The following is a 57,671-nucleotide window of genomic DNA, read 5'->3' on the forward strand; positions in this document are numbered from 1 at the left end:
TCTTTGAATCAAAAAAACACGCAATTGTTCCTTCATCACCAATGGTGTTAAAGAATGACCCTACACTTATGTTTACAAATGCGGGTATGGTTCCATTTAAAGAATACTTTTTAGGTCAAAAAAATGCTACTGATAAACGAGTGGCTGATACGCAAAAATGTTTGAGGGTATCAGGAAAACATAATGATTTAGAAGAGGTAGGAAAAGATACCTATCACCATACAATGTTCGAAATGTTAGGGAACTGGAGCTTTGGTGATTACTTTAAAAAAGAAGCTATTGCTTGGGCTTGGGAATTTCTAGTTGACGTATTAAAAATTGATAAAGATTGCCTATATGTTACCGTTTTTGAAGGCGCTGATGAAGATGGCTTAGCATATGACCAAGAAGCTTATGATTATTGGAAAAAATATATTGATGAAGATCGAATTATAAACGGTAATAAAAAAGACAACTTTTGGGAAATGGGTGCTCAAGGACCTTGTGGACCTTGTTCTGAAATTCATGTAGATATTAGATCAGCTGAAGAAAAGGCAAAAATATCTGGCAAAAGCTTGGTGAATATGGATCACCCTCAAGTGGTTGAAATTTGGAATTTAGTATTTATGGAATTTAACCGTAAAGCTGATGGTTCTCTAGAAAAATTACCTCAACAGCATGTAGATACAGGAATGGGTTTTGAACGTTTATGTATGGTTTTACAAAATGTACAGTCAAACTATGATACAGATGTTTTTACTCCTCTAATTAGAGAAGTAGAAGCAATAACTAATAACGATTATGGTAAAACTGAAGAAATTGATATTGCTATCCGTGTAATTTCTGACCATGTTAGAGCTGTTGCTTTTGCAATTGCCGATGGACAATTACCTTCAAATACTGGTGCTGGTTATGTGATTAGACGAATTTTAAGAAGAGCTATTCGTTATGGGTTCACATTTTTAAATGTAAAAGAGCCCTTTATATATAAATTAGTTCCAACATTAACCAAGCAAATGGGAGAATATTTTCCTGAATTAAAATCTCAAAATCAATTAGTTACGAATGTAATTAAAGAAGAGGAGATTTCTTTTTTACGTGCTTTGGATCAAGGTTTAGTTTTATTAGATGGTGTGATTAAAAACACAAAAGGAAAAGAAGTTTCTGGTAAAAAAGCATTTGAATTATACGACACTTATGGATTTCCAGTTGATTTAACTGCTTTAATTCTTTCAGAGAAAGGAATGACATTAAATGAAACTGATTTCAATTCTGAATTAGAAAAACAAAAGAATAGATCTAGAGCCGCAGCTGTTGTTGAAACTGACGACTGGGTTGTTTTGTACGATGACGATGAAGAAGAATTTATTGGGTACGACACGCTTGAGGCCAATGTTAAAATTACACGATATAGAAAAGTGTCGTCAAAAAAAGATGGGGATTTATATCAACTAGTATTTAATATGACTCCCTTTTATGCTGAAGGTGGAGGACAAGTAGGTGACAAAGGTTATATTGAAGTTAGTAATGGAAATGTAATTTATATTATTGATACCAAAAGAGAAAACAATTTAATTATTCACTTTGCCAAAAGTTTACCAAAAGACCCAAGCCAAATCTTTAAAGTGGTAGTTGATGGAAAACAACGATACAGAACTGCATGCAACCACACTGCAACACACTTATTACACCAAGCATTACGCGAAATTTTAGGAACACATGTAGAGCAAAAAGGATCCTCAGTTCATTCAAAAAATTTACGCTTTGATTTTTCACATTTTGCAAAACTTACAAATGATGAATTACAACAAGTTGAAGATTTTGTAAATGCACGTATTAATAATAAAATTCCATTGGAAGAATTTAGAAACATCCCTATGGAAACTGCCATACAAAAAGGTGCAATGGCATTATTTGGTGAAAAATATGGAGACACTGTTCGTGCGATTCAATTTGGAAGTTCTATAGAATTATGTGGAGGAATTCATGTGCCAAACACAAGTGATATTTGGCATTTTAAAATAACATCTGAAAGTGCAATTGCGGCTGGAATTAGACGTATTGAAGCTATTACAAACGATGCAACTAAAGATTTTTATTTTGAAAACAACAAGGTGTATTCAGAAATAAAAGAACTATTAAAAAATCCTAAAAACCCTCAAAAAGCAATTTTAGATCTACAAGAAGAAAATAGTTCACTAAAAAAACAAATTGAGGCATTACTAAAAGATAAAGCTAAAAATTTAAAAGGAGATTTAGTACAAGAAGTTGAAAATATAAATGGTGTTAATTACTTAGCTAAAAAATTAGATTTAGATCAAAATAGCATTAAAGATTTAGCTTTTGATCTAGGAAATCAAATAGACAACCTGTTTTTATTAGTTGGCTCAGAATCTAACGGAAAAGCTTTTTTAACATGCTACATAGCAAAAAATTTAGTTGAAGAAAAAGAATTAAATGCAGGTAAAGTTGTTCGAGAACTTGGAAAGTTAATTCAAGGTGGTGGAGGTGGACAGCCTTATTTTGCAACTGCAGGTGGAAGAAACCCTGAAGGAATTGAAGAAGCCTTATCAGAAAGTAAAAAATATATTGAATAGTTTTCAGTATTTTTTTAATGAGGCCCTTAGTAAGATTAAGGTGACGGATTTTCAAAATGTGCATTTGTAAATGAATTTTAGAATCAACATTCAACTTCAAAAAGAACGTAATCAAATAGATTATAGTTCTAAATTACTGCTGATTGGCTCTTGCTTTTCAGAAAATATTTACCACAAATTAAGCTACTTTAAGTTCAATGCTTTTAGTAACCCTTTTGGGATTTTATTCAATCCAATTGCCATTGAAAATTTACTAACCAATGCAGTAAATGAAAAAATATATACTGAAAAAGATATTTTTCAGTTAAACGAGCGTTGGCATTGTTTTGATGCTCATTCCGATGTAAGTTCAAGTGACAAAAATGAATTACTAGGGAATTTAAATAATAAAATTAAATCAACTCATCAACAAATAATAACCTCAACGCACTTAATTATTACATTAGGAACAGCTTGGGTATATAGATTTATAGAATCTGATAATGTAGTTGGAAATTGCCATAAAGTTCCTCAAAAAAAGTTTTTAAAAGAGTTACTTTCTGTGAATGAGATTACCGCTTCTTTAGAAAATATGTGTACGCTTATAAAAGATATAAATCCATTTGTAAATATAATTTTTACCGTTAGCCCTGTACGACATTTAAAAGATGGTTTTGTTCAAAATGCGCAAAGTAAAGCATATTTATTAGCTGCCATTCATCAAATAGTTGATAAAAGAAACCAATTATATTATTTCCCTTCATATGAAATTATGATGGATGATTTGCGCGATTACCGGTTTTACACTCCAGATATGATTCATCCAAATGAAACAGCTATTCAATATATTTGGAAACACTTTTTAGAAGTTTGGATTGATGAAAAATCAGTTTCAGTGATGAAAGAAGTTAGTGCTATTCAAAAAGGATTAGCACATAAACCTTTTAACCCTAAATCTCAACAACATCAGAAATTTTTACTTGATTTAGAACAAAAAATAACCTCGTTAAAAAATAACTATACAATTAATTTTTAACAGGTGGTTAAAGTTTCGAGTAATATATAAAAATTGATATATTGATTTAAACTTTAATTATCAAAAAATGAAAATACTAATTTTGAAGAAATAAATATATTTCCATACTATTTTACGCAGCAATATTAATTATTGCTCTAGTAGGATTAGTTGCCTTTTTAATTGTAAAAACAATAAAAAAATTAGAAAAAAGACTAAAAATTAAAACCTAATATCAAATTATTAGTTTACAAACTTTGCGACATTTTGCCAAGGCCCTCCATTAATAACGTCAATTCCATTTTTCTTCAAAAAAGAAGTTGCCTGACCGCTTCTCGCTCCACTTCTACACACTGCAATAACCTTTTTGTTTAAACCTTTGATTTCGTCAACTGCTGATGGTATATTATTTAAAACAATATTTTTAGAACCTTTTACGTGCCCATCACTAAATTCTAAAGGTGTTCTAACATCGATAACAACTGCTCCTTCTTTTAAAAATTCTTCAATTGATCCACTATCACTTCCTCCTCCAAATAATCCAAAAAAACTCATTTTTTTAATTTTTAATTTTGGCGCAAATATAACTTTTTAATTCAAAACAAAAAGTAACACCAATTACTATTTCAATTAGCTAATAAAGTTAAACCATTTTCAATTAATTGACAATACTTTATTTGTTGCTTTAAATTAGTTAAATATTCTAATAGCTGATTTTCAATTTCAGAATTGGAATTAATAACTTGCTCATACATTTCAAGAGGTAATAACCAATCATTCGGGTAGTTGTCTTTCAATTCTGCTAAAATTAAGTATAGTTTTTCTTTTTCTATCGTTTTGCTTTTCCTTAAAACAGCAACTTGTTCATACAACTCATGAAGCCTAATTTCTTCTTTTGAATAGGTAATTTTATGAGTTTTATTTTTTGATACTTCTACTTTAGTTTTAAAAGATATAACAGAAGCTGGCCCTGCGAAGGCTGAAATTATTTCTTTACCAACTGCCATATCATAAATTCCCCACTCTGGTTGAAACAATATAGTGTTGTTATGAGTCACGGTACAATTCTTAAAAGAAATCAACACAATTTTACCTTGTAAATCCCTAATTCCAGTAATTACTTCACCTTCAACTTTGATATCACCTTCAAAAAGTAATATTGTTTTTTTACCTTCATAGATTCCGTATACTTCTAAATCCTTAGGAGACATGTCTTCTATAGACAAATTGATACCTTTCAGTTTTCCAATTGGACTTCCAAAACCTTCTTTATGATGATTAACTCCATGGCCAATTAATTCTTTATCTCGTATCGCTAAGGCAGTTTCTCCTGTAGTTTGAATATAAACCGGTTTATTATTTTCATAGGAAATAACATTTGAAAAAATTCCTGAAATTTGCAATCCTGTACTTAATTCTATAGTACCTAAATTTTTTGAATCAATTAACTTTTTAACACCTTTTAAACCTCCTTTTCTAATCGCCATTTTATTCGCAAACTCTTCCAAAACGAAACTTAAATGTGCAAAATTAGGAGTTACAAACAGCTGTGGCTGAGGTTTTGTAATGTCAAAATTTTGAGTTGCAGCATCAATAGTATATGGAACTTTTTTTACTGAATTCGTTAAACAAAATTTACTTTCACCAATAGAAGAAAGTAACCCCGCACCATAAATTTTAGGATCTTCTAAGCTTCCAATAAGTCCATACTCAACGGTCCACCAATGTAAATTTCGTATCTGTGCCATCTCTGAGAGTTCACCCATATTATTTTGTAATTCTTCTACTTTCAAATGTGCACTATTAATTTCATCATCTGTAGAATTAGGATCTTCTTTTAAAATAGAAAGCAACCGAATTGCTTCATACATTTCAAAATCCTTTGCTGAAGAAATAGCCTTACTGCCAATTTCGCCAAACCTTCTCAAGTACTCGGCATATTCTGGATTTGCAATTATGGGAGCATGACCTGCAGCCTCATGAATAATATCGGGCGCAGGAGTGTATTCAATATGCTCTATGGTTCTAATGTCTGAAGCAATAACTAAAACATTATAAGCCTGAAATTCCATAAATGCGTTCGGTGGAATAAATCCATCAACTGATACTGCTGCCCATCCAATATCCTTTAAAATACGGTTCATTCCTTCCATTTTTGGAATAAAATCTTCAGAAATACCCGATTTGTCTAAACCTTTTATATATGATTTATGAGCAAATTTGCCTAAATAATCAATATTCATTCGCATTACATAGCGCCATACTGCTTGATTTTGTGCCGTATATTCTTCATAAGGTTGCTTCACTATAAATTGATGCAAGTGCTTAGGCAAACGTTTTGTAACACTATTAAATTTTATTACTTTTTTCATTGATAAGATAGTAGTATGTTAGTTTATATGTTTAAAACTGAGTGAAATTACTACAAAAATATAACTTTGTATATTTACAACAATATATTTTTTAAAAATGAGAAGAGGAAATTCAAAAGTTAAATTACTCGTTGGAGCAGCGATCATTTTATTTACACTATTTCAGTATTATTCCAAAAGTGAAGTCAATGAATTTACTGGTAAAACTCAACATATTTCGTTAACACCTCAAGAAGAGGTTGCTATAGGATTGCAAAGTGCTCCTCAAATGGCACAGCAGCACGGTGGTTTATACCCTGACCAGAATTACCAGAAATTCGTAGATCAGGTTGGTAGAAAACTTGTAAATAATACTATTGCTAAAAAAACGAACTATAATTACGATTTTCATTTATTAAAAGATGCCCAAACTATTAATGCTTTTGCTCTTCCTGGTGGCCAAATTTTTATAACCTATGCATTATTTTCAAAATTAGAAAATGAAGATCAATTAGCAGGTGTGTTGGGTCACGAAATTGGACATGTTGTTGGAAGACATTCTGCAGAACGAATGGCAAAACAAGGTTTAACACAAGGTCTTTTGAGTGGTGTTGCTGTTGGATTTGATCCAACTACCGCAGACGGAGCAGCTGCTATTGCAAATATGTTAAATATGAGTTACGGTAGAGATGACGAATTGGAAAGTGATGAATTAGGAGTTAAATTTATGATAGATGCAGGTTACAATCCAGAAGAATTAATTGGGGTTATGGAAATTTTAAAAGCTGCAGCTGGACCAAATAGAACTCCTGAAAGAATGAGTACGCATCCGGATCCCGAAAATAGAATTGAAAAAATTAAGGAAGCCATAGATAAGTATAAAAAATAATATTTTTATCTTATAAAGTTAATTACCTGTAACTCTCTTCACATGTTAAAACATGTTAAAAATTTGACTTTTTCATTTATATCTATATCTTATAGTATATATGAAACTCAAAGAAAATCACTTCAAAATTTATGTTATTTAGACTTTAATAAAGTCTAAATATATTTTACTCCAACTTTTTAAATTAATTCAAAAAATATTTTCGCTTTTATACCATCTTATCCAGGTGATATAAATAGCATTCATTATTAAACACAATAGATTATGGAAACACTTACAAAAAATACAAATACATTACAAAAAAAATCATATAGAAAATTAGGATTCACCTATTTAGAAACAGCAGAAATTGTAGTTCATTTAAATGAATTAATAGCCAATTACATTGTACATTATCACAAATTAAGAAATTTTCATTGGAATGTTGATGGTCCCGAATTTTTTGAACTGCATAAAGAGTTTGAAGACGAATACAATGCAGTTCAAGAAAATATAGATATTCTAGCCGAAAGGATTCGAGTTTTCGGAATTAAACCTTCAATGACAATGAAAGATATTTTATCTGTTTCTGAAATTAAAGAAGCTAAAGCAGATAAAATGACACCAATTGATATGGTCACTCAGTTGCTTAAAGATTATGATATTTTGCACGACAAAATGTTAAATGTTGTTAATGCGGCGTTAGAAAATGGTGATAATGTAACTGAACAAATATTAACTGATTTTATGCAAAAACTAGAAAAGAGAAACTGGATGTTCACTTCTTGGACTAAATAATACTAATAGTTTCTAATACAATTGATATCCTAAAAAAAACCTCTAATCAATTTTTAATCTGAAATTTCTTAGAGGTTTACTATAACCTAGCGTTAAAAATAATCATACCTCAATCGTTTTAGTAATTTTCACACGAATTTAAGACCTCTTTATAAAGCTCTTACACTGAATACTTCGTATATTTGCAACCTAAAAATAAATAGAATTTAGAATGAACAAGAAAGTAATTTTAATGATATTAGATGGTTGGGGTATTACTCAAGATCCTAAAGTTTCTGCAGTTTTCAATGCAAACACATCTTATATAGATAGCTTATATCATAAATATGCTAATGCAAGCTTACGAACTGATGGTGAACATGTTGGTTTGCCGGTGGGTCAAATGGGGAACAGCGAAGTTGGCCATATGAATTTAGGAGCTGGTAGAATTGTTTACCAAAACTTAGTTCGTATTAATATGGCTGTTGAAAATAAAACTTTAGGAAAAGAAAAAGTGTTACTCGATGCCCTTTCATATGCCAAAGAAAATAAAAAGAATATCCATTTATTAGGCTTAGTTTCTGATGGTGGTATTCATTCACACATTGATCATTTAAAAGGACTTTTAGATGTTGCAGCCGAAAATAATTCAGAAAATGTGTATTTACATGCATTTACTGATGGTAGAGATTGCGATCCAAAATCGGGAAAATACTTTATCAATGCAGTTCAAGAACATATGGCTAAAACTACTGGTGAGTTAGCAACAATTACCGGTCGTTATTATGCAATGGATAGAGATAAGCGTTGGGAACGAGTTAAAATTGCATATGATGCTTTGGTTCATTCAACAGGTGCTAAATCTATGAGTGCTACTGAAAGTATTGAAGAAAGCTATGCGAATAATGTAACTGATGAGTTTATTAAACCCATCATTATGACAAATGAAAGTGGTATGCCGAAAGCGCAAATTAAAGCTGATGATGTAATTATTTTCTTTAATTATAGAACCGATAGAGGTCGTGAATTGACTGAAGTTCTTTCACAAAAAGATTTTCCTGAATTTGATATGAAAGCGTTGCCTCTTCATTATACAACGATGACGAATTACGATGAAACTTTTAAAAATATCAATGTAATTTATAATTCAGATAATTTAGAGGAAACACTTGGTGAAGTTTTAGAAAAAGCCGGTAAAAAACAAATTAGAATTGCAGAAACTGAAAAATATCCACACGTAACATTTTTCTTTTCGGGTGGAAGAGAACAAGAATTTGAAGGAGAGAAAAGATTGTTATGTCCATCACCAAAAGTTGCAACCTATGATTTAAAACCTGAAATGAGTGCATTTGAAATTAGAGATGCAATTATTCCTGAATTAGATAAGAAAGAGGTTGACTTTGTATGCTTAAATTTTGCAAATGGAGATATGGTTGGGCACACTGGAGTCATGGAGGCAGCAATTAAAGCTTGTGAGGCTGTAGATACTTGTGTAAAAGATGTTGTAAATTCAGCTGTGAAAAATGACTATACAACTATTATAATTGCAGATCACGGTAATTGTGAAACTATGATCAACCCAGACGGTACTCCTCATACAGCCCACACTACCAATCCTGTTCCACTTATTTTAGTTGATAAGGAACTAACTGCTATTAAAGATGGAATTTTAGGAGATGTTGCACCTACAATTTTAAAATTAATGGGTATTGAAAAACCTGCTGCTATGACACAGCATTCTTTAATTTAATTTTGTAGTTTTATTCAAATTTAATTTTAATCGTATGAAACAACTATTTTTAAGTATTATTTTAATAACAACTATTAGCTGTACAGCCCAAAAAAAAGAAGCAACAGCTACAAAAGATCAATCTGGAAATCTAGTTGGTATTGCCAATAAAGACAATTTTCTTCAGGAACCTTATTCTAATTGGTTTACTCCAAATTACGAGGAATATACTGCAGATGAAGTAACCATTCAAAAACTAAAACCACTATTAAAAAAAGTAACTATTAAGGCTTTTATGGGAACTTGGTGTGGTGATAGTAAAGAACAAACTCCTGTTTTTTACAAAATATTAGATAAAGCTGATTTTGATTATGAAAATTTAGAATTAGTTACTGTTAACAGAAGTAAAGTAACTCCAGATAATTTGCAAGAAGGCTTTGATATTCAAAGAGTACCTACTTTTATTTTCTATAAAAATGGAAAAGAGGTTGGTCGTTTTGTTGAATATCCAAGAGAAAGCGTTGAAGCTGATATTTTAAAAATTGTGAGTGGTGAGCCATACAAACATTCGTATGAAGATTAACTTCAAATAATATATGATTATAAAAAACCGATATTTAAAATTTTAAATATCGGTTTTTATTATTGTATTGTTCCTTTATTTCGGAGCATCAAAATATTCCTTTTCAATACGCTCTCTATGATCTGGATGTGCTATTTCAATCAATGCTTCCATGCGTTGTTCTATTGTTTTTCCATATAAATGGGCAACACCATATTCCGTCACAACATAGTGAACATGAGCTCTAGTGGTAACCACTCCTGCACCAGGATATAAAAATGAAGTTATTCTACTAATACCTTTGGCTGTTAATGATGGCATAGCAATAATTGCCTTTCCTCCTTCACTTAAAGAAGCTCCTCTTATAAAATCCATTTGACCACCAACACCTGAGAACAATCTAGTCCCAATAGAATCAGCGCAAACTTGCCCTGTTAAATCTACTTGAATTGCTGAATTTATAGACACCATTTTTGGGTTTTTTCGAATCACAGCCACGTCATTTACATAATCACAAGAGCGCATTTCTATAAATGGGTTGTCATCTACATAATCGTACAAACGTTTAGACCCCATTAAAAAAGTAGCCAACGCTCGTCCTGAATTTACACCTTTAAAATTACTATTAATAACATCTTTCAGAATTAAATCAATAACACCATCAGAAAACATTTCTGTATGTAAACCAAGGTTTTTATGGTTTGAAAGTCTAGATAAAACGGCATTTGGTATTGAGCCAATTCCCATTTGAAGCGTACTTTTATCATCAATAAGCTCCGCTATATGATCTCCTATTTTACATTCCACTTCGTTTGGTTCATGATATAGAAACTCAGGTAAAGGCCTGTTTACCTCAACAAAAGTATCTAATTCAGAGATGTGAATTATTCCTTCACCGTGCACTCTTGGCATTTGTTCATTGATTAGTGCTATCACATGTTTAGCATTTTCGATAGCCGATAGCATAGCTCCAACAGAGACACCTAAAGAACAATAGCCATGTCTGTCTGGTCTAGAAACCTGCAGCAAAGCTACATCAACGGGTAAAATGTTTCTTTTAAATAATAATGGAACTTCACTTAAAAAAACTGGTGTATATGAGCCATTTCCAGCTTTTAGGGTATGGCGCACATTGTGACCAATAAATAGTGAATTTACATGAAAACTATCCTTATAAATTGGATCAGAATAAGGCGCTTCACCCTCTATATGTAAATGACAAACCTCTACATTTCTTAACTCTTCATGTCTTAGGGTCATTGCATTCAATAACTCTTGTGGAACGGCCGCTCCCATATGAACATATACTCTATCACCTGATTTTATTACTTTTACAGCATCTTCTGCCGTTACTGCTTTATACATACTAATAATTATAATTATTTTACAAAATTACGAATCATTCCAACTAAAAACACTGCTAAAAGTCATCTTTTAAAAATGACAATAAACTATATATGAAGTAAGAATAGGAGCTTTGAAATTATTTAATTTAAAGTACCTTTGCAAAACAAAAATTAAGCTTGGATGATTAAAATTAAAACTCGTGAGGAAATAGAATTAATGAGAGAAAGCGCATTAATTGTATCAAAAACTTTAGGGATGCTTGCAAAAGAAGTGAAACCAGGAGTTAGTACTTTATATTTAGATAAATTAGCTGAAGATTTTATAAGAGAACAAGGTGCAATTCCAGGATTTTTAGGCTTATATGATTTTCCAAACACTTTGTGTATGAGTCCTAATGCTCAAGTAGTTCATGGTATTCCTAATGAGAAACCATTAGAAGATGGGGATATTATTTCTATAGATTGTGGTGCTTTAAAAAATGGTTTTTATGGTGATCACGCATACACATTTGAAGTTGGAAATGTAGCTGAGGAAACCAAAAAATTACTTCAAATAACAAAAGAAAGTTTATACGCTGGAATCAGAGAATTCAAAACTGGAAATAGAGTTGGTGATGTTGGATATGCTATTCAAAATTATTGCGAAAAACATGGGTATGGTATTGTTAGGGAATTAGTTGGACATGGATTAGGAAGCGTTATGCACGAAGATCCTGAAATGCCTAATTATGGAAGACGTGGAAGAGGTAAAAAATTTATTGAAGGAATGGTTGTTGCTATTGAGCCCATGGTAAATTTAGGAACTCACCAAATTAATCAATTAAATGATGGTTGGACTATTTTAACAAAAGATGGAAAGCCAAGTGCTCATTTTGAGCATGATGTTGCAATAGTTAATGGGAAACCAGAATTACTTTCAACATTTAAATATATCTATGATGCTTTAGGAATTGAAAGCAATGAAGAAGATGAGTTTAGACAATAATTTTAAAATAACCATGCTAAAAGAAATTTCAAAAATTGAGCAAAAAGAAGTGATGAAAGGATTTCACGGTAGGTTTTTTCATACGAATAGTTCAACAATTGCGTTTTGGGAAATCGAAAAAGGAGCCCTTCTACCAGAACACGCTCACATACACGAACAAACCACACAACTAATTGAAGGTGAACTTGAAATGACAATAGATAATAAAACTATGATTTTAAAGCCTGGCATGATTGTTCAAATACCATCTAACGTAAAACACAGTGGCAAAGCTTTAACAGCTTGTAAATTAACTGATACATTTTGTCCGGCAAGAGAAGATTTAAAATTTGATTATTAAATTCGAGTTTTTGAAAAAAATATTTAAATTTATACTAAACACTATTCCTAGACCCCTGCTTATTAAAGTGAGTTATTGGGTGCGCCCATTAATAGCTATCATTTTAAAAGGAAATACCTATACAGATCCAATAGATGGTAAAAGTTTTAGAAGTTTTTTACCATACGGTTATGGTTCACAACGTTCTAATGCATTGTCTCCAAGTACACTTTCATTGGAACGCCACAGATTACTTTGGTTGTATTTAAAAAATGAAACTGATTTTTTTGAAACACCCAAAAAAGTGCTTCATATTGCACCTGAACAATGTTTTTTAAAGTTATTCAGAAAGCAAGAAAATTTAGACTACACCACTGCTGATTTGTACTCTCCTATTGCAGATGTTAAAGCCGATATTTGTAATCTTCCATTTGAAAACAATAGGTATGATATTATTTTTTGTAATCACGTTTTAGAACATATTGAAGATGACAAAAAAGCAATGAGTGAATTATATAGAGTTTTAAAACCTGGCGGAATGGGAATTTTCCAAATTCCTCAAGAATTGGATAGAGAAAAAACATATGAAGATTTTACAATAACTTCACCCAAACGGCGAGCTGAACATTTTGGTCAATATGACCACGTTAGAATTTATGGTAGAGATTATTTTAATCGTTTAAGAAACGTTGGTTTTACAGTTAATGAAATCGACTATTCCAAAAATATTAGTGCTAAAATGGTTGAGAAATACTGTCTCGTAAAAGGTGAAATTTTACCTGTTTGTTTTAAATAAAATTTGACAATCAAACTAACAAATTAGCGGCATTTATTACTTTCGACTAGACTTATTCAACTAAAATTTCATCAATAAATAACCAAGCTCCACCACCTTTTGGGGTTTCTTTTAAACAAGTCGCTATTACTTTTACAAACTGTGTTTCAAGTTCATCAAATTTAATGTTAAAATTTTGCAATTTCAATTGATCGCTTTTAGCAAAAGGGATGTTAATTTTTTTTACTTGAGTAAAATTAACGCCATCATTTGAAACTAACACCTCAATACTTGTTGGTAAATAAATATCTGGCCTCTGATGATCCAAAGCGCCAACCGTTACTTGATGTATCAACTCTTTTTTTTCTAAATCAATAACAACTTCCATATCATTATTTAACCAACCTTGCCATTGACCATCTCTAAAGTTTTTAGTCCCGCGCAATGCATTCACCAATCCATAGGCACCTGCACCAATATATTTTTCATGATAAGAATTAATATATTTTACAGGATGCGCTAATGCTTTATGGAAAATTATCGTATCCTCAAAAACATTTCCAACTGGCTTATCATTTTCAAATAATGAAGCTTTTACAATAGTTGATTCATTTATTTCAAGAGGAACGGTATATCTAATCGCATTCTTATTTAAATTACCATTATTTAGAATATAACGGACATCACTTAAAGGGAATTCATTTTGTAGTGTTAAACTCAATTTTTTATTATTCAAATCTACCGTGGTATTCGCAGTTACTAAAAAAGAACTTTTTGCATAATTTCTTCCTTGGTAGGTATAACGTTCAAACATAGTATGAATTCTATTTGTAAAATCATCCCAATTTCTTAGTGATTTTGGACTCCATAAAGTTTCTGAAAGTGCTGCTAAACGAGGAAAAATCATATATTCAGAATGGGATTCTGTTGGGATATATTCTGACCATAAATTTGCTTGACCACCTAACACGTGCGCAGCTTCTTCTGAAGTCATTGATTCTACAACAGGGTCAAATTGATATACTTTACTTAATGGTGTAAAGCCTCCAATTGCTAAAGGTTCTTCCTCTTGAGGTCCTTGATAATGATCAAAATAGCAATGTGTGCCTGGTGTCATAATTACATCATGACCTTGAGCTGCAGCTTCTAATCCCCCTTTTACTCCTCGCCAACTCATAACTGTTGCTTCGGGCGCTAAACCACCTTCTAAAATTTCATCCCAGCCAATTAGTTTTTTTCCATTTAAGTTGATAAACTTTTCTATTCTTTTTACAAAATAACTTTGTAATTCCTCTACTTCTGTTAAACCTTCATTTTTCATTCTTTTTTGACAATGAGGGCAGGTTTTCCAATTCGTTTTTGTTGCCTCATCACCTCCAATATGAATATATTTCGATGGAAAAATATCAATTACTTCCGCTAAAACATTTTCTAAAAACTCAAAAGTTGTTTCTTTTCCAGCACAATAAATATCAGTAATTGGCCAAACACTTCCTGATGGAACTCCAACTGGTTTTTCAAAACAAGATAAAAATGGATAAGCAGCAATGGCGCAAGTTACGTGGGCAGGCATTTCAATCTCTGGAATTATTTCTACATTTTTCGACTGTGCATATTTTACTATTTCTTTCAATTCGTCTTGGGTTAAAAAACCGCCATACGTACCTTTTTCTTCTGGACTGACTGTTCGTCTATCAATCCAATGCTTATCTTCCTGATCTACTCGCCATGCTCCTACTTCAGTTAATTTTGGATACTTTTTAATTTCTATTCTCCAACCCTGATCATCTACTAAATGCAAATGCAGTACATTCATTTTATGCATAGCTAGTCCGTCAATGGTTTTCTTAATATATTCTTTATTAAAAAAATGACGAGATATATCTAACATTAATCCTCTATATTTAAAACGAGGTGCATCTTTTATTTGAACGGTTGGAATTACCCAATCTACCTCAGAAACCAATTCTTTACTTTCAATTGAAGGTGGAAGTAATTGAGAAATTGTCTCTAATCCATATATAAATCCTGAATTTGAGCCTGCCGTTATAGTGACACTATTTTTAGTTACTTCTAATTCATAAGCGTCTTCAATTAAATTATCATTGGTATGAAAAGCTATAAAATTATTTGAAGTTGTTTTTTCTAAAAATTTAAGATCCCATCCCACTGCGTTTTTAAACTTGTTGACCAATATGTTTGCCAATTCTTTTTGAGAATCATTACTTACCACAAAATGAGTTTCTCTCGTAAACTCAAATGATCCCTTTTCTAGCATTAACTCTGCAGGTTTAGGAATAATATGTATGTCTTTTTCAGTAAAATTTTTTTCTACTCTATTTATACAAGATAGTGCTATAAACAACGTAACTATAACTGTAACTATTTTTTCAATATTGTTTATTCTCATTTTTGTATTTTATTTCATATCTGCTTTCTACTAAGATTCCCAACTCATTTTATACGCTGCATCTTCCATTCTATTTCCAATTTCTTCATCGCAAATTGCATAATTAAATCCAGACCTTAAACTATAACCTGCGTGTTCACCTTTTTTATTAACGGCAATAAATCCAACTTGAAGATATTCCATATCCTTATGGTTTTTATGCTTGGCATAAATTCTTTCAACTATTTCTTTACAAGCTTCCAATGGAGACTTTCCTTGACGCATTAATTCGACTACCATGGCACTCCCTGCTGTTCTAATTACAGCTTCACCTAAGCCAGTTGCAGCTGCTGCACCTATATCATTATCTAAAAATAATCCCGCACCAATAATAGGTGAGTCACCAACACGCCCATGCATTTTCCAAGCTGCACCGCTTGTGGTACATCCACCGAATAAATTACCTTCTTCATCAAGTATTAACATACTTATTGTATCGTGATTTTCAATATTAATTACTGGTTCATATTTTGATTTTTCTAGCCATTCCTTCCAATCTTTTTCTGATTCAGCAGTTAGTAAATTTTCTTCAACAAAGCCTTCTGATAATGCGAATTGAAGTGCTCCTTGCCCAGAGAGCATTACATGTGGTGTATTTTGTAATACTTTTTTAGCTACAGAAATAGGGTGTTTAATACCTTGCAAAAAGGAGACAGAACCACAATTACTATCAGAGTCCATAATACAAGCATCTAAGGTAACTTTACCTTCTCTATCTGGAAAACCACCATGTCCAACACTTCTAATTGCTGGATCTGCTTCAGGAATTTTCACACCAGCTTCAATTGCATCAAGTGCAGATTTCCCTTTTTTTAAATATTCCCAGGCTTTATTATTTGCAGGTAATCCGTGATTCCAAGTAGAAATAATCAAAGGTTTTTTTTGATTACTCTCCGGGAATACTGCCTGTTTTTCATTCTTATTTTCAACTTGATTACAACTTAAAAAAGTACTCACACCTATAGTTCCCAGGGTAGCTTTTTTTATAAACTCTCTTCGATCTGACATTAGTTTGAAATTTATTATACCGTTTCTAAATATAGATAAATCAGTATCCTATTTAAACATATGAATTCTTTACATACAAATGATACCTGATAACTGTGTTAAAAATAAACAATATTTATTTGAGAATTCCATTAAAATAGAATTTAACTAGTAACGTTACAATTATATTTATTTTAATTAAATAATCTCTAAAATTTAAACTAAAAATAAAATAGATGAAACATTAAACATTATCTATGTTTATCCTTTTAAATACTTCTAAAGTATTTATTATATTTGCGTAACTTTCAACCAAATTATGGAATATAAAAGAATTCTTTTAAAGTTAAGTGGTGAAGCTCTTATGGGAGGTCGTCAATATGGTATAGATCCAGCACGTTTAGCTGAATATGCTTTAGAAATTAAAAAAATTGTTGATAAAGGTATTGAAGTTGCTATTGTTATTGGCGGTGGAAATATTTTTAGAGGTGTGGCTGGCGCAAGTAATGGTATCGATAGAGTTCAAGCAGACTATATGGGAATGTTAGCAACCGTAATTAACGGATTAGCATTGCAAAGTGCCATTGAAGATGCTGGAATAAAAACAAGATTGCTTACTGCAATTAAAATGGAACAAGTTGCTGAACCTTTTATAAAAAGAAGAGCTGTTCGTCATTTAGAAAAAGGACGTGTAGTGATTTTTGGCGGCGGAACCGGAAACCCTTATTTTACAACTGATACAGCAGCCGTTTTAAGAGCCATAGAAATTAATGCAGATGTTATTTTAAAAGGAACACGTGTTGATGGTATTTACACTTCTGATCCTGAAAAATTTGAAGATGCCATTAAATTTGATTCTATCACTTATAAAGATGTAATGAGTAAGGGCTTAAAAGTTATGGATATGACCGCATTTGCTTTAAGTCAAGAAAATAATTTACCTATTGTTGTTTTTGATATGAATACAAAAGGAAATCTTGAAAAAGTTATATCAGGAGAAAATATTGGAACAAAAGTTGATAAATAAATATATAATTAAAATTTTTCAATTATGAATGAAGAATTAGCCTTTATAATAGATAGTACAAAAGAACTAATGCAAAATGCAATTACGCATTTAGAAAAAGAATTTAGAAATATTAGAGCAGGTAAAGCAAGTCCGGCAATGTTAGGAAGTGTAACTGTTGAATATTACGGCTCACAAGTACCTTTAACACAAGTAGCAAATGTGGGAACTATGGATGCCCATACCATAACTGTTCAACCTTGGGAGAAAAATATGCTACACGAAATCGAAAAAGCAATTATGAATGCCAACCTAGGCTTTAACCCTATGAACAACGGTGAAATAGTTATTATTAATGTTCCTGTATTAACTGAGGAAAGACGTATGGAACTTTCTAAACAAGCAAAAGCTGAAGCTGAAACTGCTAAAGTAAGTATTAGAAACGATCGCAGGGAGGCTATGAATGAAATAAAAAAAGATGATTCTTCTGAAGATATGAAAGCTAATGCTGAAATTGATATTCAAAACTTAACTGATAAATTTATCGCGGAAGTTGATGAACATTATAAAATTAAAGATGTTGAAATAATGAAAGTTTAATTTTTTAACTTCTACTTTTAAACTTTTATAAATTCCCTCCTTATTCAAAAAAAGGAGGGAATTTTATTTTGAGCCTTTATAAAAAATTATAGATGCTCACCTATATAATTGGATTAAAAAAAGTCTTTCTATCTTTACAAGTAAATCATTATTTAATTAACTGGAAAGATTGCTATGCATCGTACCAAAATATTAAATTCTATTAGGAATTATAACAATAAATTAGATTTTATTGTGATTGGTGGTGGTGCGACTGGACTTGGAATTGCATTAGAAGCTTCATCAAGAGGATATTCAGTTATTTTACTTGAACAAAATGATTTTACAAAAGGAACGTCAAGTAGAAGTACAAAACTAGTTCACGGAGGTGTAAGATATTTAGCACAAGGAAATATTTCACTGGTAAAAGAGGCATTAAGAGAACGAGGTTTTATGAAAAAAAATGCTCCTCATTTAGTTAAAAATCAATCATTTATTATTCCAGCCTACAAATGGTGGGTGCAACCTTATTACACACTTGGATTAACTATATACGATTTATTATCTGGTCGATTAAGCCTTGGTTGGTCTATTCCAACTTCAAGAAAAAAGACCCTAGAATGTATTCCAACACTTAAAAGAAAAGGCTTAAAAGGAGGTGTAATGTATCACGATGGTCAATTTGATGATTCTCGTTTTGGAATAAACTTATGCCAAACAATTATTGAAAAAGGAGGAATTGTTATCAATTATATGAAAGTTAGTAGCCTCATAAAAGAAAATAATAAGGTAACTGGAGTAATTGCTTTTGATCAAGAAACTGGAAAAGAGTTCCATATAAAATCAAACAACGTAATAAACGCAACTGGTGTATTTATTGATGATATTATAAAAATGGATACACCAAATGCTCCAAAAATGGTCTGTGTTAGTCAAGGAGTTCATTTAGTTTTGGATAAAGAATTCATACCGAATAATTATGCCATAATGATTCCAAAAACTAAAGATGGACGAGTATTGTTTGCTGTTCCATGGCATCAAAAAGTTATTGTAGGAACTACTGATGTATTAAAAGAGAATGCTGAACTGGAACCAATAGCCTTAGAAGAAGAAATTGATTTCATTTTAGAAACAGCCGGACGATTTTTGGCAAAAAAACCTAATCGGTCTGATGTAAAAAGTGTTTTTGCTGGTTTACGACCACTAGCAGCACCAAAAGAGGGAAGTTTAAAAACGAAAGAAATTTCTAGAAAACATAAAATTGTAATATCAGATTCAGGTATGTTAACTATTACCGGTGGAAAATGGACTACTTACCGACAAATGGGTGAAGATGTTATCAATCTATTAATTAAAAAAACTGATTTTAAACAAACAACATCCAATACGAAAAACTTGAAAATACACGGATGTATGGAAGACGTAAATTATGAAGATCCTTTATCTGTTTACGGAAGTGACGCAGAACAATTGTTAGTTTTGGCAAAATCAGAAAATCTAGAAAATTATTTAAGTGAAAGTTTAAAAATTATAACGGCACAAGTTATTTGGGGAGCACGTTTTGAAATGGCAAGAACTGTTGAAGATATTCTTGCTAGAAGAACAAGAGCTCTTTTTTTAGATGCTAAAGAAAGTGTTAGAATTGCACCTAAAGTAGCTAATTTATTGGCTAAAGAATTAGGATTCAATAAAGAGTGGGAAAAAATACAGATTGAAAAATTTAACGCTATTGCAACGAATTATATCTTAAATTAACCGCAAACAAACCAAATTATGTTACATATTTTTAAACCTGCACCTCATAAAGAACAAATAGCATCTGCAAAAATTGATAGTAGCTATAAAAAATTACGACTTCAGGTTTTTTTAGGAATTTTTATTGGCTATGCTGGTTATTATTTGGTTCGAAAAGTTTTTTCCTTAGCAATGCCAGATTTAGTGGCATTAGGATTTTCAAAAACTGAATTAGGGTTAGCTTTATCTGGTGTTTCAATTGCGTACGGTTTGAGTAAATTTATTATGGGTAATGTTTCGGACAGAAGTAATGCACGGAATTTTATGACTGCGGGCTTGGTATTATCAGCTTTTACAATGATTGCCATGGGAATAATCCCTATTGCGACTTCATCGGTAGCAATTATGTTTGTTTTGTTATTAATAAATGGTTGGTTTCAAGGAATGGGTTGGCCTCCATCTGGAAGAGTTATGGTGCATTGGTTCTCAATAAGAGAACGCGGAACGAAAATGTCTATTTGGAATGTGGCTCATAATGTAGGTGGTGGTATTATTGGTCCTCTTGCAATTTTAGGCGTTGCTATTTTTGCTGACTGGCATGCCAAATTATATTTTCCCGGTTTTATTGCTTTAGCTGTAGCATTAATTACTTGGCTATTATTACGAGATACTCCCCAATCTTGTGGGCTTCCAAATATTGAAAAATATAAAAATGACTATCCAGATATTTATTCAGAAAAATTTGAACAAGAAATGTCCGCTAGAGAAATTTTCTTCAAATATATCTTTAAAAACAAATTATTATGGTCAATTGCATTTGCTAATGCTTTTGTTTATTTGGTTCGTTATGGTGTTTTAGATTGGGCTCCTTTGTATTTAGAAGAAAGCAAAGGCTTTTCAATTCAAGAATCAGGTTGGGCCTACTTTGCTTATGAATGGGCCGGTATTCCTGGCACTTTACTTTGCGGTTATTTAAGTGATAAAGTTTTTAAAGGGAAAAGAGCTCCTGTAAGTATTATATATATGCTTTTAGTAATGGTTTCATTATTTATGTATTGGACTAGTGAATCTATACTTGCAAACTCAATTGCTTTAATATTTATTGGCTTTTTAATTTATGGGCCTGTGATGCTGATTGGTGTGCATGCGTTAGATTTAGTGCCTAAAAAAGCTGCTGGTACTGCTGCCGGATTAACAGGTTTATTTGGGTATTTAGGTGGTGCCCTATTTGCAAATATTGCAATGGGGGCTGTAGTTGATTATTGGGGATGGCCGGGAGGTTTTGTAGTTCTTATTGGATCTTGTATTGTTTCTATTTTTCTTTTAGCGCTCTCTTGGTATCATGAATCAAATGGTCATAATGGAATACACGCATAAATTAGTATTTAAGAAGTTGAATATTTAAGTGGAAGCAAGAAATGTACAGGAAAAGTAGTTATTCTTTAGCGTTAAACTTTTCACAAATAAAAACAGGTGATTTTTATATTTTTTGAATTACTCTATATTTGTTTCTTCCTGAAGAAATTTTCATCTATGAAAAATATACTTTTAGTAGTATTACTAATTCCCTTTTTTGCGATTTCACAAACTAAAATTCAAGGAATTGTTATTGACAGTAAAACAGGACAACCTCTTCCTTTTGCTTCTGTTGTGACCAATACAAATTTTGGAACGTTAACTGATTTAGATGGTGAATTTAATATTAAAGCAAAAAATTCATTTCAAGAAATTAGAATTTCATATGTGGGCTATCAAGCTGTAACTGTTCCTATTTCGAATGATGATAAATTTGTACGTATCAAATTAAAAGCTTCTGTTGAAAATTTAAAAGAAGTTTTAATAACTGCCAAAGAAAATCCTGCATTACAAATTATTAGAAATACAATCGCTAATAAATCAAAAAATAATATTGAAAAAGCATTAAATTCATTCAAATTTGATACTTACAATAAAATATTAGTCACTGCAAATCCTGACTCAATTAATGGAAAAATAGATTCTATTTTTGTTTTAAAAAATGGTGAGAAAAAATTCAAAAAAATAGACTCCTCTAATTATAAGTTTAAAAAGGAAATTGATAAACAACACTTATATATTTCTGAAAAAATATCTGAATTTCAATTTCAAAAAGGAAAGAAAAAAAAGGAAATTATTTTGGCATCTAGAATGGCAGGGCTACAACAACCTATTTATGAGCTTCTAGCTATTACATTTCAAGATTTTTCATTTTATAATGAGTTTTATACACTCGCAGGAACTAAATACACAAATCCTATTGCTAATAATGCCATTAAACAATACAATTATAAAATATTAGATACTGTTACTACAGAAAATGGAACCTCAATTCTAATTTACTTTAAGCCTAAAATAAAAAAAGAAGTTTTAGGTATTGAAGGTGTTTTGTATATAGATTCTCAAAACTATGCGATTACAAAAGCGATTGCTGAATTAAAAGGTATTGCAAACGTTAAAGCAACTCAAAATTATAGGTATCAAAAAAAATACAATATATGGTTTCCTGAAGATATGAATATTGTACTCAAAAAAGGAAACAACGATGAAAATATTTCACTTTTTGGAGGCACAGTTAAATTTAGCGAGAGTAAAAAAAATGACTCTATTATAAAAACTAACAAAAAAAATGCTAGTGACATTACCTATTTCATTTCTAAATCGGTGAATTCAAATTTTGAAATTAATACACCCGTTGTAGTAAAAAAATCATCTTCAACAATTCAATTTAATGATGATGCTCATAAAAAAACAGAAGAATTTTGGAATATTTACAGAACAGATTCATTAACCCTTCGTGGAAAAAACACCTACAAAACCTTAGATAGTTTAGCATTAGAAGATAATGTTGAGAAAAAAATTAATATTGCACGAAATATTTTAAAAGGATATTATCCAACTAAATACATCAATCTTGACCTTGGTAAAATTATCAACCTAAATAATTATGAAGGGTTACGAATTGGTTTTGGTGGCGAAACTAACACCAATTTTTCTCCAAAATTTAAATTGGAATCTTACTTAGCATATGGAACGAAAGACACTGATTTTAAATACAGTTTTGGTGGTTCATTCCGATTAAATAAAGAAACTAATACTTGGTTTGGAGGGAATTATACCAATGATATAAAAGAAGCAGCCTCTTTAGATTTTATTGCCGAGAATAATTCATTTTCCCCTATCAATCCAAGAAATTTAAATATTAGCAAGTTTTACAGCTACAAAACAGTAAATGCGTTTTTAAAACATGATATACAACCAAATTTAGAAGCAAAAATTCAATTAAGTACCGGAGATTATAAACCGCTTTTTAACTATCAATACATTTCAGCAACTAAAAATTTATCAGAATATAACTTAACAACTGCCTCATTCGGATTTCAATACAACCCAAAAAATGAATATATGAATTCACCTTTAGGTAAGTTACAAATTAAAAATAGTTTTCCTCAGTTTACCTTTCAACTTACCAAAAGTTTTAAAAATTTAATAGAAAGTGATTTTAACTTTACACAACTAAATTTTAGAGTTATGCATCAAATAAAGCGACTTAGAAAAGCAACAACGCATATATTAGCTGAAGGTGGAATTCTTTTTGGTGAAACTCCAATTTCGCATTTATACAACTCAACTCCTAATTATACATTTAAAAATCCTTGGTTAAAACGAGTTACGCTTGCTGGTAAAAATAGCTTTGAAACAATGGGATACAATGAGTTTATTTCAGACAGATTTGCGGCCATACATTTAAAACACGAAATAACATCTTTTAAAATATCTAATAAATTTAAACCCCAATTAACCTTAGTAACGAGAGCGGCTATTGGTGATATTTCAAATCCAACCTATCATAACGGATTAGAATTTAAAAGCTTGAATAAAGGATATTTAGAAAGTGGCTTAGAGTTTAACAGCCTTTTTAAAGGTTTTGGTCTTAGCGCTTTTTATAGATATGGCGCTTATAAAAACCCTGAATGGAGCGATAATTTGGCTGTAAAATTAACCTATAAATTAAGATTAGGATTTTAAAAACAAATCAGTAAAAGCGAAACTATTTTTATACCTTTGCGAAAATTTTGACAATGGATTTTTGGACTCATGTATCAAGGATAATACTAAAAAATCGGTATTTTATACTTGTATTAATAGGTGCCTTCACCTACTTTTTAGCTTCACAAATGCAATACATGCGTTTTTCTTACACAGAAGCTAATTTATTACCAGAGAATCATGAAGTTAATATTGAATATGACCATTTTTTAGATCTATTTGGAGAGGAAGGTAATTTAATAATTTTAGCTACAAACGATTCCACCATATTTACACCTAAAAAATTCAATGCCTGGAATAAACTTTCCAAACAATTAGATAGTTTATCTGAAGTAGACTTTACAGTCGCTGTTGGGGATATTAAAAAATTAAAGAAAAATAATAAAGAACAAAAGTTTGATGTTGAGCCGTTATATGATAAAACCCCTGAAACAACTGAAGATGTTCTAAAAATTAAAACAGAGTTATTTGAAAACCTTCCATTCTTTGATAATTTTTTATTCAACAAAAAAACGGGTACTATTAGAACAGTTGTTTATTTAAAAAAGGATATTGTAAACACTGCAGCTCGTAAAGATTTTGTTTTTGATATATTAAATCCAACCATTGAAAAATTTGAAAAAGAATACGATTTAGATATTCGAGTTTCAGGAATGCCGTACATACGGACCATGAACGCTCAGAATATTATTGATGAAATTGGACTTTTTGTAGGCTTAGCCTTAGGTATTACCGCTCTAATTTTCTTTTTCTTTTTCCGTTCAATAAGGGCTACTTTCATTACACTTTTAGTGGTGAGCATTGGAGTTGTTTGGGCTTTTGGTTTTATTGGCTTATTTAGATATGAAATTACAGTTTTAATGGCTTTAATTCCTCCATTAATAATTGTAATTGGGGTACCGAATGCCATATTTCTAATTAATAAATATCAGCAAGAAGTAAAAAAACATGGTAACCAAGCAAAATCTTTACAACGTGTAATTACAAAAATTGGTAACGCTACTTTAATGACTAATGTTACCACAGCATCAGGTTTTGGAACATTTATTTTTACTAAAAGTCAGCTTTTAAGAGAATTTGGAACTATTGCTTCCATTAATATTATAGGTATTTTTATTTTGGCATTACTTATTATTCCAATAATGTATAGTTTTATGCCACTTCCAAAAGAAAAGCATTTAAAACATTTAGAGCGCAAGTGGATTGAAGCTATTGTAAAATGGATGGAAAACATTGTTAGAAATCATAGAATATTAGTTTACATAACTACTATTGCTTTGATTTTTATAAGTATGATTGGTATTTATCAAATTAAAGTTTCTGGTAGTATTATTGAAGATATGCCAAAAGGTGAAGATTTCTTTAAGGATATTGTATTTTTTGAAGAAGAATTTGGTGGCATTATGCCACTAGAAATCGTAATTGATACCAAAGTAGAAAAAGGTGTTATGAAGCTTTCTACGTTAAAACGTATGAATAAATTGGATGAAACTATTGATGAAATCCCACAACTTTCGAAATCAATTTCAGTATTAAATTTAGTAAAATACTCAAAACAAGCATTCTACGGTGGAAACCCTAAATATTATCAATTACCTACCAATCAAGAAAAGAACTGGATTTTATCTTACACTAAAAATTCTTCGTCGAATGATGATTTAATGAAAAATTTTGTCGATTCAACTGGACAATACGCGCGTATTACCACCTTTATGAAAGATATTGGTACAGATAAAATGGCGCTTATTGAAGACCGTCTGCAACAAAAAATTGATAAAGAATTTCCAGAAGATAACTACAACGTATCAATGACTGGTAAAGCACTGGTGTTTCTTAAAGGAACCAACTTTTTAATTAACAACTTAGTCGTTTCTCTTTCATTAGCCATTTTGTTAATTGCAATTTTCATGGCATTTTTATTTCGTTCATTTAGAATGATTTTAATTTCATTAATTCCAAATGTTTTTCCATTATTAATTACAGCTGGTTTAATGGGCTATTTAGGGGTTCCAATAAAACCTTCGACTATTTTAGTATTTAGTATTGCTTTTGGTATTTCTGTAGATGATACCATTCATTTTTTAGCTAAATATCGGCAAGAGCTCATAGCAAATAATTGGCGTATTAAACAATCTGTATATAATGCATTAAGAGAAACAGGTGTCAGCATGTTTTATACTTCAATTGTGTTATTTTTTGGTTTTTTAGTGTTTACCGTATCTAGTTTTGGAGGAACAATTGCTTTAGGAGGATTAGTTTCAATTACATTATTATTTGCAATGACATCAAATTTATTGCTATTGCCTTCACTATTACTATCTTTAGAAAAAAATATTGCAAGCAAAGAAATTTTAAAAGAACCTACTTTAGATATTTTATCTGCTGAAGATGACAATGGTGATAAATAAAGAATAAGGTGAGTTTTTTTGCTTTTTCAATTGTTAATGTATCTTTGCAATTCTTAAAATTTTGATTATGACAAGAATGACTGTTGCTGAACTTTTAAGTTCAGATAAATTTTTACAAGAAGTAACTTTAAAAGGTTGGGTTAGAACCTTTAGAGCTAATCGTTTTATTGCTTTAAACGATGGTTCTACGTTAAATAATATACAATGTGTAGTGGATTTTGAAAACACTGATGAAAGTGTTTTAAAACGTATTACAACAAGTGCTGCAGTATCAGTAAAAGGAACATTAACTGAAAGTCAGGGAAAAGGTCAAACAGTTGAGATACAAGTTTCTGAAATAGAAATTCTAGGAGACTCTAATCCTGAAGAATATCCTATTCAACCGAAAAAACATAGCTTTGAGTTTTTGCGAGAAAATGCGCATTTACGAATAAGAACCAATACATTTAGTGCCGTAATGCGATTACGATCTGCACTATCATTTGCAGTTCATAAATATTTTACTGAAAACGGATTTTATAATTTTCACGCGCCAATAATTACAGGTTCAGATGCAGAAGGCGCTGGTGAAATGTTTAATGTAACCACATTGGATGTTGAAAATTTACCAAAAACTGATGATGGAGCAATAGACCGCTCAAAAGATTTTTTTGGAAAAACAACAAACCTTACTGTTTCTGGTCAATTAGAAGCTGAAACTTATGCAATGGCATTAGGGAAGGTTTATACTTTTGGACCAACTTTTAGAGCTGAAAATTCAAATACTACTCGTCATTTATCTGAATTTTGGATGATTGAACCTGAAGTTGCTTTTAATAATTTAGATGACAATATGGATTTAGCAGAAGATTTTATTAAATCTGTTGTATCATATGTATTACAAAATTGTAAAGACGATTTAGCTTTTTTAGATAATAGATTAACGCAAGAAGATAAATCTAAACCAGTTATTGAACGAAATGAAATGTCTTTGTTAGAAAAGCTAAATTTTGTAGTAGACAATAATTTTAAACGAGTTAGCTATACAGAAGCGATTGATATTTTAAGAAATTCAAAACCAAATAAAAAGAAAAAATTTCAGTATCTAATCAATGAATGGGGCGCAGATTTACAAAGTGAACATGAACGCTATTTAGTAGAGAAACACTTTAAATGTCCAGTAATTCTATTTGATTATCCAGCTAATATCAAAGCATTTTACATGCGTTTAAATGAAGATGGAAAAACAGTTAGAGCAATGGATGTGCTTTTTCCAGGTATTGGAGAAATAGTTGGAGGAAGTCAACGTGAAGAACGCTTAGATGTTTTACAGCAAAAAATGGCCGAATTAGGTATTGAGGAAAAAGAATTGTGGTGGTATTTAGACACTCGAAAATTTGGAACAGCAGTGCATAGCGGATTTGGACTTGGTTTTGAACGTTTAGTTCAATTTACAACAGGAATGGGAAATATACGTGATGTAATTCCTTATCCACGTACCCCTCAAAATGCTGAATTTTAATTAAACGTATAAAAAAGCATCCAATCAGTTATGGTATGCTTTTTTTTGTATTTTTAACAAAAGGAAATATATGTTGAATGTATGCTAAAGCAAAGTTTAAATTTTAAATTATTACAAAAATTATCTCCTCAACAAATTCAGTTGATGAAGATGATTCAACTACCTACGCAAGCTTTTGAACAACGCTTAAAGCAAGAATTAGAGGAAAATCCAGCACTAGAAAGTGGTAAAGAAAATAGTGATGAATATGAAGATTCTAATTCTGAAGATGACTATGATACTACTGGAAATGAAAATATTGACACTGAAGATATAAATATTGATGAATATTTAAGTGACGATGAGATTCCAAATTATAAAACTCAAGCAAATAACTATTCGGCTGATGATGACGAAAAAAACATCCCTTATGCCTCTGGAACTTCATTTACACAACATCTAAAATCTCAAATAAACACCTATCGGCTAACAGAAGAAGAAGAGATAATTTCTGATTTTTTAATTGGAAGTATAGATGATAGCGGATATATTAGAAGAGATTTAATTGATATTTTAGACGATTTAGCTTTTACACAAAACATTTTTACCACTGAAGAAGAATTAGAACGGCTTCTTAAAATTGTACAACAATTAGACCCTGCAGGTGTGGGGGCAAGAAATTTAAAAGAATGCCTTTTAATTCAATTGAAACGTAAAAAAGAAAAACCTAGCAGAACACTAGCCATCAATATTCTAGAGAATTCATTTGACCAATTTGTTAAAAAACATTACTCTAAATTGCTTCAAAAATATCATATTGCGGAAGAAGAATTAAAAGAAGGTATTCAACAAATTGAAAAACTTAACCCAAAACCGGGTGGCTCATTTGTAGGAAACAATAAAATTGCTCAACAAATTGTACCAGATTTTACGATTAGAATAGTAGAAGGAGAATTAGAACTTACTTTAAACTCTAGAAACGCGCCCGAACTTCATATCTCAAATGAATATAATAATTTATTAAAAGGTTATAAAGACTCTAAAGATAAATCTAAATCACAAAAAGATGCTGTGATGTTTATTAAACAAAAATTAGATGCTGCTAAATGGTTTATTGACGCCGTAAAGCAAAGACAACAAACCTTGTTTTTGAACATGAGTGCAATTATAGAGCATCAAAAAGAATATTTTTTAAGTGGTGATGAGCGAAAATTGAGACCCATGATACTAAAAGATATAGCTGATGCCATTAATATGGATGTGTCAACCGTATCGAGAGTTGCTAACAGCAAATATGTATCAACACCTTATGGTACGAAATTAATTAAAGAGTACTTCTCAGAATCTATGAAAAATGATGAAGGCGAAGACGTTTCGACTAAAGAAATAAAAAACATATTACAAACTGTAATTAGAGAAGAAAGTAAAAAGAAGCCCTTTACTGATGATAAATTAGCAGCTATTTTAAAAGAAAAAGGGTATCCTATTGCAAGAAGAACTATTGCAAAATATAGAGAGCAATTAGATATTCCAGTCGCACGATTAAGAAAAGAAATGTAGTGAAATGAAATTTTCAAAGTTCATATCTTATTTTTTACACCCTATAAATTTTCCAATTATTGGTACTATATTATATTTTCTCTTAATTCCTGAATATATTTTTAAGCCTCAAGAGCATTTAATTATAACTGTTATCTTGCTATTTACTTATGCTTTTCCATTGATTTTATTGCTACTATTAAAGCGCTTTAAAATGATAGATAGCTATCATATGGTTACAATTGAGGAACGAAAATTTCCTACATTACTATTTGTATCAATTTCTTTTATTTTAGGAAATTGGCTTTATAAATCGAATATAGTTGATATTTTATCATTATTGTATTTTGGCTATGGACTAGGCTTACTTTTTTCTTATCTACTACTTCATTACAAACTTAAAATAAGTCTTCATACATCTGCTGCTGGTGGTTTAATAAGCTTTATTATATATTTTAGTTACACGTACCAATTAAATCTAATAGTATTAATATCTATATTATTTATTCTTAGTGGGCTTATTGCATCTTCTAGATTGAGATTAAAAGCACATAACGTAAGTGAAGTTTTATTAGGGTTTTTATTTGGTTTAGTTTCTCAATTAATTGTATATACAATTTATTACATCATATAGAATTTTAGGCCTACCTTAAAATCTCTAAGAAATAATGAATTACCATTTAAATCGGCCTCATTTAAAATAGAATTTAAACCATAATAAACGTATAAATTCCATGTGCTAAAACCAGTAGCTAAGGTTAATCCATATTGTACCTTATTAAATTCATCAATATTTTTAGTTGTAATAGTTTCAATCGTATCGGTATAAATTGATTTAGCACCTAACAAATAACTAATTTTAAAACCTCCATAAACCCTCCAAAATTTATACTTATCAATTGTTGAATTTCTCCAACGAATTTCAAACGGTAACTCAAGAGCACTCGTAGCAAATCTATTTTTAGTATAACCACTACCAATTTCAAATAAAGAAGTTTGACTGTTTGATTTAGATATTTTCAAATTTTGAATATATGCGTTGTATGAATATCCTACGCCAATTCCAATACCTAAATCACCTTTTATAGTAAACGGTATATCTTTTACAAAACCAATGGAAAAACCTCCTGAAAAACCATTTTGAGCAATAGTAGATGGTTTATCTAATAAGATATTATAAGATAAAGACAAGTATAATTGATCTTCAAGGTATCTCAAACTTTTGTCATCTGAACTATCTTGTGCCACAAGATGAAAACATATAAATAAAAAACTAATTCCTAACAAAAGCCTTCTCATAAAACAAATATACTTTATAAAAGTAAAAAAGGCAATCAAATAGTATTTGATTGCCTTTTTTAATAGTTAGATTGTAATTAATTCTTTAATTTTTATAATTTGTTTCAATACTACTACCCTTAGTAGTTGAAAAACTAATTTTTAAAGCATTAATATCTCGTAACTGCTCTTTTATATCAAGTATTGTACCTACGTTTGCTTCTTTATCAGCTTTTATAGATGTAGTCATATATTTAACTTCATCCTCACTTCTCAAAGCTCTTTCCGCAAAAATAAAACTAGGAACATCTTTTACGTCAATAATTTTATCATTTACCTGAATTTTATCTCCAGATATCCTAGCGTCTTTTGATTTACCAACATAAATGGTACTTACCAAACTTTTTTGCTCCAACTTTTTTACTTCACTTGCTGTAGGAAGAACAGGTTTTTTCAATAATAAATCTGTTTCTCTCATAGTAGTTGATACCATAAAAAAGAATAATAGCATAAATACAATATCAGGTAAGGATGCCGTAGAAATAGCAGGTAATCCTTTCTTCTTCTTTTTAAATTTACTCATATGCTGATATTATTTAATTGGTTCTGGTTCAGATATAATTTGAGGATAACTATCCTTCAAAAAATCTATTTTCTCTTTTAAACTTTCACTCCCATTATCCTTATAGTCATCTAATAAATCTTTATAAGATCTTTTATATTTGCTTAAGGCTAATTTATTTCTAAGTTCATTATAAGCTCCTTCAATTTCGTTTTGTATAGAAACATACATGCCGTAAGTTGTACCTCTATCACTCTGCAAAGATATAATTGCTTTTGTTGGATGATCTGAAGATGCTGGATCTTTTGCACCGTTACAATAATCACAAGGTTCAGCAGGCTTACCATCTTTTGCTGTAGATAACCCTCCTCCGTTGTCAATAAAATTCATTGCCAATCTCTTAATATCGGTAACTTCAACAAATTCGTTCTCTACTAATAATTGGTTGTTTCTATTCACAACAATATCTAAAACGTTCTTTTCTTTTATAATAACTTCTGGTTTTTCATCTGTTTTTTCAGGTAATTTACGTGCAATCCCTGAATCAACATCCATAGTAGTAGTTACTAAGAAAAATATTAGCAGCAAGAACGCAATATCTGCCATTGAACCCGCATTAATTTCTGAGTTTTCTCTTCTTGCCATTTTCAGTTAATTTTTTAGTAATGATTTAACAAAGTCTATAAAAAAGGCTCCAAAACCAATAACACCTAAAATGGCACTAAAGTTAATCCCTGTACTTACCCATTTTGAAACGCTACCAGCTTCTCCATCTTTTAATACTTTACCCATAGACATCACTGCTCCATCATCTGCAAGAGAATAGGCAACAACTAAGAATACAAGTAAAACTCCAACACCCATTAAAGTTCTTTTTAAAACTTGTGGATGCTTAAGCATATTTACAGCTGAAAACACCACTGCAATAATAGCAGTTATTACTAATACTATAATTGAAAACCATATGAATGGAGACAAGATACTACCTTGTAGATCTGCATCAACTTTAAGAGCTTCATCTCCTTCAATCATTATTCTGATGAAGAAAAAGAAACCTATCAAGCCAATTAGCCCTGCGACTAATGTCAATATTTTTGATAATTTCTGATTCATAATTATTCTTATTTTTTATGTCTAACCAAAAGGTCAACAAGTGAAATTGAAGCATCTTCCATATTATTAACAATACTATCTACTTTAGAGATAATATAGTTATAAAAAATTTGAAGAATAATTGCAACAACTAAACCAAATACGGTTGTTAATAAAGCTACCTTAATACCTCCTGCAACAACTGTTGGAGAAATATCACCAGCTGCTTGAATTGAGTCAAACGCAGCAATCATACCAATTACAGTTCCCATGAAACCAAGCATTGGTGCTAAAGCAATAAATAAAGATAACCAAGAAATATTTTTTTCTAACAATCCCATTTGAACTCCACCGTAACCAACAACTGCTTTTTCAGCTGCATCTACACCTTCATCCATTCTGTCAAGTCCTTGATAAAAAATTGATGCAACAGGTCCTTTTGTATTTCTACAAACTTCTTTTGCCGCTTCAACTCCTCCTGATTGTAAAGCTTCATCAACTTTATTCACTAATTTCTTAGTGTTAGTTGTAGCCATGTTAAGATAAATAATTCTTTCAATTGCAATAGCTAAACCTAAAATTAAGGCTACTAATACAATTCCCATAAAGAAAGGTCCACCTTCAATAAAACGTTGTTTTAATTCTTGATGAAATGTTTTAGATTCTGTTGCGTCAGCAACTTGCTCAGTTTTAGCTGCATCTTGTGCTATAGCTTTAGGTGCTGCTCCAAATAACAATAATCCTGTAATCGCAAGGATAGTAAATACTCTTTTCATTGTGTAATAGTTAATTTATTAATTTTTCGGTTTAAATATATAATAATTTTCACAAAGCAAATAAACTTATAAAACAAAGTTAGCAAAGTTTAATAACTTCTAAGCTTTTATTAACTTAACAGCTTTTGCGAATGGCAAGTAACAAAAAAATGTTGAATTCTGAAAATTTTACACCTAATTTAAGTTATTTTTTTGATAAGTTTATTTTTTAAACTTTCATCAAAAATCAAGACCAAATTGATTGATTTATTGAAAAATAAAAAAAATAATGATTAATTAGTTAAATAAAAATCACTCTTTAACACTAATTTCACCTCTTAATGAAGTTTCGTAAATACTTTTAAAGCTATTTTTTTTTATATTTTCACCTAATAAATACATCAATTTGGCTATTGCAGATTCAGTTGTTATGTCATTTCCACTAATAACACCTATTTTTTCAAGTTCAATACTTGTTTCATATTGACCCATAATAACAGTACCACTAATACATTGAGTTACATTTATAATCTGAATTCCATTACTAATCGCATTTTTTAACAAGCTTATAAACCAATTTTCAGTAGACGCATTTCCAGAACCGTAAGTTTCCATAATTACACCTTTTAACCCTTTAATCGTTAAAATACTCTCAACAATAGTCTTTGTAATACCCGGAAATATTTTTAAAATAACTACTTTGTTTTCCATTTTTTTTCTAACCATTAAAGGTTTATTAAAATTAGTATTAAGTAATAGTTGTTTATTAAACTTTAAGTGAACCCCACTTTCAGCAAGCGGTGGAAAATTTGGTGAAGTAAAAGCCTCAAAATGCTCTGAATTTACTTTTGTTGTTCTATTTGCTCTATATAATTTATATTCAAAATACAAGCATACATCAGAAATTATTGGAATTCCATTTTCTTGAGATGAAGCAATCTCTATGGAGGTTATTAAATTTTCCTTCGCGTCAGTTCTTAAATCTCCTATAGGTAGCTGTGAACCTGTAAAAATTACTGGTTTTGAAAGGTTTTCTAACATAAAACTAATTGCAGAAGCAGTGTAAGACATGGTATCAGACCCATGTAAAACAACAAAGCCGTCATACAGTTCGTAATTTTCTTCAATAATTTCAGAAAGGGCTACCCAATTATCTACATTCATGTTTGACGAATCAATTGGATAATCAAATGAAACACTATTTATGCTACAATTTAAATGGTTAATTTCAGGAATATGCTTCAATAATTTATCAAAATTAAATGTACGCAATGCTCCTGTTTTAAAATCCTTAACCATTCCTATAGTTCCCCCTGTGTATATTAAAAGTATTTGCGGTATTTTTGCCATTTTGTCTGTTACTTGTTTTTGGAATAATTTATGTTGTAAATTTATCAATTAAAAAACAATACTTAAAAAGAAATTTATGACAGGTTTTTATCTAATCATTGGAGTTATTTCACTAGCAAGCTGGCTAGTGAGCAAACGCTTAAAAAATAAGTTTACTTATTATTCTAAAATTCACTTAAAGAATGGGTTAAGCGGAAAAGAAATTGCTGAGAAAATGTTAAATGACCACGGTATTTTTAATGTTAAGGTTATCTCAACCCCGGGAGAATTGACAGATCATTATAACCCATTAAACAAAACTGTTAATTTAAGTGAGGTCGTTTATAATCAAAGAAATGCGTCTGCAGCGGCAGTAGCAGCTCATGAATGCGGCCATGCAGTCCAACATGCACAAGCATATGAGTGGTTAACTTTACGATCGAAATTAGTACCTGCTGTTAATATTTCTTCAAAATTCTCGCAATGGTTAGTAATAGGTGGAATAATTTTAGGTGCAGCTTCTGGAAATACGGGAATAGGTTTTATAATTGCAGTTGTAGGTTTGGCGATGATGGCAGTGGCTACATTTTTTAGCTTTATTACGCTACCTGTTGAATATGATGCTAGTAATCGCGCACTAGCTTGGTTAAAGTCCAAAAATATGCTTACTACTATTGAACAAGATGGAGCAAAAGATGCCTTAAAATGGGCTGCAAGAACGTATCTAGTGGCTGCATTAGGATCTTTGGCAATGCTATTGTACTGGGGATTAAGAATTTTAGGTTCAAGAGATTAAAAAAGTCGTATTTAACTACTTTTCTACAATTTAATTTGTCTATCTATTTGTTGATCTAATGAAATAAACGTTTCTGTTCTAGCAACTCCTTTAATAGACTGAATTTCTTCGTTTAATAATTTCATTAAATGCTCATTATCCTTGCATAATATTTTTATAAATATAGCCCAATCACCTGTAGTGTAATGACTTTCTATTACCTCAGGAATTTCTTTTAATCGTTTTATTGCCTCCGAATATTTACTTGCAGTATCTAAAAATATACCTACAAATGCCAATGTTTTATAGCCAATTATTTTAGGATTAATTACAAATTTAGAGCCAGCTATTAATCCTGAAGCCTCTAACTTGCGTAATCTTTGATGAATTGCAGCTCCAGAAATTCCAATTTTCCGGGCAATCCCTAATATTGGAGTTCTAGCATCATTCATTAAATTTTTTAAAATAATTTTATCAATACCATCAATATGTAACTCTTTTTCTTTCATAAGATTTCTAATTGAAAGTAAATTTATAAAAAATAAAGGATATGAAAACTCATATCCTTTATTTTTATTTTAGTTTGAAACTTACAATTATTCTTTAGGTAACAATTCAAAATCTTCCATAAATTTTGTGGTATAATTACCTGAAATATAATCTGGATGATCCATTAACTGTCTATGAAACGGAATTGTAGTTTCAATTCCTTCAATAACAAATTCATCTAAAGCTCTACGCATTTTATTAATAGCTTCTTCGCGTGTTTGCGCAGTTGTTATCAATTTTGCAATCATAGAATCATAGTTTGGAGGAATTGTATACCCTGCATAAACATGGCTATCAACTCTTACTCCATGCCCTCCAGGAATATGTAAAGTTGTTATTTTACCAGGTGAAGGTCTAAAATCTTTGTATGGATCTTCAGCATTAATTCTACATTCAATAGAATGTAATTTAGGTAAATAATTTTTACCTGAAATTGGAATTCCAGCTGCAACTTTTATTTGTTCAAAAATTAAATCGTAATCAATAACTTGTTCTGTAATTGGATGTTCTACCTGAATACGAGTATTCATTTCCATGAAATAGAAATTCTTATGCTTATCTACTAAAAATTCTACAGTTCCTGCCCCTTCATATTTTATAAATTCTGCTGCCTTTACTGCAGCATCACCCATTTTTTTTCTTAATTGTGGAGTCATAAAAGGTGAAGGTGCCTCTTCCGTTAACTTTTGATGACGACGCTGAACGGAACAATCTCTTTCTGACAAGTGACATGCTTTTCCAAAAGAATCTCCAATTACTTGAATTTCAATATGTCGAGGTTCTTCAATAAGTTTCTCCATATACATAGCATCATTTCCAAAACTTGCAAATGCCTCTTGTCTGGCAGAATCCCAATTATCTTTTAGGTTTTCTTTTTCCCATACAGCCCTCATACCTTTACCGCCTCCTCCAGCAGTTGCTTTTAACATTACAGGATACCCCATTTCATCAGCCAACTTTTCAGCTTCTTCTAAGGTGTCTAGTAGTCCATCTGAGCCAGGAATTGTTGGAACACCTGCCTCCTTCATAGTCGCTCTTGCAGAAGCTTTATCTCCCATTCTACTAATCATCTCAGCGGAAGCTCCTATAAATTTAATGTTGTGTTCCTCACATAATTTCGAAAACTTAGCATTTTCAGATAAAAACCCATATCCAGGATGAATTGCATCTGCATTTGTAATCTCAGCTGCAGCCAAAATTGCAGACATTTTTAAATAAGATTCACTACTTGCAGGTGGGCCAATGCAAACAGCTTCATCTGCAAAACGAACATGTAAACTTTCTGCATCTGCAGTTGAATACACAGCAACTGTTTTTATTCCAATTTCTTTACAAGTTCTTATAACTCGCAAGGCTATCTCACCTCTATTGGCTATTAATATTTTTTTAAACATAGTACTTTCAAATTACTTAATAAAAATAGCTCCAAAATTATTGTTTGAAACTAAAAATAAAATCTATGAAGGGTCTACTAAAAATAATGGCTGACCGAATTCAACCGGAGTTGCATCATCAACTAATATTTTTACAATTTTACCCGTAACTTCAGCTTCAATTTCATTAAATAATTTCATCGCTTCAACCATACAAACTATAGTTTCTGAATTTACTGAATCACCCACTTCCACAAAAACTGGTTTATCTGGTGAAGGCTTTCTATAAAAAGTTCCAATAATTGGCGATGTAATTTCTATATATTTTGAAGTTTCATCAGCAGCAGGAGAACTAGGTGTTTCCGCTGGAACTGCCTGAGCTACTGGTGGAGCAACTGACATTTGAGGCATTCCTATAGGTGCTTGCTGTAAAATAGTTGTCTCACTTTTTTCTGAACCAGTTTTAATGGTGATTTTAATATCTTCCATTTCTAACTTTACTTCACTTGCTCCAGATTTTGCAACAAATTTAATCAGGTTTTGAATATCTTTTATGTCCATATTCGTTTAGTTTTAGTTGTTATTTTTTTATAAGTTATATGCCCATTTCAAGTAAATTGACCCCCAGGTGAATCCTCCTCCAAACGCAGCAAAAATTATGGTATCTCCTTTTTTTAGTTGGTCTTCATAATCTGCTAAAAGTAATGGTAATGTAGCAGAAGTAGTATTTCCATATTTTTGAATATTCATCATTACTTTAGAACTATCCAAGCTAATTCTATTCGCAGTTGCTTCAATAATTCTTTTATTTGCTTGATGTGCTGCAAGCCAAGTTACATCTTCTTTTGTTAAGTTATTTTTTTCTAGAATTTTTACAGTAACATCTGCCATATTAAAAACAGCATTTTTAAAAACAGTTTTACCATCTTGAAATACAAAATTCTCTCTTTTATCTATTGCTTCCTTTGTTGTTGGATATAGAGAACCTCCTGTTTTTACTTGTAAAAATTCTCTCCCAGCTCCATCACTACGAAGGTATTCGTCCTGCACCCCTAGACCTTCATTATTAGGTTCAAACAAAACTGCGCCAGCTCCATCGCCAAATATTATACAAGTAGCTCTGTCTGTATAATCTATCATTGAAGAACATTTATCAGCCCCAATCAACAGTACTTTTTTATATTTACCAGATTCTATATAGCTTGAAGCGACCGACATACCATATAAAAAGCTTGAGCAAGCAGCTTCTAAATCAAAACCAAAAGCATTAGTTGCACCTATTTCGGAAGCTACAAAAACAGCGGTTGCAGCCGCCTGCATATCAGGCGTTGCAGTAGAAACTATTACTAAATCAATCTCTTTAGGATCTAGCTTTTTCTTCTCTATTAATTGTTGTGCCGCTTTTATCGCCATGTAAGAAGTTCCTTTTCCTTCTCCTTTTAGAATTCTTCGCTCCTTAATTCCTGTTCTAGTAGTTATCCATTCATCATTAGTATCTACTAATTTTTCCAACATTTTATTGGTTAAAATATCTTCAGGAACATATTTGCCTACGGCTGTTATTGCTGCTGTAATTTTTGTCATAATTTAATTTCTTTCATCAACAAAGAGTGGGTAAAAATAGTGAAATATAATTTGAATATTTACTCAATTCTAGCAATTTTTGATGAATTATAGGCTAAAAAACAAAAAAACTCTCAAAATTGAGAGTTTTTTTTTAATTTTTAAACTAGCTTATTAAGCTTGTATTTCTTCAGAATCTATAACTATTTGACCTCTATAGTATAATTTACCTTCGTGCCAATGAGCTCTGTGATATAAATGTGCTTCTCCTGTTGTTGGGTCAACAGCTATTTGAGGTGCAACAGCCTTATAATGAGTTCTTCTTTTATCTCTTCTTGTTTTTGATATTTTTCTTTTAGGATGCGCCATTATTTGTATTTTTATCTATTAGTATATTTCTTAATTTATTCCACCTAGGATCAATTTCCTTATTATTTTTCTCTAAATCTTCTTCTTTTATTTCTAACTCTCTTAACTTTTCTAAAACTTCTGATTGCAATGTACCATCATTTACACCTGGGTGAATTTTTTTTATAGGTACAGACAAAACTATTACTTCATAAATATATTGTGCAATATTAAATTTATAGTCTGAATATGGTATAATTATTAAATCTTCATTTTCATCATTAAATTCGTCTCCAAATTTTACAATTAAATTCATGCTTGTTTCAATTGGTTGATGAAACAATTCATTTGTAACATCACAGGTCACTTCAACCCAACCAGCTACACCAAAGCTTAATTCAAACATTGTTGCTTTTTTTAAAAAAGACAACTCTACTTTTATGTTTGAATTGTAAAATTCATCATAGTTAAAAAAATCAAAGAACTTCTTCTCAATTACATACTCAAATTGATGATTTCCTTCTTTTAATCCCATAAAAGAAATGTCATACTCTTTTAAATCTTTCATTTAGAACTTCAATTTGAGCGTGCAAAGATATAAAATTATAAATAAATTTTAAAAATTTATCGTTTTTCTTTTTGCTTAGTTACATTTAATGGGTTTTCTGTCAAACTTTTATACTCTTCTCTAGTCTTGTAAATTTGAATTGCTGTAAAAACAGCTTCTTTAAATGAACTAATATTTGCTGCATTTTTTCCTGCTAATTCATAAGCTGTACCGTGATCTGGAGAAGTTCTAATTTTATCCAATCCAGCCGTAAAATTTACACCCTCTCCAAAAGACAATGTTTTAAAGGGAGCTAATCCTTGGTCGTGGTACATGGCTAATATAGCATCAAAGTTTTTGTAATTTTCTGAACCAAAAAAACTATCTGCAGCATAAGGACCATAAACTAACTTTCCTTCCTTCTGAATATTAGCAATGGTGGGCATTATTATTTCATCATCTTCATTTCCAATAACGCCGTGATCTCCACAATGAGGATTAAGGCCTAAAATGGCAATTTTCGGTTTTGAGATAGCAAAATCTTGTTTTAATGTATTATACAAAATATCCACCTTTTTTTGAATTAATTCCGGAGTTATAGTTTCTGAAACTTTAGAAACAGGAATGTGTCCAGTTATGAGGCCTATTTTTAGTTTATCAGTCATTAAAATCATTAAACTTTCTCCATTTAATTGAGACTCTAAATATTCTGTATGACCAGGAAATTTAAAATCTTCTGACTGGATATTATCTTTATTAATAGGTGCTGTAACTAACACGTCTATTTCTCCTTTAGCCAATGAATTTGTAGATGCTTTTAATGATTCAAACGCATATTTTCCAGAAGATTCTGTAGGTGTACCAAGATCAATTTGAAACTCTTCATTCCATAAATTTAAAATATTAAACTTACCATGAATTGCCTTATCAACATCCTTTATTCCGTTAAATGGAACATTTATATTCATATTTTTTTTATAGGCTGATATTAATTTTGTAGAGCCAAACAAAATAGGCGTACAAAAATCTAACATCCTTTTATCCAAAAATGTTTTCAAAGCAATTTCTATTCCAATACCATTATAATCTCCAATGGAAATACCTACTATTATTTTTTCAGATTTGTTCATCTATAAGGTTTATTATGCTTAATTTTGAACGTCAAAAGTAATCAATAAAATTGATAAAATTATGTTTACAGGTATAATTGAAAGTTTAGGTATTGTTAAAAATATTGTTCAAGAAGGTGAAAATTATCATATAACTATTGAAAGTGATTTTACTAAAGAATTAAAAATTGACCAAAGTGTTGCTCATGATGGGGTTTGTTTGACAACAGTTCATGTGAATGGAAATGAATATACGGTAACTGCTATTAAAGAAACCCTCGACAAATCAAATTTTAAATTCCTTAAAATTGGAAATACAATTAATTTGGAGCGCGCAATGATACTTGGCGCAAGATTGGATGGCCATATTGTTCAAGGACATGTTGATCAAACAGCTATTTGCACAGGTGTAAGTGAAGAAGATGGTAGTTGGTTTTTTGATTTTGAATATGACACTACTTTAAATAACATCACTATAGAAAAAGGCTCAATAACAATTAATGGTGTAAGCTTAACAGTTGTTAATTCAAAAGAAAATACTTTTTCTGTTGCTATTATACCTTACACATTTGAACATACAAATTTTCACACCTTTAAAAAAGGTACGATTGTAAATTTAGAATTTGATGTTATAGGAAAGTACGTTGCGAAACTACTAAAGAAATAATTACTTTTTTCGCTTTAGTTCATAAACACCGTATGCAATACCAGCGATAAATAGATAAGACAAACCGCCATCTATTGGAAGTCCTACCGGAGGAGGAGGGTCATCGTTAGTTCCAGGTACAGGCACATCATTTTTTTGCGCAAAAGACACAAAAAAACAAGACATAAGTAACAAAAAACTTAAAATGCTTCTTTTAAATTTAAGCTTCATTAGGGGTTTAGGGTTATTTTAAAGTTTAAAAAATCTAAAACATAGCATCGCAAAGATAGTATTTTTATTTTAAAACGTAAAAAACTTCCGAAATTCATGCTTTTCAATTATTTACAAAAATATATTTAAAATATATACAAACCCTAATTTTTAGTTGTAATTAAACCCATAGCGTATTATTTCATATAATTGGTTATTTTAAAGAAACGAAAAAGTTCATTTTTTATTTTACATTTAAAAATATTGTCTTTGTAAGAAAAAAAATGATGAAAACACTAATGTATACTATGCATAAGCTCATTACAATGTCTTAAATCATTGTGCTTGTGCCTTAATCGCATTTCAAAAGCTTTGATGTATCAGTACCAATAATGAAGAATCTAAGTAATGTATTCTCAAAAAAAGCTGCAAAAAGTAATTCTTCTTGGAAGAACATTAAAGCCAGGCTATCTGGCGTGCTAGTATCAATACTTGTATTTGTTTGGATTATTGGAATTATGATGTATGGAAGATACTTTATTAAAGGTTGGGAGAAAAAAATTAAACTAAAAAAGTTTTGTGATGAATTGGAAAAAACAATTCAAAAATGCCAATCTAAAAATAATACTTTCACTTTTAGGACTTATCTTAATTTATATTTTAGATATCAAGTTTCTTAATTTTAAAATATGGTTATCTATTTTATTAACATTTATTTTCTTTTTAGGCGGATATATGGGCTTCTTGATTAAGCCATCAGAAGATTAAGCTTTACATAAAGTTACTAGAGATACTCTCACTCGGTTTTTATTGATTTTACGTTGTTTGGAAAATTCAAAACAGTGTTCTCTCAGTTCACAAAGTTGCATAAAAAAGACCTCATATTTCTATGAAGTCTTTATTTTTATTTGTGGTCCCACAAGGGCTCGAACCTTGGACCCCCTGATTATGAGTCAGGTGCTCTAACCAACTGAGCTATGAGACCGAAATTTAGGTGGCAAAAATAATACTTATTTATATGATGCACAATATTTATTTAAATAAAATAGTTCTAAAAAATAATTTAACTTTGTTAAAAACAACAAACATGCACAAAATCTTAATTTTACTGCTATTAATATTTCTTGTAAATATTAATTTATTTAGTCAAAACTCCGAATTAGATCGGCACCGTTTTATTGATGATGTTAGATTTGGAGGCGGTATTAACATTGGAGCTGGAAATAACTACTCAACATTTTCTATTTCACCAAGTGCCATTTATGATTTTTCAGATAAATTTAGTGCAGGTTTAAGTGCTACATATGTTTATGTTAAAAATAAATCTACTGTAAGTAGAACCACTAATATATACGGAGGAAGTGTTTTAGCTTTATATAAACCAATTAGAAATATGCAGTTTTCTACTGAATTTGAGCAACTAAAAATTAATCAAAATATTGCTTTTTTAAACGATGCTGATTTATGGCAATCTGCATTATATATTGGTGCAGAATATGTGACTGGCAATATTTCTATGGGTTTACGTTATGACGTTTTATTTGATAAAGCAACTAATATTATATACTCATCTGCCTTATCACCAATTTTTAGAGTTTATTTTTAAACCATACTTTTTGATATTCTCTTTTTAGAATTAAAAATGTTATTTGCTCGACTAGCTGAGGTAATTCATTGCTTTTTATTGTTAGCAATTCTTTTTCAGAAACATCAACTCTATATAAAAAGTTCAAATAATCATCATATTTATTGGTTATTAAATCAACTAAAATTTCGCTTAAGGATTGCTTGAGTTGATTTGGAGCCATAGACAAATCAAAATGTTCATCCAAATTTGATAATTGAAAATCTTTATTTAATTGTTCTATTAACTTTTTAAATAAATTTTCACTTTCAATTTTTTGAATAAGAGAAATTGAATTTTGCTCTGATAACATTATATGGTGCGTTTCATTAAACTCAAACCAAAGTTTTTAAGAACTTCTTTTTTTTGTTTAGAAATTGACAAACTCTCTAAATCTTTAAATGCTTTATTCGTGTAACTTTCAATTTCTTGAATTGTTATTTCCTTTAATTTGTTTCTTTCAAATAAAGCTGTCACTTCTTTAACTTTCTCCTCATTATGCTTATTTGAAGTATATAATTCTATCAATTTTTGTTTATCTTTAACATTACAAACTTCCAATGCTTTTAAAAATAAAAACGTTTTTTTATTTTCTAAAATATCTCCTCCAATTTGTTTCCCAAATACTGCAGCATCTCCAAAGGTATCTAAAAAATCATCTTGCAATTGAAAAGCAATTCCAAGATTTAGACCGAAATCATAAATTACATCAGCCTCTTTATTACTAGCATTTGCAACAATAGCTCCCATTTTCATTGCCGCTGCAACTAAAACCGATGTTTTGTAAGTAATCATTTTTAAATATTCTGGAATTGAAACATCAGTTCTAGTTTCAAAATCCATATCAAATTGTTGGCCTTCACAAACTTGTAAAGATGTTGTATTGAAAAGCAACATCAATTTTTTAAAAGTAGAAGGCTCGTAAGTTTCAAAACATTGATACGCCATAATCATCATGGCATCACCCGATAAAATTCCAGTATTTACATCCCACTTTTCGTGCACAGTAACTTGTCCTCTTCGTATTGGTGCGCTATCCATAATATCATCATGAATCAACGTGAAATTATGAAAAACCTCAATAGCTAGTGCCGCATCAAAAGCTTGTTTCACCTCTCCATTAAAAATTTCACAAGTCATTAGTGTTAAAACTGGTCGTAATCTTTTACCTCCAAGTTGTAAAATATAATGTATTGGCTCATATAAATTAATAGGTTGTTTCACCTCAACTTTCTCATTTAAATACGCAATAAAATCATTTTTATAATTTTCAATCAAATCCATTTGTGTATAATTTTTGGTAAAAATACATCATTAAATATATTTTTAAATCTTCTATCTAATTTTAAATGTTATGAAATTGTTAAAACTATGGAAACTTTTTTTGTTTCTAACGTTTCCATTTGTATATTTGCGCTCCATTTTAAATAAAAATGATTTTATGAAGCGTACTATTTTGCAAAAAGCAAGTGAAATTTTTTTAAAGCTTGGTTTTAAAAGTGTAACGATGGATGATATAGCAAATGAACTAGCCATATCAAAAAAAACTATTTATAAATATTTTAAAAACAAAGAAGACCTTGTAGATATAACTACTAGTTACTTGCATGAAGAAATGCACAAATCTGTACTTTGTATTTGTGATAAGGGCTACAATGCCATTGAAGAAAATTTTGAAATTAAAAAAATGTTTAAAGATTTATTGAAGAATTCCGATGATTCTCCAATGTTTCAATTAAAAAAATACTACCCTAAAACCTATTCAAAAGTTATGACAAAAGAATTCACCATGTTTAAAGATTGTATTTTGAATAATATTGAAAAAGGAATTAAGGAAGGTTTGTATAGAAAAGATATAGATAAGGAATTAACAACAAAATTTTACTTCTCTTTAGCTACGAGTGTTCATGATGCAAATTTTTATACTTATAACAAAAATACACTAAATAAGCTTGAGACTAGTGTACTTGAATACCATACAAGAGCAATGGCTACATCAAAAGGATTACAAATTTTAGAAGAACAATTACAAAAAATTAACTATTAAGAATGAGAAAATTATTAATTCTGTTTAGCGGAATACTGCTCAGCCTGAATGCTGAAGCTCAGGAAAAGATTTCGTTATCATTAGACCAAGCTATTGATTACGCATTAATAAATAGCTATGCTGCGATAAATGCCAACAGAGATATAGATGCCGCAAAAAAGAAAAAGTGGGAAACCACCACTATTGGTTTACCACAAATAAGTGCCACAGTAGACTATCAAAACTGGATAAAACAACAGGTTTCTTTAATCCCAGCGGAATTTTTTGGTGGGAATGAAGGTGAATTTGCTGAAGTTGAATTTGGCACAAAACATTCTTTAAATGCTACAGCCACTTTAAGACAATTAATTTTTGATGGCTCCTATTTAGTTGGTTTACAATCAGCTAAAACCTATTTAAAAATATCTGAAAACGCCAAAGAAAAAACTGAATTAGGCATTAGGGAAGCCGTTATTAATGCCTATGGGAATGTACTTTTAAGTGAAGAAAGTATCTTAATTTTAGAAAATAATATCCTATCATTAGAAAAAACATTAAATGAAACCAGTCAAATGTATGTCAATGGTTTTATTGAGGAAGAAAGTGTTGAACAACTACAAATTACATTGGCTTCTATAAAAAGTCAATTATCAAAATCCCAACAACTAAACAATATTGCTTATAAAATGCTCAATATTACTTTGGGAATTGATATTAATAGACCAATAATGCTAACTGATGATTTAAACTCTTTATCTATGAAGAATATAGATTTGGGTGTTTTATCTTCAAACTTAAGTGTTGAAAATCATGTAGATTTTAAAATTGCAAAAAATACGGAAAAATCAAATGAGCTTTTAATGAAGCTTGAACAAAGTAAAGCGTTACCATCCCTAAGCAGTTTTGCAAACTTTGGATATATTGGGTTTGGTCAAAACTTTGAATTTCTCAATAAAGAACAACAATGGTTTGATTCTTCATTACTTGGCATTAGTTTAGAAATTCCACTTTTCAGTAGTTTAGCTCGAAGTTCTCGAACACAACAAGCAAAAATTGAATTGGAAAAAGCCAAAACAAAGCTTACCGAAACGGAACAAACTTTAATGCTTCAGTTTGAAACTGCTAAAACCGAGTATAACTATAGTATTGAAGAATATGAAACTTCTAAACAAAATTTAGCGCTTGCTGAACGTATTGAAAAAAAACAACAAATAAAATTTCGTGAAGGAATTTCTACAAGCTTTGAACTATCAGAAGCTCAACGACAATTATACACCATGCAGCAAAATTATTTACAAGCTATGCTTGCCATAATTACAAATAAAGCTGCTTTAGATAACGCATTAAACACACCTATTTATAACTAGAAAATATCATAAAATGAAAAATATCTTACTACTTTTTATAGCAACCATATTTCTAATTTCTTGTTCAGAGGTTGAAAAAACTTCACTTGATGAATTAACTACTCAAAAAACAAGTATTCTTAATAAAATTGATAGTTTAAACCAAGAGTTAAAAACAATTGAAAGTCAAATATCTAAATTAGACACGCTAAAAAAATATCATATTGTTACCCTTTTACCTGTTAAAAATGAAAATTTTAAACACTATATTGAAATTCAAGGTGTGGCTCAAGCAGATAAAAACATTGAAGTTCGACCTGAGTTAGGCGGTACCGTTAAAGCTATTTATGTAAAAGAAGGCCAACAAGTTTCAGCAGGTCAAACTTTGATTCAATTAGACGATGCTTCAATTCAAAACAGTATTTCAGAGCTAAATACTCAATTAGAGTTAGCAAAAACAACTTTCGATCGCCAAGAGCGCTTATGGAATCAAAAAATTGGTTCTGAAATGCAATATTTACAGGCTAAAGCCCAAAAAGAAGGATTAGAAAATAGTCTAACTTCATTAAAAACCCAAGCTAAAAAAATGAAAATCACTGCTCCTTTTAATGGAATAGTGGATGAAATTTTTCCTAAAATTGGAGAGTTAACTAGTCCGCAAACTGCAACAGTTCGATTATTAAATTTAGACAATGTTTATATTGAAGCTGATATAACAGAAACCTACTTATCTGTTATTAAAATTGGTACACAAACAATCCTAAATTTCCCTTCAATTAACAAGGAAATTGAATCGGAAATTTCTCAAATTGGAAATTTTATCAATCCAGATAATAGAAGTTTTAAAACAAGAATCAACATATCCAATAAAGATCACAGTATTAAGCCAAATTTATTAGCCGATTTAAAAATTGTAGATTTTGCGGCTAATGGAATTGTAATACCGTCAACTCTCGTTCAAAAAGATCAAAATGGAAATACGTACGTTTTTACTTTAAAAACGGAAAACGGTGAAACAACTGTAGCTAAAAATTTAATTAGTATAGAAAAAGAATACAATAATGAGGTGTTTATCTCTAAAGGTCTTCAAGAAAACGACAGCTTAATTAACAAAGGAGCTAGAATTGTAAAAGAAGGAGATATTGTTAAAGTAAGCGATAAATTTAATCTGTAAAGTAACTTAGAACAGAATTAAAATGAAAAAAGAATTTAAAATATCTACGTGGTCAATTCACAATAAAATGACCGTTTATGTTATAATTGTAATGATCTTTGTTGCTGGTATATTTTCCTATGTTAGTATGCCCAGAGAAGCATTTCCAGAAATTGTAGTTCCTGAAATATATGTTTCTACACCGTATCCTGGAAACTCAGCCTTAGACATAGAAAAGCTTATTACAAGACCTTTAGAAAAAGAAATTAATGGAATTTCAGGTGTTGATGATATTATTTCTACTTCAATCGAAGGGTTTTCAACCATTCAAGTAAAATTTGATTTTAGTACAACACCTACTGAAGCCCTACGAAAAGTAAAAGATAAAGTTGATGCTGCAACTTCAGACAAAGATTTTCCAAAAGATTTACCTGCCGATCCAAATGTGCAAGAATTAAATTTTGCTGAATTAATGCCTATTATGAACATTAATTTATCTGGTGACTTTTCAATGGATAAATTAAAAGAGTTTGGTGAATATTTAGAAGAAGAAATAGAAAAAGTTCCAGAAATTTCGAAAGTTGATATTAGAGGAATTCAAGATAAAGAAGTTGAAATAAGTGTAGACTTATACAAAATGGAAACTTCTAAAATCAGCTTCAATGATATTGCCATGGCCATTCAGAATGAAAACATGACAGTTTCTGGAGGTGATTTATTAGAAAATGGAATACGAAGAAATGTTCGTGTAATTGGTGAATTCAAATCGGCAAAAGAAATTGAAAACATCATAATTAAACAAGAAAATAATAATATTGTTTACTTAAGAGACATTGCTACTGTTAGCTTTAAAGAACAAGAAAAACAAAGCTATGCAAGAGAATTTTCTAAACCGGTAGTTATGTTAGATGTAACGAAAAGGGCTGGTGAAAATTTAATTATTGCTTCTACACAAATAGATGAAATTTTAGTGAAAGCTAAAAATGAGTTTCTTCCCTCAAATTTAAATGTTTCAAAAACGAATGATCAAACAAACGATACCAAAACAATGGTTGCAGACCTTGAAAACAGCATTGTTTTAGGTATAATTTTGGTTGTTTTAGTATTGCTTTTCTTTTTAGGAATTAGAAATGCATTATTTGTTGGTATTGCAATTCCATTATCTATGTTTATGTCATTTACCATACTTAGTGCTTTAGGGGTAACCTTAAATACAATGGTATTATTTTCATTGGTAATTGCATTAGGAATGTTGGTTGATAACGGTATTGTTGTTGTTGAAAATGTTTATCGACTATTAGATGAAGGCTATTCAAAAATTGATGCTGCTAAATATGGAGTTGGAGAAGTAGCAATGCCTATAATTGCATCAACAGCAACCACATTGGCTGCCTTTCTACCAATTGCATTTTGGCCAGGTATCATGGGTGAATTTATGCGTTATTTACCTATTACCCTAATAATTGTTTTAAGCTCATCTTTATTTGTGGCTTTATTAATAAATCCAATGTTAACTTCGGTTTATATGAAAATAAAAGAGGATGAGGTAAACTTTAAAAAAATTCTCATTTATAGTACTGCTATTTTTGTAGTTGGTGTACTCTTTATAATTGCTGGAGTAAGTTCAAACACTAAATTTTTAAACGCATTAGGCTTATTATTAGTAATTGCAGGGGTATTAAGAGTTGTAAATACCAAATTTTTAACACCCGCTACGACATGGTTTCAAACAATATTTTTACCTAAATTAGAAGTTATTTATGAAAAATCATTGAAATTTACTTTAAAAGGGAAAAGGCCTAAATACTATTTATTTGGCACATTTGGATTGTTATTTTTATCATTTATGCTAATGGGACTTTTTCCTCCAAAAATACTTTTCTTCCCAGAAACTCCACCAAAACAGGTGTATGTATATTTGGAATATCCTATAGGTACTGACATTGAAGTTACAAATGCACTTTCTATTGATATTGAAAATAAAATTCAGGAATTTTTAAAGAAATATGAAGTAAATGGCGAAAACAACTTAATTACTTCAGTAATTGGACAAGTTGGTGAAGGAACTAGCGATCCAAATCAAGGGCAACAAGGCGGAACTACACCTAACAAAGCACGTATAACAGTTGATTTTGTGAAATTTATAGAGCGTGGTGATAATAATACGGAAGATGTTTTAACTGAAATAAGACAATTACTTCAAAACTATCCTGGAGTAAACATCACTGTTGATAGACCTTCAGATGGACCCCCAACAGGAGCACCAATTAATATAGAAATTTCAGGTGATGATTATGAAGAATTACTTGTTAATGCAGAAGATATTAAACAATTTATTAATGAAGCTAACATTGCTGGAATTGAAGAATTAAATTTGGATGTTGAGCAAGGAAAACCAGAACTTCCATTTATTATAGACAGGCAAAAAGCAAGAAGGTTAAATATTTCAACCGGACAAATTGGTGATGCTATTAGAACTTCTTTGTTTGGAAAAGAAGTATCTACTTTTAAAGATGGTGAAGATGATTATCCAATAAATATTCGTTTAATGGATAAATATAGATACAATAAAGAATCCTTATTAAACCAGAAAATTACATTTAGAAATCAAAGTAGTGGTAAAATTGTACAAGTTCCAGTTTCTGCAGTTGCACATTCTGAAACATCTTCTACTTTTAGTGCTGTAAAACGAAAAAATTTGAACAGAGTAATTACCATATTCTCAAATGTAATTGAACCTTACAACCCAACTGATGTTAATGAACAAATTAAGAAAACATTAGAAAATTATAATTTACCAAAAAATTTGTCTATTTCATTTACTGGAGAACAAGAACAACAGGCTGAAGAAATGGCTTTTTTAAGTAAAGCCCTCTTAATAGCTGTATTCTTAATATTTTTAATATTAGTGGGACAATTTAACTCTACCTCTACTCCTATAATCATTTCAATAGCTGTACTATTAAGTTTAATTGGGGTGTTATTAGGTTTGATTATTTTTAGAATGGAATTTGTGATTATGATGACTATGATTGGTATTATTTCACTTGCAGGTATTGTTGTAAATAATGCAATTGTATTAATTGATTATACCAATTTAATAATGATTCGTAAACGCGAAGAATTAAGCTTAGAAAAGGGAACTTTAACAAAAGAGTTAATATATGAAAGCATTGTTGAAGGTGGTAAAACTAGATTACGCCCTGTTTTATTAACAGCCATTACAACAATTTTAGGGCTGCTTCCTTTGGCAATTGGAATTAACATTAATTTCATGACGTTGTTTACAGAATTTGATCCTCAATTTTATATTGGAGGAGAAAATGTTGCTTTTTGGGGACCCATGTCTTGGACCATTATTTTTGGTTTGACCTTTGCAACTTTCTTAACCCTAATTATTGTTCCTGTTATGTATTCTCTAATTAACAACTTAAAATTAAGGATGAAAAGAAAACAATAGATAAAAGTATATTTTTTTAAGAAAGGTGACTCTAAAAAGTCGCCTTTCTTTTGTTACTTTGTAATCTATGAAAAATAAAAAATCGTATACAGTTGATGAAGCAAGAAAAGTTTTGGAGCATTTTTGTGCATATCAAGAGCGTTGCCACAAAGAAGTAGAACAAAAATTATATGATTTAAAAATGATTCCTGAAGCCAAGGAGCAAATAATACTGCATTTATTACAACATAATTTTTTAAATGAAGAACGTTTTTCTAAAGCTTTTGTTAGAGGAAAATTCACCATAAAAAAATGGGGACGAATTAAGATTGTAAATGAACTTAAATTCAGAAATATTTCTTCATATAATATTAAAACTGCTTTAAAAGAAATAAATGAGGACGATTATTTAAACGTTTTACTTCAACTTGCTGAGAAAAAACTGACTTTAATTAAAGAAACCAATTCTTTTAAGAAAAAAAATAAGCTATCAACTTATCTTGTTTCAAAAGGTTTTGAAACTAATTTGGTTTATACCGTATCAAATAGCTTACTTTAGAACTTTACTTTTTATAATACTGATTTAAATCATTAATCTTCAATATTCTATTTTGTAAATTTGAGTAACTATTAAAAAACTCAAAATTATGAAAAATACATTCTTAACTTTAGTCTTACTTTTTGTTACTATATTTTCGTTTGCTCAAGATTCAAAATTGAGAAAAACCGAAAAAAAAGGAGATCTCTTAGAAGTTACCTTGTATTATGAAAATGGAACTATTATGCAACATGGGTTCTATACAGAAGATGGAAAATTACACGCTTCATGGGAAAGCTACAATATGGATGGATCCAGAAAATGTATTGCTACCTATAATTTTGGTGCAAAAGTTGGTATATGGACCTATTGGAATAACAATAAAATTACCAAAGTAGAATACGACAATAATAAAATTATTAGTGTAAAAGAAGTACCTGAAGATATTTCTATTAAAAAAGATTTTTAAACGCTGCTATTTTATAGATTTTAAAAAAAGTGAATCTTTTTCTTTATTAATTAGTTTAACCGCATCAATATTATCATTCGGTATCGTTAAGGACAATACATAATGTTCAATAGCCCAACCTGCTTCATTTTTAGTAAGCACTCCTGAACCTCTACAAATTCCCATATGAGTATTTAGAAGCTCGTCAAACCAAGCAACTTTATCTTTCATATAAATATTGCGTTGTATTGCTGTAAAACTCCAGGCCTTGCCTTTATCAAAGTAAGGTTTACTAAATTGTTTAAAATCAGTATAATTCCAGTTTTCAGAAGCATCAGTTCCAATAAACACGCTGTTATTGGTCATTGCATTAAAATAAGCTTCAAAATTAGCCTCAGCCGCACTTTTATGCCAGTTATCTAACAAAACAGTAATAGCTTGTTTTTCTTTTGCTGAATCAGATTTATCTGATGGTACTACTTTTTTTTCACAATTAGATAATAATAGTCCAACTGCTAATACATATATGACTTTTTTCATTGCTTCGTTTTTTTTGGGATTGATATTACAGGCTTACCTAATTTTCTTTGTTCCAAAGTTTTTTGTTTTTGTATTCTTTCAGGATTCACAGGTTCTCTGCTAATAATTCCTCTTCTTTTAGGAAGGTTTTGTTGTTTTATATTTAAACTTGGAGTTTCAGTATCAATTTCTAATGAATTTTGTAATTCTTCTGCCTTATAAATTGTATTTATTTTAGAGTTTACTGCCGAATACACTTCTACTATTTTATCAACTTCATCTTTAATTTCTTTATTTGTAATTGAGTTAATAGTGGACATATCAGCCAAACGCAATGTTTCATTTTGCAAAACATTAAATCTAGCTTTAATACTTTTTCCTTTTAATAAATCAACTCTAATTGAATCTTTCATTAGGGTTACTAATCCTGAGAGTTCATTAGCATGATATAATGCATCCGTAGTAGAAATATTATAATACTTTAATATAAAATCATCTACATTTTTATACTCTTTCCACTCAGAAACAGCTTCTTTAGCTATGGGGTTTAACGTTTCTGTTATTGTATTTACAATACGATCTGAACTTACTTTTAACGAATCAGAATTTTCTGATACTTCTTGTACTGATTTTAATTTAGTACAAGAAAATGTAAAAAATAAAATGATTAATAAAAAACTTAATACCTGCCTCATAATAAAACTTTGTAAGGCCAAAAATACTAATAATTACACTATTTAATTAAAAAATTATGATTTTCATAAAAAGCACTTGTTATATCAATCAAAAAATATTTTAAGTATCTTTGAAGCTATAAAAAAGTAGATATCATTTATATGAGTAAAAGCATTTTAATTATTGGGGCTTGCGGTCAAATTGGAACTGAATTGACACTTAAATTACGTGAAATAAATGGTACGGATTCAGTTATTGCATCAGATATTCATGAAGGAAGTGATGAGTTAATGAAATCTGGACCTTTTGAGTTTGTAAATGCAATGAATTTTGAAAATATTTTATCAATTGTTCAAAAATATTCAATTTCTGATGTATACTTAATGGCTGCTATGCTTTCTGCAACAGGTGAAAAATTTCCGGATAAAGCCTGGGAATTAAACATGAACTCGCTTTTTAATGTGCTAAACTTAGCGAAAGCAGGAAAAATAAAAAAAGTATTTTGGCCAAGTTCAATTGCAGTTTTTGGACCCACTACACCAAAAGAAAATACACCTCAAAAAACGGTTATGGAACCAACAACCGTTTATGGAATTAGTAAACAAGCTGGAGAACGATGGTGCGAATATTACTTCGATAAATATGGTGTTGATGTTAGAAGTATTCGTTATCCTGGTATAATTAGTTGGAAAGCAAATCCTGGTGGTGGAACTACAGATTATGCTATTGAAATTTATCACAAAGCATTACTTAATGGAAATTACACCTCTTTTTTAAATAAAAATAGCAAATTACCAATGATGTATATCGATGATGCTATTGAGGCAACAATAAACATTATGGAGGCTGAAAAAGAAAAAATAAAAATTCGCTCTTCTTATAATTTAACAGGAATGAGTTTTACACCTGAAGAAGTTAGTGCAGAAATCAAAAAAACGGTTCCAAACTTTACTATTTCATACAATCCAGACTTTAGACAACAAATAGCTGATAGTTGGCCAAAAAGCATTGATGATTCTGAAGCTAGAGAAGATTGGGGCTGGAATCATAAAATTGACTTAGAAAAAATGTCTGAAATTATGTTAGAAAATTTAAGCTTAAAATATATAGTATAAGCTGTTAAATTTAAAGAAATAAAATACTTAATTATTTAATAAAAAAGCCTCAAAATAAATTTTTGAGGCTTTTTATTAAACCTTCTTTTTCCTTAGTTAAAACACTAAAATTTCTAAAACGATTTCGTTAAAAAATTAAAAATGTGATAATTGTCATCTTATTGATTTTTACTTAGCTCTAATTTTGTAGTGCAATACTATTTTTAAAGAAAATATAATTTTCAAACTAATCTTTTGTGATTAATTAAAGTTAAAATAAAAAATATATAATATTTATGAATATTTCACATATTGAACACATAGGTATAGCAGTAAATAATTTAGAAAAATCAATAAAATATTATGAAGAAGTGTTAGGGCTGAAATGCTATAACATAGAAGAGGTTATTGATCAAAAAGTAAAAACCGCCTTTTTTATGGTAGGAGATACAAAAATTGAATTACTAGAAAGCACTTCACCTGATGGTCCTATTGGTAAATTTATTGAAAAAAAAGGGCAAGGAATTCACCACATCGCTTTTGCTGTGCCAAATGCTTCCGAAGCTTTAAAAAGTGCTAAAGAAAAAGGAGTGCAATTAGTTGATAAAGTTCCTAGAAAAGGAGCAGAAGGATTAAACATTGGATTTTTACACCCAAAATCAACTCAAGGAGTACTGACTGAACTTTGTTCAAAATAAAAATGTAAAGCTAAAAAATAAAAAATGGCAAATCAGGATAAAATTAATGAGCTAATTGAAAAAAGGGCAAAAGCAAAATTAGGTGGTGGTGAAAAACGTATTGATTCTCAACATGCTAAAGGTAAATTGACTGCTAGAGAGCGTATTGACATTCTTTTAGACGACGATAGTTTTGAAGAGTTTGATATGTTCGTAACACACAGAACTAAATCATTTGGACTCGATAAACAAGTTTATCTTTCTGATGGTGTTGTAACCGGACATGGAACAATAGATGGTAGAATCGTATATCTTTTTGCTCAAGATTTTACTGTATTTGGTGGTTCGTTATCTGAAACATATGCATTGAAAATATGTAAGGTAATGGATATGGCTATGAAAATTGGAGTTCCTGTTATTGGACTAAATGATTCAGGTGGAGCCCGTATCCAGGAAGGTGTTAGATCATTGGCTGGTTATGCTGAAATTTTCCAAAGAAATATCATGGCATCAGGAGTTATACCTCAAATTTCTTCAATTTTAGGTCCTTGTGCTGGTGGAGCTGTTTATTCTCCTGCCTTAACTGATTTTACAATTATGACAGATCAAACAAGTTATATGTTTGTAACGGGGCCTAAAGTTGTACAAACAGTAACGGGTGAGGTTGTTACTACTGAGCAATTAGGCGGTGCAAAAATTCATTCCACAAGATCAGGTGTATCGCATTTCTTAGCTGAAAGTGATGAAGAAAATTTACTATTAGTTCGTAAAATATTAAGTTATTTACCCTCAAACAATTTAGAAGAAGCTCCAGTAATTACTTGTCATGATCCAATTGATAGATTAGAAGATGCCTTGAATGAAATTGTTCCTGAAAATGCAAATCAACCTTATGATATTGTTGATGTTATTTCAATTTTAGCAGATAATGCTGAATTTACAGAAGTTCATAGAAACTATGCAAGAAATATTTGTGTTGGTTTTGCAAGATTCAACGGTCATCCTGTTGGAATTGTAGCCAATCAACCAAAATATTATGCAGGAGTTTTAGATATTGATGCTTCGAGAAAAGCGGCTCGTTTTGTTCGTTTTTGTGATGCATTCAATGTTCCAATTGTAACCTTAGTTGATGTTCCAGGATTCTTACCAGGAACAGGTCAAGAATATGGAGGGATTATTTTACACGGTGCAAAATTATTATTCGCTTACGGAGAAGCAACGGTTCCAAAAGTAACTATTACACTTCGTAAATCTTATGGTGGTGCGCATGATGTAATGAGTTGTAAACAATTACGTGGAGATGTTAACTATGCTTGGCCAACTGCGGAAATAGCTGTAATGGGCGCTAAAGGAGCTGTTGAAGTATTGGAAGGCTCTAATATTAGAAAAATTGAAGATGCTGATGAAAAACAAGAATACATCGACAAAAAAGAAGAAGAGTACACTAAGAAATTTGCAAATCCATATGAGGCTGCGAAATATGGATTTATTGATGATGTAATTGAACCAAGAAATACACGTTTTAGAATTATTAGAGCGTTACAACTACTTCAAAATAAAAAAGAAGTAAACCCTCCGAAGAAACACTCAAACATGCCATTATAATGACACATATTCCACTCATAACAGATCAAATAAGCGAAGGATACGTTATTTTGATTTCCGGTTTACTAATTGTTTTTGGAGCCTTATTGACACTTTCTTTATTTTTCAAATTTGGATTGCCAATTATACTATACATATACAAAGTAATTACTAAAAGAAAAGATAAAAAGATTTCAGAAATTAAAGTTGATGCAGACGAAGAATTTACAGGAGAAATTGCCGGTGCAATTTCAGCAGCAATACATCTATATCTTAATGAACAGCATGACCATGAGAGTGCCATATTAACAATTAAACAAGTAAAAAAACCATATTCACCTTGGAGTTCTAAAATATATGGGACACAACATAGATTATAAAAAATGAAAAATTTTAAATTTAGAATAAATAGTAACAACTATAAGGTTAATATAAAATCTCAAGAAGGAAACGTTATTGATTTAGAAGTAAATGGAACTTCTTACTCAGTAAAACTGGAAGAGGAAATTAAAAAAACGAAGACTCCTACATTAGTTCGTGCAGCATCAAAAAGACCTTCTGAGCCATTAAAAGTAAATCCAAAATCATCAAAAACAAGAATTGTAGCGCCTATTCCAGGCGTTGTTATGTCTATTGATGTAAAAGTGGGTGATACGTTAAAAGTAGGTGACAGAATGTTAGTTCTTGAAGCAATGAAAATGGAAAACAATATTGTTTGTGAAAAAGCAGGAACTATAACAGCAATGAAAATTACTGTTGGACAACAAGTTTTGCAAAATGAAGTAATGATAGAATTAGAATAAACGCTTCTCAGTTTTCAAATTGAAAACAACCAAAAAAAGAAAAAAATGAAGAAAGTATTATTAATATTTAGTGTTCTATC

The 57,671-nt window shown here is 30.4% G+C and carries 57 protein-coding genes and 1 tRNA gene (1 of these 58 running past the window's edge); 34 read left to right on the forward strand and 24 right to left on the reverse strand.

All coding sequences use genetic code 11. From position 1 onward, the window contains the following. The coding region (alaS, locus tag HKP59_RS03635) for an alanine--tRNA ligase (protein ID WP_291803528.1) at positions 1-2,576 on the forward strand (2,576 nt) is incomplete at its 5' end. Between the two features lie 70 nt (positions 2,577-2,646). Beyond that, positions 2,647-3,591, forward strand: a complete 945-nt coding sequence (locus tag HKP59_RS03640) for a GSCFA domain-containing protein (protein ID WP_291803530.1) — start codon at positions 2,647-2,649, stop codon at positions 3,589-3,591. Positions 3,592-3,813: 222 nt separating this feature from the next. Here the strand turns inward: HKP59_RS03640 and HKP59_RS03645 are convergent, their stop codons facing one another. Continuing rightward, positions 3,814-4,125 (reverse strand): rhodanese-like domain-containing protein, encoded by a 312-nt coding sequence (locus HKP59_RS03645; protein ID WP_291803532.1) that lies wholly within the window; start codon positions 4,123-4,125, stop codon positions 3,814-3,816. Between the two features lie 71 nt (positions 4,126-4,196). Then, on the reverse strand, positions 4,197-5,942 hold the full coding sequence (locus HKP59_RS03650; protein ID WP_291803534.1) for an aromatic amino acid hydroxylase: 1,746 nt from the start codon (positions 5,940-5,942) through the stop codon (positions 4,197-4,199). A 97-nt stretch (positions 5,943-6,039) separates the two neighbouring features. Here HKP59_RS03650 and HKP59_RS03655 point away from each other — a divergent pair, with 97 nt between their 5' ends. From HKP59_RS03655 to HKP59_RS03670, 4 genes are all read left to right on the forward strand, one after another. Beyond that, positions 6,040-6,810, forward strand: coding sequence for a M48 family metalloprotease (locus HKP59_RS03655; protein ID WP_291803535.1), 771 nt, complete (start codon positions 6,040-6,042; stop codon positions 6,808-6,810). A 264-nt stretch (positions 6,811-7,074) separates the two neighbouring features. Next, positions 7,075-7,587, forward strand: a complete 513-nt coding sequence (locus HKP59_RS03660; protein WP_291803536.1) for a DNA starvation/stationary phase protection protein — start codon at positions 7,075-7,077, stop codon at positions 7,585-7,587. Between the two features lie 211 nt (positions 7,588-7,798). After that, positions 7,799-9,316, forward strand: coding sequence for a 2,3-bisphosphoglycerate-independent phosphoglycerate mutase (gene gpmI, locus HKP59_RS03665; RefSeq protein ID WP_291803537.1), 1,518 nt, complete (start codon positions 7,799-7,801; stop codon positions 9,314-9,316). Between the two features lie 34 nt (positions 9,317-9,350). After that, positions 9,351-9,878, forward strand: a complete 528-nt coding sequence (locus tag HKP59_RS03670; RefSeq protein WP_291803539.1) for a thioredoxin family protein — start codon at positions 9,351-9,353, stop codon at positions 9,876-9,878. Positions 9,879-9,953: 75 nt separating this feature from the next. Here HKP59_RS03670 and HKP59_RS03675 read toward each other — a convergent pair whose 3' ends face one another. Continuing rightward, entirely contained in the window at positions 9,954-11,222 is a 1,269-nt protein-coding gene (locus HKP59_RS03675) for an acetyl-CoA hydrolase/transferase C-terminal domain-containing protein (RefSeq protein ID WP_291803540.1), read from the reverse strand. Positions 11,223-11,384: 162 nt separating this feature from the next. On the opposite strand from HKP59_RS03675, the gene map reads away from it, so the two are divergent. Genes map through HKP59_RS03690 form a run of 3 tightly spaced genes read left to right on the forward strand, consistent with a single transcriptional unit; the run spans position 11,385 to position 13,303 of the window. Beyond that, entirely contained in the window at positions 11,385-12,188 is an 804-nt protein-coding gene (gene map / locus HKP59_RS03680) for a type I methionyl aminopeptidase (RefSeq protein WP_291803541.1), read from the forward strand. A gap of 13 nt (positions 12,189-12,201) precedes the next feature. Beyond that, entirely contained in the window at positions 12,202-12,528 is a 327-nt protein-coding gene (locus HKP59_RS03685) for a cupin domain-containing protein (protein WP_291803542.1), read from the forward strand. 10 nt (positions 12,529-12,538) lie between these two features. Next, a complete protein-coding gene (locus HKP59_RS03690) occupies positions 12,539-13,303 on the forward strand; it encodes a class I SAM-dependent methyltransferase (protein WP_291803543.1) in 765 nt (254 codons plus the stop codon). 52 nt (positions 13,304-13,355) lie between these two features. On the opposite strand, the gene HKP59_RS03695 is transcribed toward HKP59_RS03690, so the two are convergent. Both HKP59_RS03695 and HKP59_RS03700 read right to left on the reverse strand, forming a co-directional pair. After that, a complete protein-coding gene (locus tag HKP59_RS03695) occupies positions 13,356-15,692 on the reverse strand; it encodes a family 20 glycosylhydrolase (protein WP_291803545.1) in 2,337 nt (778 codons plus the stop codon). Positions 15,693-15,722: 30 nt separating this feature from the next. Then, positions 15,723-16,739, reverse strand: coding sequence for an isoaspartyl peptidase/L-asparaginase family protein (locus HKP59_RS03700; RefSeq protein ID WP_291803547.1), 1,017 nt, complete (start codon positions 16,737-16,739; stop codon positions 15,723-15,725). Positions 16,740-17,037: 298 nt separating this feature from the next. Between HKP59_RS03700 and pyrH the strand changes: the two genes are divergently transcribed. From pyrH to HKP59_RS03745, 9 genes are all read left to right on the forward strand, one after another. Beyond that, positions 17,038-17,745, forward strand: coding sequence for a UMP kinase (gene pyrH, locus HKP59_RS03705; protein ID WP_291803549.1), 708 nt, complete (start codon positions 17,038-17,040; stop codon positions 17,743-17,745). A 24-nt stretch (positions 17,746-17,769) separates the two neighbouring features. After that, a complete protein-coding gene (gene frr / locus HKP59_RS03710; protein WP_291803551.1) occupies positions 17,770-18,324 on the forward strand; it encodes a ribosome recycling factor in 555 nt (184 codons plus the stop codon). A 174-nt stretch (positions 18,325-18,498) separates the two neighbouring features. Continuing rightward, positions 18,499-20,058 (forward strand): glycerol-3-phosphate dehydrogenase/oxidase, encoded by a 1,560-nt coding sequence (locus HKP59_RS03715; RefSeq protein WP_291803553.1) that lies wholly within the window; start codon positions 18,499-18,501, stop codon positions 20,056-20,058. 18 nt (positions 20,059-20,076) lie between these two features. Further along, a complete protein-coding gene (gene glpT, locus HKP59_RS03720; RefSeq protein ID WP_291803555.1) occupies positions 20,077-21,414 on the forward strand; it encodes a glycerol-3-phosphate transporter in 1,338 nt (445 codons plus the stop codon). Between the two features lie 156 nt (positions 21,415-21,570). After that, complete coding sequence (locus HKP59_RS03725; protein ID WP_291803557.1) at positions 21,571-24,081, forward strand: DUF5686 and carboxypeptidase-like regulatory domain-containing protein; 2,511 nt, start codon at positions 21,571-21,573, stop codon at positions 24,079-24,081. 53 nt (positions 24,082-24,134) lie between these two features. Then, positions 24,135-26,510, forward strand: a complete 2,376-nt coding sequence (locus HKP59_RS03730; protein ID WP_291803559.1) for an MMPL family transporter — start codon at positions 24,135-24,137, stop codon at positions 26,508-26,510. Between the two features lie 67 nt (positions 26,511-26,577). Continuing rightward, a complete protein-coding gene (gene asnS / locus HKP59_RS03735; protein WP_291803561.1) occupies positions 26,578-28,011 on the forward strand; it encodes an asparagine--tRNA ligase in 1,434 nt (477 codons plus the stop codon). An 81-nt stretch (positions 28,012-28,092) separates the two neighbouring features. Further along, entirely contained in the window at positions 28,093-29,550 is a 1,458-nt protein-coding gene (gene rpoN, locus HKP59_RS03740) for an RNA polymerase factor sigma-54 (protein WP_291803562.1), read from the forward strand. A 4-nt stretch (positions 29,551-29,554) separates the two neighbouring features. Next, entirely contained in the window at positions 29,555-30,163 is a 609-nt protein-coding gene (locus tag HKP59_RS03745; RefSeq protein ID WP_291803564.1) for a phosphatase PAP2 family protein, read from the forward strand. On the opposite strand, the gene HKP59_RS03750 is transcribed toward HKP59_RS03745, so the two are convergent. The 6 genes from HKP59_RS03750 to HKP59_RS03775 all read right to left on the reverse strand — a co-directional run bounded on the left by HKP59_RS03750 (position 30,151) and on the right by HKP59_RS03775 (position 34,566). Beyond that, positions 30,151-30,777 (reverse strand): porin family protein, encoded by a 627-nt coding sequence (locus HKP59_RS03750; RefSeq protein WP_291803566.1) that lies wholly within the window; start codon positions 30,775-30,777, stop codon positions 30,151-30,153. The genes HKP59_RS03745 and HKP59_RS03750 overlap by 13 nt on opposite strands. Before the next feature lie 136 nt (positions 30,778-30,913). Next, the gene (locus HKP59_RS03755) at positions 30,914-31,390 is read right to left on the reverse strand and encodes a biopolymer transporter ExbD (RefSeq protein WP_291803568.1); all 477 of its coding nucleotides are present in this window, start codon (positions 31,388-31,390) and stop codon (positions 30,914-30,916) included. 9 nt (positions 31,391-31,399) lie between these two features. Further along, positions 31,400-32,014 (reverse strand): biopolymer transporter ExbD, encoded by a 615-nt coding sequence (locus tag HKP59_RS03760; RefSeq protein WP_291803570.1) that lies wholly within the window; start codon positions 32,012-32,014, stop codon positions 31,400-31,402. Between the two features lie 6 nt (positions 32,015-32,020). Further along, positions 32,021-32,482, reverse strand: a complete 462-nt coding sequence (locus HKP59_RS03765; RefSeq protein ID WP_291803572.1) for a hypothetical protein — start codon at positions 32,480-32,482, stop codon at positions 32,021-32,023. Between the two features lie 8 nt (positions 32,483-32,490). Next, complete coding sequence (locus tag HKP59_RS03770) at positions 32,491-33,237, reverse strand: MotA/TolQ/ExbB proton channel family protein (RefSeq protein WP_291803574.1); 747 nt, start codon at positions 33,235-33,237, stop codon at positions 32,491-32,493. Positions 33,238-33,528: 291 nt separating this feature from the next. Next, positions 33,529-34,566, reverse strand: a complete 1,038-nt coding sequence (locus HKP59_RS03775; RefSeq protein WP_291803576.1) for an asparaginase — start codon at positions 34,564-34,566, stop codon at positions 33,529-33,531. A 76-nt stretch (positions 34,567-34,642) separates the two neighbouring features. Here HKP59_RS03775 and HKP59_RS03780 point away from each other — a divergent pair, with 76 nt between their 5' ends. After that, positions 34,643-35,341, forward strand: coding sequence for a zinc metallopeptidase (locus HKP59_RS03780; RefSeq protein ID WP_291803578.1), 699 nt, complete (start codon positions 34,643-34,645; stop codon positions 35,339-35,341). Positions 35,342-35,364: 23 nt separating this feature from the next. Here HKP59_RS03780 and HKP59_RS03785 read toward each other — a convergent pair whose 3' ends face one another. The 7 genes from HKP59_RS03785 to pdxA form a co-directional block, all read right to left on the reverse strand. Then, positions 35,365-35,829: an Lrp/AsnC ligand binding domain-containing protein gene (locus tag HKP59_RS03785; protein WP_291803580.1), complete on the reverse strand. Its 465-nt coding sequence runs from the start codon at positions 35,827-35,829 to the stop codon at positions 35,365-35,367. 87 nt (positions 35,830-35,916) lie between these two features. Further along, complete coding sequence (gene accC, locus HKP59_RS03790) at positions 35,917-37,263, reverse strand: acetyl-CoA carboxylase biotin carboxylase subunit (protein WP_291803582.1); 1,347 nt, start codon at positions 37,261-37,263, stop codon at positions 35,917-35,919. A 63-nt stretch (positions 37,264-37,326) separates the two neighbouring features. Beyond that, a complete protein-coding gene (accB, locus tag HKP59_RS03795; protein WP_291803584.1) occupies positions 37,327-37,803 on the reverse strand; it encodes an acetyl-CoA carboxylase biotin carboxyl carrier protein in 477 nt (158 codons plus the stop codon). Positions 37,804-37,830: 27 nt separating this feature from the next. Then, the gene (locus HKP59_RS03800) at positions 37,831-38,826 is read right to left on the reverse strand and encodes a beta-ketoacyl-ACP synthase III (RefSeq protein ID WP_291803585.1); all 996 of its coding nucleotides are present in this window, start codon (positions 38,824-38,826) and stop codon (positions 37,831-37,833) included. 153 nt (positions 38,827-38,979) lie between these two features. Continuing rightward, positions 38,980-39,174 (reverse strand): 50S ribosomal protein L32, encoded by a 195-nt coding sequence (rpmF, locus tag HKP59_RS03805; RefSeq protein WP_291803587.1) that lies wholly within the window; start codon positions 39,172-39,174, stop codon positions 38,980-38,982. Then, on the reverse strand, positions 39,161-39,721 hold the full coding sequence (locus HKP59_RS03810) for a DUF177 domain-containing protein (RefSeq protein ID WP_291803589.1): 561 nt from the start codon (positions 39,719-39,721) through the stop codon (positions 39,161-39,163). The genes rpmF and HKP59_RS03810 overlap by 14 nt, the downstream gene beginning before the upstream one ends. A gap of 56 nt (positions 39,722-39,777) precedes the next feature. Then, positions 39,778-40,830 carry a 4-hydroxythreonine-4-phosphate dehydrogenase PdxA gene (pdxA, locus tag HKP59_RS03815; RefSeq protein ID WP_291803591.1) on the reverse strand — a complete coding sequence of 351 codons (1,053 nt, stop codon included), beginning with the start codon at positions 40,828-40,830 and terminating at the stop codon, positions 39,778-39,780. Positions 40,831-40,891: 61 nt separating this feature from the next. Here pdxA and HKP59_RS03820 point away from each other — a divergent pair, with 61 nt between their 5' ends. Beyond that, on the forward strand, positions 40,892-41,476 hold the full coding sequence (locus tag HKP59_RS03820) for a riboflavin synthase (RefSeq protein WP_291803593.1): 585 nt from the start codon (positions 40,892-40,894) through the stop codon (positions 41,474-41,476). Here HKP59_RS03820 and HKP59_RS03825 read toward each other — a convergent pair whose 3' ends face one another. Then, positions 41,477-41,641, reverse strand: a complete 165-nt coding sequence (locus HKP59_RS03825) for a PID-CTERM protein-sorting domain-containing protein (protein WP_291803595.1) — start codon at positions 41,639-41,641, stop codon at positions 41,477-41,479. It abuts the gene before it with no gap. 416 nt (positions 41,642-42,057) lie between these two features. Here HKP59_RS03825 and HKP59_RS03830 point away from each other — a divergent pair, with 416 nt between their 5' ends. Further along, positions 42,058-42,345, forward strand: coding sequence for a hypothetical protein (locus HKP59_RS03830; RefSeq protein WP_291803597.1), 288 nt, complete (start codon positions 42,058-42,060; stop codon positions 42,343-42,345). A 231-nt stretch (positions 42,346-42,576) separates the two neighbouring features. On the opposite strand, the gene HKP59_RS03835 is transcribed toward HKP59_RS03830, so the two are convergent. Further along, positions 42,577-42,650, reverse strand: a tRNA-Ile gene (locus HKP59_RS03835). Positions 42,651-42,752: 102 nt separating this feature from the next. On the opposite strand from HKP59_RS03835, the gene HKP59_RS03840 reads away from it, so the two are divergent. Continuing rightward, on the forward strand, positions 42,753-43,271 hold the full coding sequence (locus tag HKP59_RS03840; RefSeq protein ID WP_291803599.1) for a hypothetical protein: 519 nt from the start codon (positions 42,753-42,755) through the stop codon (positions 43,269-43,271). On the opposite strand, the gene HKP59_RS03845 is transcribed toward HKP59_RS03840, so the two are convergent. Together HKP59_RS03845 and HKP59_RS03850 are read right to left on the reverse strand one after the other, a co-directional pair. Continuing rightward, positions 43,255-43,602, reverse strand: coding sequence for a hypothetical protein (locus HKP59_RS03845; protein WP_291803601.1), 348 nt, complete (start codon positions 43,600-43,602; stop codon positions 43,255-43,257). The genes HKP59_RS03840 and HKP59_RS03845 overlap by 17 nt on opposite strands. Continuing rightward, on the reverse strand, positions 43,602-44,573 hold the full coding sequence (locus HKP59_RS03850; RefSeq protein WP_291803603.1) for a polyprenyl synthetase family protein: 972 nt from the start codon (positions 44,571-44,573) through the stop codon (positions 43,602-43,604). Before HKP59_RS03850 ends, HKP59_RS03845 begins: the two co-directional genes overlap by 1 nt. Before the next feature lie 157 nt (positions 44,574-44,730). Here HKP59_RS03850 and HKP59_RS03855 point away from each other — a divergent pair, with 157 nt between their 5' ends. From HKP59_RS03855 to HKP59_RS03880, 6 genes are all read left to right on the forward strand, one after another. Continuing rightward, the gene (locus tag HKP59_RS03855; protein WP_291803605.1) at positions 44,731-45,336 is read left to right on the forward strand and encodes a TetR/AcrR family transcriptional regulator; all 606 of its coding nucleotides are present in this window, start codon (positions 44,731-44,733) and stop codon (positions 45,334-45,336) included. Between the two features lie 2 nt (positions 45,337-45,338). Beyond that, positions 45,339-46,682, forward strand: coding sequence for a TolC family protein (locus HKP59_RS03860; protein ID WP_291803607.1), 1,344 nt, complete (start codon positions 45,339-45,341; stop codon positions 46,680-46,682). A gap of 13 nt (positions 46,683-46,695) precedes the next feature. Next, the gene (locus HKP59_RS03865) at positions 46,696-47,835 is read left to right on the forward strand and encodes an efflux RND transporter periplasmic adaptor subunit (protein WP_291803609.1); all 1,140 of its coding nucleotides are present in this window, start codon (positions 46,696-46,698) and stop codon (positions 47,833-47,835) included. Positions 47,836-47,857: 22 nt separating this feature from the next. Further along, complete coding sequence (locus HKP59_RS03870) at positions 47,858-51,274, forward strand: efflux RND transporter permease subunit (RefSeq protein WP_291803611.1); 3,417 nt, start codon at positions 47,858-47,860, stop codon at positions 51,272-51,274. 67 nt (positions 51,275-51,341) lie between these two features. Continuing rightward, complete coding sequence (locus tag HKP59_RS03875) at positions 51,342-51,812, forward strand: regulatory protein RecX (RefSeq protein ID WP_291803612.1); 471 nt, start codon at positions 51,342-51,344, stop codon at positions 51,810-51,812. 88 nt (positions 51,813-51,900) lie between these two features. Then, positions 51,901-52,260 carry a hypothetical protein gene (locus HKP59_RS03880; RefSeq protein ID WP_291803614.1) on the forward strand — a complete coding sequence of 120 codons (360 nt, stop codon included), beginning with the start codon at positions 51,901-51,903 and terminating at the stop codon, positions 52,258-52,260. A gap of 6 nt (positions 52,261-52,266) precedes the next feature. Here the strand turns inward: HKP59_RS03880 and HKP59_RS03885 are convergent, their stop codons facing one another. Both HKP59_RS03885 and HKP59_RS03890 read right to left on the reverse strand, forming a co-directional pair. After that, positions 52,267-52,779, reverse strand: a complete 513-nt coding sequence (locus HKP59_RS03885; RefSeq protein ID WP_291803616.1) for a nuclear transport factor 2 family protein — start codon at positions 52,777-52,779, stop codon at positions 52,267-52,269. Continuing rightward, entirely contained in the window at positions 52,776-53,453 is a 678-nt protein-coding gene (locus HKP59_RS03890; protein WP_291803618.1) for a hypothetical protein, read from the reverse strand. Before HKP59_RS03890 ends, HKP59_RS03885 begins: the two co-directional genes overlap by 4 nt. Positions 53,454-53,594: 141 nt before the next feature. Between HKP59_RS03890 and HKP59_RS03895 the strand changes: the two genes are divergently transcribed. The 6 genes from HKP59_RS03895 to HKP59_RS03920 form a co-directional block, all read left to right on the forward strand. Next, entirely contained in the window at positions 53,595-54,548 is a 954-nt protein-coding gene (locus tag HKP59_RS03895) for an NAD-dependent epimerase/dehydratase family protein (RefSeq protein ID WP_291803620.1), read from the forward strand. A gap of 275 nt (positions 54,549-54,823) precedes the next feature. After that, on the forward strand, positions 54,824-55,225 hold the full coding sequence (mce, locus tag HKP59_RS03900) for a methylmalonyl-CoA epimerase (RefSeq protein WP_291803622.1): 402 nt from the start codon (positions 54,824-54,826) through the stop codon (positions 55,223-55,225). Positions 55,226-55,249: 24 nt separating this feature from the next. Then, positions 55,250-56,809 carry an acyl-CoA carboxylase subunit beta gene (locus HKP59_RS03905; RefSeq protein WP_291803624.1) on the forward strand — a complete coding sequence of 520 codons (1,560 nt, stop codon included), beginning with the start codon at positions 55,250-55,252 and terminating at the stop codon, positions 56,807-56,809. Then, on the forward strand, positions 56,809-57,168 hold the full coding sequence (locus HKP59_RS03910) for an OadG family protein (RefSeq protein ID WP_291803626.1): 360 nt from the start codon (positions 56,809-56,811) through the stop codon (positions 57,166-57,168). Before HKP59_RS03905 ends, HKP59_RS03910 begins: the two co-directional genes overlap by 1 nt. A gap of 3 nt (positions 57,169-57,171) precedes the next feature. Beyond that, the gene (locus tag HKP59_RS03915; RefSeq protein ID WP_291803628.1) at positions 57,172-57,591 is read left to right on the forward strand and encodes a biotin/lipoyl-containing protein; all 420 of its coding nucleotides are present in this window, start codon (positions 57,172-57,174) and stop codon (positions 57,589-57,591) included. Positions 57,592-57,636: 45 nt separating this feature from the next. Then, positions 57,637-57,671, forward strand: the 5' end (the start) of a protein-coding gene (locus HKP59_RS03920) for a sodium ion-translocating decarboxylase subunit beta (protein WP_291803630.1). 1,288 nt of this gene lie beyond the right edge of the window; only the first 35 of its 1,323 coding nucleotides appear in the window; it begins with the start codon at positions 57,637-57,639; the stop codon falls past the right edge of the window.

The organism is Lutibacter sp. (genome assembly GCF_013041805.1).
GTDB lineage: Bacteria > Bacteroidota > Bacteroidia > Flavobacteriales > Flavobacteriaceae > Lutibacter.

Bases quoted from the DNA above. Each gene is read 5' to 3' on its own strand.
- HKP59_RS03640 (WP_291803530.1), top strand. From the start codon at position 2,647: ATGAATTTTAGAATCAACATTCAACTTCAAAAAGAACGTAATCAAATA.
- HKP59_RS03645 (WP_291803532.1), bottom strand. From the start codon at position 4,125: ATGAGTTTTTTTGGATTATTTGGAGGAGGAAGTGATAGTGGATCAATT.
- HKP59_RS03650 (WP_291803534.1), bottom strand. From the start codon at position 5,942: ATGAAAAAAGTAATAAAATTTAATAGTGTTACAAAACGTTTGCCTAAG.
- HKP59_RS03655 (WP_291803535.1), top strand. From the start codon at position 6,040: ATGAGAAGAGGAAATTCAAAAGTTAAATTACTCGTTGGAGCAGCGATC.
- HKP59_RS03660 (WP_291803536.1), top strand. From the start codon at position 7,075: ATGGAAACACTTACAAAAAATACAAATACATTACAAAAAAAATCATAT.
- gpmI (WP_291803537.1), top strand. From the start codon at position 7,799: ATGAACAAGAAAGTAATTTTAATGATATTAGATGGTTGGGGTATTACT.
- HKP59_RS03670 (WP_291803539.1), top strand. From the start codon at position 9,351: ATGAAACAACTATTTTTAAGTATTATTTTAATAACAACTATTAGCTGT.
- HKP59_RS03675 (WP_291803540.1), bottom strand. From the start codon at position 11,222: ATGTATAAAGCAGTAACGGCAGAAGATGCTGTAAAAGTAATAAAATCA.
- map (WP_291803541.1), top strand. From the start codon at position 11,385: ATGATTAAAATTAAAACTCGTGAGGAAATAGAATTAATGAGAGAAAGC.
- HKP59_RS03685 (WP_291803542.1), top strand. From the start codon at position 12,202: ATGCTAAAAGAAATTTCAAAAATTGAGCAAAAAGAAGTGATGAAAGGA.
- HKP59_RS03695 (WP_291803545.1), bottom strand. From the start codon at position 15,692: ATGAGAATAAACAATATTGAAAAAATAGTTACAGTTATAGTTACGTTG.
- HKP59_RS03700 (WP_291803547.1), bottom strand. From the start codon at position 16,739: ATGTCAGATCGAAGAGAGTTTATAAAAAAAGCTACCCTGGGAACTATA.
- pyrH (WP_291803549.1), top strand. From the start codon at position 17,038: ATGGAATATAAAAGAATTCTTTTAAAGTTAAGTGGTGAAGCTCTTATG.
- frr (WP_291803551.1), top strand. From the start codon at position 17,770: ATGAATGAAGAATTAGCCTTTATAATAGATAGTACAAAAGAACTAATG.
- HKP59_RS03715 (WP_291803553.1), top strand. From the start codon at position 18,499: ATGCATCGTACCAAAATATTAAATTCTATTAGGAATTATAACAATAAA.
- glpT (WP_291803555.1), top strand. From the start codon at position 20,077: ATGTTACATATTTTTAAACCTGCACCTCATAAAGAACAAATAGCATCT.
- HKP59_RS03725 (WP_291803557.1), top strand. From the start codon at position 21,571: ATGAAAAATATACTTTTAGTAGTATTACTAATTCCCTTTTTTGCGATT.
- HKP59_RS03730 (WP_291803559.1), top strand. From the start codon at position 24,135: ATGGATTTTTGGACTCATGTATCAAGGATAATACTAAAAAATCGGTAT.
- asnS (WP_291803561.1), top strand. From the start codon at position 26,578: ATGACAAGAATGACTGTTGCTGAACTTTTAAGTTCAGATAAATTTTTA.
- rpoN (WP_291803562.1), top strand. From the start codon at position 28,093: ATGCTAAAGCAAAGTTTAAATTTTAAATTATTACAAAAATTATCTCCT.
- HKP59_RS03745 (WP_291803564.1), top strand. From the start codon at position 29,555: ATGAAATTTTCAAAGTTCATATCTTATTTTTTACACCCTATAAATTTT.
- HKP59_RS03755 (WP_291803568.1), bottom strand. From the start codon at position 31,390: ATGAGTAAATTTAAAAAGAAGAAGAAAGGATTACCTGCTATTTCTACG.
- HKP59_RS03760 (WP_291803570.1), bottom strand. From the start codon at position 32,014: ATGGCAAGAAGAGAAAACTCAGAAATTAATGCGGGTTCAATGGCAGAT.
- HKP59_RS03765 (WP_291803572.1), bottom strand. From the start codon at position 32,482: ATGAATCAGAAATTATCAAAAATATTGACATTAGTCGCAGGGCTAATT.
- HKP59_RS03770 (WP_291803574.1), bottom strand. From the start codon at position 33,237: ATGAAAAGAGTATTTACTATCCTTGCGATTACAGGATTATTGTTATTT.
- HKP59_RS03775 (WP_291803576.1), bottom strand. From the start codon at position 34,566: ATGGCAAAAATACCGCAAATACTTTTAATATACACAGGGGGAACTATA.
- HKP59_RS03780 (WP_291803578.1), top strand. From the start codon at position 34,643: ATGACAGGTTTTTATCTAATCATTGGAGTTATTTCACTAGCAAGCTGG.
- HKP59_RS03785 (WP_291803580.1), bottom strand. From the start codon at position 35,829: ATGAAAGAAAAAGAGTTACATATTGATGGTATTGATAAAATTATTTTA.
- accC (WP_291803582.1), bottom strand. From the start codon at position 37,263: ATGTTTAAAAAAATATTAATAGCCAATAGAGGTGAGATAGCCTTGCGA.
- accB (WP_291803584.1), bottom strand. From the start codon at position 37,803: ATGGACATAAAAGATATTCAAAACCTGATTAAATTTGTTGCAAAATCT.
- HKP59_RS03800 (WP_291803585.1), bottom strand. From the start codon at position 38,826: ATGACAAAAATTACAGCAGCAATAACAGCCGTAGGCAAATATGTTCCT.
- rpmF (WP_291803587.1), bottom strand. From the start codon at position 39,174: ATGGCGCATCCTAAAAGAAAAATATCAAAAACAAGAAGAGATAAAAGA.
- HKP59_RS03810 (WP_291803589.1), bottom strand. From the start codon at position 39,721: ATGAAAGATTTAAAAGAGTATGACATTTCTTTTATGGGATTAAAAGAA.
- pdxA (WP_291803591.1), bottom strand. From the start codon at position 40,830: ATGAACAAATCTGAAAAAATAATAGTAGGTATTTCCATTGGAGATTAT.
- HKP59_RS03820 (WP_291803593.1), top strand. From the start codon at position 40,892: ATGTTTACAGGTATAATTGAAAGTTTAGGTATTGTTAAAAATATTGTT.
- HKP59_RS03825 (WP_291803595.1), bottom strand. From the start codon at position 41,641: ATGTCTTGTTTTTTTGTGTCTTTTGCGCAAAAAAATGATGTGCCTGTA.
- HKP59_RS03830 (WP_291803597.1), top strand. From the start codon at position 42,058: ATGAAGAATCTAAGTAATGTATTCTCAAAAAAAGCTGCAAAAAGTAAT.
- HKP59_RS03840 (WP_291803599.1), top strand. From the start codon at position 42,753: ATGCACAAAATCTTAATTTTACTGCTATTAATATTTCTTGTAAATATT.
- HKP59_RS03845 (WP_291803601.1), bottom strand. From the start codon at position 43,602: ATGTTATCAGAGCAAAATTCAATTTCTCTTATTCAAAAAATTGAAAGT.
- HKP59_RS03850 (WP_291803603.1), bottom strand. From the start codon at position 44,573: ATGGATTTGATTGAAAATTATAAAAATGATTTTATTGCGTATTTAAAT.
- HKP59_RS03855 (WP_291803605.1), top strand. From the start codon at position 44,731: ATGAAGCGTACTATTTTGCAAAAAGCAAGTGAAATTTTTTTAAAGCTT.
- HKP59_RS03860 (WP_291803607.1), top strand. From the start codon at position 45,339: ATGAGAAAATTATTAATTCTGTTTAGCGGAATACTGCTCAGCCTGAAT.
- HKP59_RS03865 (WP_291803609.1), top strand. From the start codon at position 46,696: ATGAAAAATATCTTACTACTTTTTATAGCAACCATATTTCTAATTTCT.
- HKP59_RS03870 (WP_291803611.1), top strand. From the start codon at position 47,858: ATGAAAAAAGAATTTAAAATATCTACGTGGTCAATTCACAATAAAATG.
- HKP59_RS03875 (WP_291803612.1), top strand. From the start codon at position 51,342: ATGAAAAATAAAAAATCGTATACAGTTGATGAAGCAAGAAAAGTTTTG.
- HKP59_RS03880 (WP_291803614.1), top strand. From the start codon at position 51,901: ATGAAAAATACATTCTTAACTTTAGTCTTACTTTTTGTTACTATATTT.
- HKP59_RS03885 (WP_291803616.1), bottom strand. From the start codon at position 52,779: ATGAAAAAAGTCATATATGTATTAGCAGTTGGACTATTATTATCTAAT.
- HKP59_RS03890 (WP_291803618.1), bottom strand. From the start codon at position 53,453: ATGAGGCAGGTATTAAGTTTTTTATTAATCATTTTATTTTTTACATTT.
- HKP59_RS03895 (WP_291803620.1), top strand. From the start codon at position 53,595: ATGAGTAAAAGCATTTTAATTATTGGGGCTTGCGGTCAAATTGGAACT.
- mce (WP_291803622.1), top strand. From the start codon at position 54,824: ATGAATATTTCACATATTGAACACATAGGTATAGCAGTAAATAATTTA.
- HKP59_RS03905 (WP_291803624.1), top strand. From the start codon at position 55,250: ATGGCAAATCAGGATAAAATTAATGAGCTAATTGAAAAAAGGGCAAAA.
- HKP59_RS03910 (WP_291803626.1), top strand. From the start codon at position 56,809: ATGACACATATTCCACTCATAACAGATCAAATAAGCGAAGGATACGTT.
- HKP59_RS03915 (WP_291803628.1), top strand. From the start codon at position 57,172: ATGAAAAATTTTAAATTTAGAATAAATAGTAACAACTATAAGGTTAAT.